The sequence below is a fragment of the Hydrogenophilus islandicus genome (assembly GCF_054657095.1).
On sequence record NZ_BAAHXE010000002.1, the window covers coordinates 1 to 53,966 of the forward strand.

General features: G+C 64.1%; 56 protein-coding genes (1 of these 56 running past the window's edge). 22 read left to right on the forward strand and 34 right to left on the reverse strand.

What is annotated here, in order from left to right; all coding sequences use genetic code 11:
• Positions 1-40 precede the first annotated feature (40 nt).
• The 4 genes from ACYQ6T_RS00935 to bioB form a co-directional block, all read right to left on the reverse strand.
• Positions 41-868: a methyltransferase domain-containing protein gene (locus ACYQ6T_RS00935; protein WP_459826548.1), complete on the reverse strand. Its 828-nt coding sequence runs from the start codon at positions 866-868 to the stop codon at positions 41-43.
• Positions 865-2,082: an 8-amino-7-oxononanoate synthase gene (locus tag ACYQ6T_RS00940; RefSeq protein ID WP_459826550.1), complete on the reverse strand. Its 1,218-nt coding sequence runs from the start codon at positions 2,080-2,082 to the stop codon at positions 865-867. Before ACYQ6T_RS00940 ends, ACYQ6T_RS00935 begins: the two co-directional genes overlap by 4 nt.
• A complete protein-coding gene (locus tag ACYQ6T_RS00945; protein WP_459826552.1) occupies positions 2,079-3,434 on the reverse strand; it encodes an adenosylmethionine--8-amino-7-oxononanoate transaminase in 1,356 nt (451 codons plus the stop codon). The genes ACYQ6T_RS00940 and ACYQ6T_RS00945 overlap by 4 nt, the downstream gene beginning before the upstream one ends.
• 69 nt (positions 3,435-3,503) lie before the next feature.
• Entirely contained in the window at positions 3,504-4,502 is a 999-nt protein-coding gene (gene bioB, locus ACYQ6T_RS00950; RefSeq protein ID WP_459826554.1) for a biotin synthase BioB, read from the reverse strand.
• Positions 4,503-4,635: 133 nt separating this feature from the next.
• On the opposite strand from bioB, the gene ACYQ6T_RS00955 reads away from it, so the two are divergent.
• The 6 genes from ACYQ6T_RS00955 to ACYQ6T_RS00980 are packed head-to-tail and all read left to right on the forward strand — an operon-like array spanning position 4,636 to position 9,290.
• The gene (locus ACYQ6T_RS00955) at positions 4,636-5,271 is read left to right on the forward strand and encodes a ComF family protein (protein WP_459826556.1); all 636 of its coding nucleotides are present in this window, start codon (positions 4,636-4,638) and stop codon (positions 5,269-5,271) included.
• 7 nt (positions 5,272-5,278) lie between these two features.
• A complete protein-coding gene (locus ACYQ6T_RS00960; protein WP_459826558.1) occupies positions 5,279-5,917 on the forward strand; it encodes a paraquat-inducible protein A in 639 nt (212 codons plus the stop codon).
• Positions 5,899-6,531 carry a paraquat-inducible protein A gene (locus ACYQ6T_RS00965; RefSeq protein WP_459826560.1) on the forward strand — a complete coding sequence of 211 codons (633 nt, stop codon included), beginning with the start codon at positions 5,899-5,901 and terminating at the stop codon, positions 6,529-6,531. The genes ACYQ6T_RS00960 and ACYQ6T_RS00965 overlap by 19 nt, the downstream gene beginning before the upstream one ends.
• The gene (locus ACYQ6T_RS00970; protein ID WP_459826562.1) at positions 6,521-8,194 is read left to right on the forward strand and encodes a PqiB family protein; all 1,674 of its coding nucleotides are present in this window, start codon (positions 6,521-6,523) and stop codon (positions 8,192-8,194) included. Before ACYQ6T_RS00965 ends, ACYQ6T_RS00970 begins: the two co-directional genes overlap by 11 nt.
• Entirely contained in the window at positions 8,191-8,823 is a 633-nt protein-coding gene (locus ACYQ6T_RS00975) for a PqiC family protein (RefSeq protein ID WP_459826564.1), read from the forward strand. Before ACYQ6T_RS00970 ends, ACYQ6T_RS00975 begins: the two co-directional genes overlap by 4 nt.
• Entirely contained in the window at positions 8,823-9,290 is a 468-nt protein-coding gene (locus tag ACYQ6T_RS00980; protein ID WP_459826566.1) for a tRNA (cytidine(34)-2'-O)-methyltransferase, read from the forward strand. The genes ACYQ6T_RS00975 and ACYQ6T_RS00980 overlap by 1 nt, the downstream gene beginning before the upstream one ends.
• 9 nt (positions 9,291-9,299) lie before the next feature.
• Here ACYQ6T_RS00980 and ACYQ6T_RS00985 read toward each other — a convergent pair whose 3' ends face one another.
• From ACYQ6T_RS00985 to ACYQ6T_RS01010, 6 genes are read right to left on the reverse strand one after another with little or no spacing between them, the layout of a single operon-like run.
• Entirely contained in the window at positions 9,300-10,304 is a 1,005-nt protein-coding gene (locus ACYQ6T_RS00985; RefSeq protein WP_459826568.1) for an NAD(P)H-dependent glycerol-3-phosphate dehydrogenase, read from the reverse strand.
• A 3-nt stretch (positions 10,305-10,307) separates the two neighbouring features.
• Entirely contained in the window at positions 10,308-10,793 is a 486-nt protein-coding gene (locus tag ACYQ6T_RS00990; RefSeq protein ID WP_459826570.1) for an SH3 domain-containing protein, read from the reverse strand.
• Positions 10,794-10,821: 28 nt separating this feature from the next.
• A complete protein-coding gene (secB, locus tag ACYQ6T_RS00995; protein WP_459826572.1) occupies positions 10,822-11,295 on the reverse strand; it encodes a protein-export chaperone SecB in 474 nt (157 codons plus the stop codon).
• A 34-nt stretch (positions 11,296-11,329) separates the two neighbouring features.
• Positions 11,330-11,590 (reverse strand): glutaredoxin 3, encoded by a 261-nt coding sequence (gene grxC / locus ACYQ6T_RS01000; RefSeq protein WP_459826833.1) that lies wholly within the window; start codon positions 11,588-11,590, stop codon positions 11,330-11,332.
• Positions 11,591-11,592: 2 nt separating this feature from the next.
• Entirely contained in the window at positions 11,593-12,030 is a 438-nt protein-coding gene (locus ACYQ6T_RS01005; protein ID WP_459826575.1) for a rhodanese-like domain-containing protein, read from the reverse strand.
• A gap of 21 nt (positions 12,031-12,051) precedes the next feature.
• On the reverse strand, positions 12,052-12,366 hold the full coding sequence (locus ACYQ6T_RS01010; protein WP_459826577.1) for an ArsR/SmtB family transcription factor: 315 nt from the start codon (positions 12,364-12,366) through the stop codon (positions 12,052-12,054).
• Between the two features lie 115 nt (positions 12,367-12,481).
• Here ACYQ6T_RS01010 and gpmA point away from each other — a divergent pair, with 115 nt between their 5' ends.
• From gpmA to ACYQ6T_RS01030, 4 genes are read left to right on the forward strand one after another with little or no spacing between them, the layout of a single operon-like run.
• A complete protein-coding gene (gene gpmA / locus ACYQ6T_RS01015; RefSeq protein ID WP_459826578.1) occupies positions 12,482-13,234 on the forward strand; it encodes a 2,3-diphosphoglycerate-dependent phosphoglycerate mutase in 753 nt (250 codons plus the stop codon).
• A gap of 24 nt (positions 13,235-13,258) precedes the next feature.
• Positions 13,259-14,485 carry a murein hydrolase activator EnvC family protein gene (locus ACYQ6T_RS01020; RefSeq protein ID WP_459826580.1) on the forward strand — a complete coding sequence of 409 codons (1,227 nt, stop codon included), beginning with the start codon at positions 13,259-13,261 and terminating at the stop codon, positions 14,483-14,485.
• A gap of 9 nt (positions 14,486-14,494) precedes the next feature.
• Positions 14,495-15,943: a S41 family peptidase gene (locus ACYQ6T_RS01025; protein ID WP_459826582.1), complete on the forward strand. Its 1,449-nt coding sequence runs from the start codon at positions 14,495-14,497 to the stop codon at positions 15,941-15,943.
• Between the two features lie 21 nt (positions 15,944-15,964).
• On the forward strand, positions 15,965-16,771 hold the full coding sequence (locus ACYQ6T_RS01030; RefSeq protein ID WP_459826835.1) for a HesA/MoeB/ThiF family protein: 807 nt from the start codon (positions 15,965-15,967) through the stop codon (positions 16,769-16,771).
• Here the strand turns inward: ACYQ6T_RS01030 and ACYQ6T_RS01035 are convergent.
• Genes ACYQ6T_RS01035 through ACYQ6T_RS01065 form a run of 7 tightly spaced genes read right to left on the reverse strand, consistent with a single transcriptional unit; the run spans position 16,753 to position 23,773 of the window.
• Positions 16,753-17,199, reverse strand: coding sequence for a sirohydrochlorin chelatase (locus ACYQ6T_RS01035; protein ID WP_459826583.1), 447 nt, complete (start codon positions 17,197-17,199; stop codon positions 16,753-16,755). The genes ACYQ6T_RS01030 and ACYQ6T_RS01035 overlap by 19 nt on opposite strands.
• Positions 17,196-18,323: a bifunctional diaminohydroxyphosphoribosylaminopyrimidine deaminase/5-amino-6-(5-phosphoribosylamino)uracil reductase RibD gene (gene ribD / locus ACYQ6T_RS01040; RefSeq protein ID WP_459826585.1), complete on the reverse strand. Its 1,128-nt coding sequence runs from the start codon at positions 18,321-18,323 to the stop codon at positions 17,196-17,198. Before ribD ends, ACYQ6T_RS01035 begins: the two co-directional genes overlap by 4 nt.
• Before the next feature lie 34 nt (positions 18,324-18,357).
• Positions 18,358-18,918, reverse strand: a complete 561-nt coding sequence (nrdR, locus tag ACYQ6T_RS01045) for a transcriptional regulator NrdR (RefSeq protein ID WP_459826587.1) — start codon at positions 18,916-18,918, stop codon at positions 18,358-18,360.
• Positions 18,919-18,927: 9 nt separating this feature from the next.
• The gene (gene glyA, locus ACYQ6T_RS01050) at positions 18,928-20,184 is read right to left on the reverse strand and encodes a serine hydroxymethyltransferase (RefSeq protein WP_459826589.1); all 1,257 of its coding nucleotides are present in this window, start codon (positions 20,182-20,184) and stop codon (positions 18,928-18,930) included.
• A 33-nt stretch (positions 20,185-20,217) separates the two neighbouring features.
• Positions 20,218-20,901 carry a histidine phosphatase family protein gene (locus ACYQ6T_RS01055; RefSeq protein WP_459826591.1) on the reverse strand — a complete coding sequence of 228 codons (684 nt, stop codon included), beginning with the start codon at positions 20,899-20,901 and terminating at the stop codon, positions 20,218-20,220.
• The gene (locus tag ACYQ6T_RS01060; RefSeq protein ID WP_459826593.1) at positions 20,901-22,163 is read right to left on the reverse strand and encodes a pyridoxal-dependent decarboxylase, exosortase A system-associated; all 1,263 of its coding nucleotides are present in this window, start codon (positions 22,161-22,163) and stop codon (positions 20,901-20,903) included. The genes ACYQ6T_RS01055 and ACYQ6T_RS01060 overlap by 1 nt, the downstream gene beginning before the upstream one ends.
• Positions 22,160-23,773, reverse strand: a complete 1,614-nt coding sequence (locus ACYQ6T_RS01065) for an AMP-binding protein (protein WP_459826595.1) — start codon at positions 23,771-23,773, stop codon at positions 22,160-22,162. The genes ACYQ6T_RS01060 and ACYQ6T_RS01065 overlap by 4 nt, the downstream gene beginning before the upstream one ends.
• Positions 23,774-23,848: 75 nt before the next feature.
• Between ACYQ6T_RS01065 and ACYQ6T_RS01070 the strand changes: the two genes are divergently transcribed.
• Positions 23,849-24,103 carry an acyl carrier protein gene (locus ACYQ6T_RS01070; RefSeq protein ID WP_459826597.1) on the forward strand — a complete coding sequence of 85 codons (255 nt, stop codon included), beginning with the start codon at positions 23,849-23,851 and terminating at the stop codon, positions 24,101-24,103.
• 48 nt (positions 24,104-24,151) lie between these two features.
• Here the strand turns inward: ACYQ6T_RS01070 and argB are convergent, their stop codons facing one another.
• From argB to ACYQ6T_RS01090, 4 genes are read right to left on the reverse strand one after another with little or no spacing between them, the layout of a single operon-like run.
• Entirely contained in the window at positions 24,152-25,042 is an 891-nt protein-coding gene (gene argB, locus ACYQ6T_RS01075; RefSeq protein ID WP_459826599.1) for an acetylglutamate kinase, read from the reverse strand.
• A 49-nt stretch (positions 25,043-25,091) separates the two neighbouring features.
• Positions 25,092-26,663 carry a tetratricopeptide repeat protein gene (locus ACYQ6T_RS01080; protein WP_459826601.1) on the reverse strand — a complete coding sequence of 524 codons (1,572 nt, stop codon included), beginning with the start codon at positions 26,661-26,663 and terminating at the stop codon, positions 25,092-25,094.
• Positions 26,664-26,679: 16 nt separating this feature from the next.
• Positions 26,680-28,470, reverse strand: a complete 1,791-nt coding sequence (gene aspS / locus ACYQ6T_RS01085) for an aspartate--tRNA ligase (protein WP_459826603.1) — start codon at positions 28,468-28,470, stop codon at positions 26,680-26,682.
• Positions 28,471-28,485: 15 nt separating this feature from the next.
• Complete coding sequence (locus tag ACYQ6T_RS01090; RefSeq protein ID WP_459826605.1) at positions 28,486-28,767, reverse strand: FmdB family zinc ribbon protein; 282 nt, start codon at positions 28,765-28,767, stop codon at positions 28,486-28,488.
• A 155-nt stretch (positions 28,768-28,922) separates the two neighbouring features.
• Between ACYQ6T_RS01090 and modA the strand changes: the two genes are divergently transcribed.
• The 3 genes from modA to modC are packed head-to-tail and all read left to right on the forward strand — an operon-like array spanning position 28,923 to position 31,427.
• On the forward strand, positions 28,923-29,639 hold the full coding sequence (gene modA, locus ACYQ6T_RS01095) for a molybdate ABC transporter substrate-binding protein (protein ID WP_459826837.1): 717 nt from the start codon (positions 28,923-28,925) through the stop codon (positions 29,637-29,639).
• Between the two features lie 38 nt (positions 29,640-29,677).
• Positions 29,678-30,358, forward strand: coding sequence for a molybdate ABC transporter permease subunit (gene modB / locus ACYQ6T_RS01100; protein WP_459826607.1), 681 nt, complete (start codon positions 29,678-29,680; stop codon positions 30,356-30,358).
• 1 nt (position 30,359) lies between these two features.
• Positions 30,360-31,427 carry a molybdenum ABC transporter ATP-binding protein gene (gene modC, locus ACYQ6T_RS01105; protein WP_459826609.1) on the forward strand — a complete coding sequence of 356 codons (1,068 nt, stop codon included), beginning with the start codon at positions 30,360-30,362 and terminating at the stop codon, positions 31,425-31,427.
• 7 nt (positions 31,428-31,434) lie between these two features.
• On the opposite strand, the gene ACYQ6T_RS01110 is transcribed toward modC, so the two are convergent.
• Genes ACYQ6T_RS01110 through ACYQ6T_RS01130 form a run of 5 tightly spaced genes read right to left on the reverse strand, consistent with a single transcriptional unit; the run spans position 31,435 to position 37,356 of the window.
• Complete coding sequence (locus ACYQ6T_RS01110; RefSeq protein ID WP_459826610.1) at positions 31,435-32,310, reverse strand: prepilin peptidase; 876 nt, start codon at positions 32,308-32,310, stop codon at positions 31,435-31,437.
• Complete coding sequence (locus tag ACYQ6T_RS01115; protein ID WP_459826612.1) at positions 32,310-33,521, reverse strand: type II secretion system F family protein; 1,212 nt, start codon at positions 33,519-33,521, stop codon at positions 32,310-32,312. Before ACYQ6T_RS01115 ends, ACYQ6T_RS01110 begins: the two co-directional genes overlap by 1 nt.
• Positions 33,522-33,530: 9 nt before the next feature.
• On the reverse strand, positions 33,531-35,246 hold the full coding sequence (gene pilB, locus ACYQ6T_RS01120; protein ID WP_459826614.1) for a type IV-A pilus assembly ATPase PilB: 1,716 nt from the start codon (positions 35,244-35,246) through the stop codon (positions 33,531-33,533).
• On the reverse strand, positions 35,243-36,532 hold the full coding sequence (locus tag ACYQ6T_RS01125) for an HlyC/CorC family transporter (RefSeq protein ID WP_459826616.1): 1,290 nt from the start codon (positions 36,530-36,532) through the stop codon (positions 35,243-35,245). The genes pilB and ACYQ6T_RS01125 overlap by 4 nt, the downstream gene beginning before the upstream one ends.
• On the reverse strand, positions 36,529-37,356 hold the full coding sequence (locus tag ACYQ6T_RS01130) for a cytochrome C assembly family protein (protein WP_459826618.1): 828 nt from the start codon (positions 37,354-37,356) through the stop codon (positions 36,529-36,531). The genes ACYQ6T_RS01125 and ACYQ6T_RS01130 overlap by 4 nt, the downstream gene beginning before the upstream one ends.
• Before the next feature lie 36 nt (positions 37,357-37,392).
• On the opposite strand from ACYQ6T_RS01130, the gene ffh reads away from it, so the two are divergent.
• From ffh to ACYQ6T_RS01150, 4 genes are read left to right on the forward strand one after another with little or no spacing between them, the layout of a single operon-like run.
• Positions 37,393-38,748 (forward strand): signal recognition particle protein, encoded by a 1,356-nt coding sequence (gene ffh, locus ACYQ6T_RS01135; RefSeq protein ID WP_459826620.1) that lies wholly within the window; start codon positions 37,393-37,395, stop codon positions 38,746-38,748.
• An 8-nt stretch (positions 38,749-38,756) separates the two neighbouring features.
• On the forward strand, positions 38,757-39,563 hold the full coding sequence (locus tag ACYQ6T_RS01140; RefSeq protein WP_459826622.1) for an EI24 domain-containing protein: 807 nt from the start codon (positions 38,757-38,759) through the stop codon (positions 39,561-39,563).
• Positions 39,563-40,318, forward strand: coding sequence for a competence/damage-inducible protein A (locus ACYQ6T_RS01145; protein ID WP_459826839.1), 756 nt, complete (start codon positions 39,563-39,565; stop codon positions 40,316-40,318). Before ACYQ6T_RS01140 ends, ACYQ6T_RS01145 begins: the two co-directional genes overlap by 1 nt.
• 52 nt (positions 40,319-40,370) lie before the next feature.
• Positions 40,371-40,988: a DUF1415 domain-containing protein gene (locus ACYQ6T_RS01150; RefSeq protein ID WP_459826624.1), complete on the forward strand. Its 618-nt coding sequence runs from the start codon at positions 40,371-40,373 to the stop codon at positions 40,986-40,988.
• Here ACYQ6T_RS01150 and hemF read toward each other — a convergent pair.
• Genes hemF through ACYQ6T_RS01190 form a run of 8 tightly spaced genes read right to left on the reverse strand, consistent with a single transcriptional unit; the run spans position 40,931 to position 49,276 of the window.
• On the reverse strand, positions 40,931-41,884 hold the full coding sequence (hemF, locus tag ACYQ6T_RS01155) for an oxygen-dependent coproporphyrinogen oxidase (protein ID WP_459826626.1): 954 nt from the start codon (positions 41,882-41,884) through the stop codon (positions 40,931-40,933). The genes ACYQ6T_RS01150 and hemF overlap by 58 nt on opposite strands.
• 24 nt (positions 41,885-41,908) lie before the next feature.
• Positions 41,909-43,207, reverse strand: coding sequence for a phosphoribosylamine--glycine ligase (gene purD, locus ACYQ6T_RS01160; RefSeq protein ID WP_459826841.1), 1,299 nt, complete (start codon positions 43,205-43,207; stop codon positions 41,909-41,911).
• A gap of 47 nt (positions 43,208-43,254) precedes the next feature.
• The gene (purH, locus tag ACYQ6T_RS01165) at positions 43,255-44,823 is read right to left on the reverse strand and encodes a bifunctional phosphoribosylaminoimidazolecarboxamide formyltransferase/IMP cyclohydrolase (protein WP_459826628.1); all 1,569 of its coding nucleotides are present in this window, start codon (positions 44,821-44,823) and stop codon (positions 43,255-43,257) included.
• Positions 44,824-44,844: 21 nt separating this feature from the next.
• A complete protein-coding gene (locus ACYQ6T_RS01170; RefSeq protein WP_459826630.1) occupies positions 44,845-45,108 on the reverse strand; it encodes a helix-turn-helix domain-containing protein in 264 nt (87 codons plus the stop codon).
• Positions 45,105-46,094: a tRNA dihydrouridine synthase DusB gene (gene dusB / locus ACYQ6T_RS01175; protein WP_459826632.1), complete on the reverse strand. Its 990-nt coding sequence runs from the start codon at positions 46,092-46,094 to the stop codon at positions 45,105-45,107. The genes ACYQ6T_RS01170 and dusB overlap by 4 nt, the downstream gene beginning before the upstream one ends.
• A gap of 38 nt (positions 46,095-46,132) precedes the next feature.
• Positions 46,133-47,470 carry an aminopeptidase P N-terminal domain-containing protein gene (locus ACYQ6T_RS01180; protein ID WP_459826634.1) on the reverse strand — a complete coding sequence of 446 codons (1,338 nt, stop codon included), beginning with the start codon at positions 47,468-47,470 and terminating at the stop codon, positions 46,133-46,135.
• Positions 47,436-48,242, reverse strand: coding sequence for a nucleotidyltransferase family protein (locus tag ACYQ6T_RS01185; RefSeq protein ID WP_459826636.1), 807 nt, complete (start codon positions 48,240-48,242; stop codon positions 47,436-47,438). Before ACYQ6T_RS01185 ends, ACYQ6T_RS01180 begins: the two co-directional genes overlap by 35 nt.
• 8 nt (positions 48,243-48,250) lie before the next feature.
• Positions 48,251-49,276, reverse strand: a complete 1,026-nt coding sequence (locus ACYQ6T_RS01190; RefSeq protein WP_459826638.1) for an aminoglycoside phosphotransferase family protein — start codon at positions 49,274-49,276, stop codon at positions 48,251-48,253.
• Positions 49,277-49,334: 58 nt separating this feature from the next.
• On the opposite strand from ACYQ6T_RS01190, the gene ACYQ6T_RS01195 reads away from it, so the two are divergent.
• The 4 genes in view from ACYQ6T_RS01195 to rsmA are tightly spaced (at most 11 nt apart) and all read left to right on the forward strand, a layout consistent with a single transcriptional unit that may run on beyond the window.
• A complete protein-coding gene (locus ACYQ6T_RS01195; RefSeq protein WP_459826640.1) occupies positions 49,335-51,818 on the forward strand; it encodes an LPS-assembly protein LptD in 2,484 nt (827 codons plus the stop codon).
• A gap of 11 nt (positions 51,819-51,829) precedes the next feature.
• Entirely contained in the window at positions 51,830-52,864 is a 1,035-nt protein-coding gene (locus tag ACYQ6T_RS01200) for a peptidylprolyl isomerase (protein ID WP_459826642.1), read from the forward strand.
• Positions 52,864-53,814 carry a 4-hydroxythreonine-4-phosphate dehydrogenase PdxA gene (gene pdxA, locus ACYQ6T_RS01205; protein WP_459826644.1) on the forward strand — a complete coding sequence of 317 codons (951 nt, stop codon included), beginning with the start codon at positions 52,864-52,866 and terminating at the stop codon, positions 53,812-53,814. Before ACYQ6T_RS01200 ends, pdxA begins: the two co-directional genes overlap by 1 nt.
• Positions 53,811-53,966, forward strand: the start of a protein-coding gene (gene rsmA, locus ACYQ6T_RS01210) for a 16S rRNA (adenine(1518)-N(6)/adenine(1519)-N(6))-dimethyltransferase RsmA (RefSeq protein ID WP_459826646.1). 693 nt of this gene lie beyond the right edge of the window; the window shows 156 of its 849 coding nt (coding positions 1-156); the start codon lies at positions 53,811-53,813; its stop codon lies off the right edge, out of view. Before pdxA ends, rsmA begins: the two co-directional genes overlap by 4 nt.

The following is a 53,966-nucleotide window of genomic DNA, read 5'->3' on the forward strand; positions in this document are numbered from 1 at the left end:
TCCTGTAATTGTAGACCGAAGGTGAGTTCGCGAAGCTGGATCATCGTCGTTGGGCCAGGACGGTGAGGATGCGATAGGTGAGCGGGATCCCCTCGGCGGTCCGAAACGCCTCAAGGGCGGCGAGCAGGCGGCGGTGGCGGTCGCGCTGAAAAGGGGTTGCGGTCGCGGGTGTGGCTGTGGCGCCAACACCGCGGACCGAAGCAAGGAGCGCGTGCGGGGTGGCGAAGGTGAGGCGGTGGTCGCGCACCTGTAGCGTCAGCCGCGCCCACGCGCTGGTGGTAAGCGCCTGCTCCCAAAGGGGCAGGTCGGGGAGCGGCGCAAAGGGGGGCGGTTCGTCGAGCGCGGTGAAGGCGGCCGCGAGTTCGGGTAGGCTCCCGGGAAGCACCACCGAGACCACCGCCCAACCGTGCGGGGCGAGTATCCGCGCCATTTCGCTGACCGTGCGCTCAGGGGTGGTCCACTGCCACGCGCAGTTGCTCCAATAGAGCGCAATCGACTGAGAGGCGAGCGGGAGCGCTTCGAGGTCACCGGCAACACGGGCAACACCGGTGTGGGGGATCGCGGCGACCATCGCCGCGGCAGCGTCGAGCGCGACGATCTGCCGTTCGGGGTAGCGGCGGGCGAGTTCGGGCAGGTCGCGTCCAACGCCACATCCGGCGTCGAGAAGCCAGGGAGCGAGGTTCGCGGCGGGGAGGGGCGCGGTGGGGCCGATCCGATCGAGTTCGGCAAAGAGGTGCGCGGCGATGAGCCGCTGTGCGCAGTCGTATTCGGCATACCCGCGCGCGCGCCGGGCAAAAGCGGTGCGGACGCGAGGCTTGATCGCGCCGATTTCTGGGGTGGTAGGGCGGTCGGAGTGGCGTCGGCTCAAGGGGCAAAGCCTCTTTGGGTCAGCTCTTGGGTGATCGCATCGGCCAACGCTTCGACGTCGGCGCGTTCGTGCTCCGCGCTCAACGAAATGCGCAGCCGCGCGGTGTTGGGCGGTACCGTCGGCGGGCGGATCGCCGGAATCCAGAATCCTGCCTTTTCGAGCGCTGCGGCGAGTGCCGTTGCGTCGTGTGCGCTCCCGACGACAAGCGGTTGGATCGCGGTGGGGGATGGGAGCGGTTTGGCGCGTGTGTTGCGCCACGCCGCGCTCAAGGTTTGCCACTGGGAGATCAGGTCAAAAAGCCGACGTCGCGGCTCGGGGTCGGTCGCAAGGATGTGCACCGCCACCGCGAGTGCCTCGGCTTGCGCCGGGGGCATTGCGGTGGTGTAGATGTGGGTTCGGGCGCACTGGTCGAGCCAGGCGATCGCGTCGCGACTGCCCAAGACCGCTGCTCCGGCAACCCCCGCCGCTTTACCGAAGGTGGCGACCCACAGCCAGTGGGGTTCAGGCGTGAGCCCCCAGTGGGCAAAGGTGCCGCGCCCATCCCCCAAAAGACCGAACCCATGGGCGTCGTCGACGATGAGCCAGGCGCGGTGGGTACGCGCGAGCTCGGCAAGCGCGGCAAGCGGCGCGACGTCGCCGTCCATGCTGAAGACCCCGTCGGTGACGATCACTTTGATGGGGGCATCGCATGCGGCGAGGAGCGCCGCGAGCCGTTCGGTGTCGCTGTGGGGATAACGGCGCACCGTCGCTCCGCGCGCCCGGGCAAGGAGCAGCGCGTCGATGAGCGATGCGTGGACGAGCTTGTCGGCAAAGATCGCCGTCTCATGCGGCGCTTCACTCGTGAGCAGCTGAACCGCCGCGAGGTTCGCGGCGTAGCCCGAGGTGAAGAGGCGCGCGGCGGGAAAGCCGAGCCATTGCGCGAGCTGCTCTTCGACCGCCTCATGGGCTTCGCTGTAGCCACAGACAAGCGCAGAGGCGCCGGAGCCCACGCCCCACCGCGTCGCACCCTGTTGCCACGCAGCGACAATCTCGGGGTGGTGGGTAAGTCCGAGATAGTCGTTGCTCGCGAAATTGATCACCGAGCGGCCGCCCACCATCGCCAGGGCACTGGTGGTTGTTGGGGCCACCGCGCGGTGGGTGCGCAGGAGCCCCGCGCGCTGGCGCGCAGCGAGCCACTCGCTCGGTAAGCTCCACGGGTCGCCTACTCGGTTCATGGCAGGGGGGGCTCGGGTGTTCGCGAAGAGGCAGAATGGGTGAGCGCTTCGTCGAGAATCGCTGTAAGCCGCTCGCCGAACCATTCGGCGACCTCGACGGGGGTGTCAAAGGGGGGCATCACGTAGCAGGTGTTCCCGAGGGGTCGCAACAGAACCCCGTGGCGCAGCGCCGCTTTGGCGGCACGCGGCGCAAAATCGCTGGGGGCGTCGCTGAGGTCAAACGCGACGATCGTCCCGGTGCGGCGAAAGTGTTTTGCGCCAAAACGCTCGGCGACGGGCTGGAGCGCTGCGGCAAACGCCGTGCCCAGCCGTTCGATTCGTTGCCAGACGGTGGGGTCGTCGAGGAGGTCGAGGGTGGCGCACGCCGCTCGACAGGCGAGTGGGTTTCCCGTGTAAGAGTGGGAGTGGAGAAAAGCCCGCGTGAGCTCATCGCCAAGAAAGGCGCGAAAGATCGCGTCGCGAACCAGGACCACCGCAAGCGGCAGGGTGCCGCCGGTAATCCCTTTGGAGAGGGTGACGAGGTCGGGGCGCACCCCGGCGTGGTCGTGGGCGAAGAAGCGGCCGGTTCGGCCCATGCCCACCGCGATCTCGTCGAAAATGAGCAGCACCTCGTAACGGTCGCAGAGGGTTCGGAGCGCTCGGAGGAAACTGGGCGGGTGCATCGCCATGCCGCCAGCGCCTTGGACGAGCGGTTCGATGATCACTGCCGCAGTGGTCGCGTGGTGTTCGGCAAGGTAGGCGTCGAGCGCGGCGATCGCGCGCTGTGGGGCTTCCTCCCCATCACGCAGGTCGGGGGAGGGGATGATCGCTGCGGGGCGAATGAGGGGATCGTAGGCTTCGCGAAAGAGGGGGACGTCGGTCACCGCGAGCGCCCCCACCGTCTCTCCGTGGTAGCCGCGAGCAAAGGCGACGAAGCGGTGTTTGTCGCTCTGCCCCAGATTGCGCCAGTAGTGGGCGGCGAGCTTCAACGCAATCTCGACGGCACTTGCCCCGTCGGAGGCGTAGAGGGCGTGGCCGAGGTGGCCGTCGGTTTTCGCGGCGAGCCGTTCCGCGAGCGTCACCGCTGGTTCGTGGGTGCAACCGGCTAGGAGGACGTGGTCGAGGAGCTCGAGCTGTTCTTGGATGGCGGCGACGATGTGGGGGTGACGATGGCCGAAGAGGGTCGTCCACCAAGAGCTGAAGGCGTCGAAATAGCGGCGTCCGTCAGGGTCGAAGAGCCACGGCCCCTCAGCGCGCACCACGGGCAAAAGCGGTACCCGACGCTCGGGGTCAGGGTCGAGATGGCGCTGCATCTGGGTGCAGGGGTGCCAGAGTGCGGCAAGCGAACGGACAACGAGCGGCTGCGCGGTCACGGGAACCTCTTCTCCTTCGGTCGATCCCTTCCTTGCAAAAAGAGTAGCGGACTTTCTTCGTTCATTCCCCTATTCCGGCTGAAGCCCCAGACGGGCGAAGAGCGCGTTGTCGTGCGCGACGTCGGGGTTGCCGGTGGTGAGCAGCGCTTCGCCATAGAAGATTGAGTTCGCGCCGGCGTAGAAGCAGAGTGCCTGCAGTTCGTCGCTCATCGTTTTGCGGCCTGCCGAGAGGCGGACAGTGCTTGTAGGCATCGCGAGGCGCGCGACCGCGATTGTGCGGACAAACTCAAACGGGTCGAGCGGTGGTTGATCGCCCAGCGGGGTGCCGGGAATGGGGACGAGCTGGTTGATCGGCACCGACTCCGGGGGCGGGTCGAGGTCGGCCAAAAGCGCCAGCATCCCGATTCGGTCTTCGCGCGTCTCGCCCATCCCGATGATGCCGCCGCAGCAGATCTTGATGCCGGCGTTGCGGACCGCCGCGAGGGTCTTGAGTCGATCCTGGAGGGTGTGGGTGGTGATCACTTGGTTGTAGTATTCGGGTGAGGTATCGACGTTGTGGTTGTAGTAATCGAGCCCTGCCTCCTTGAGGCGTGCCGCTTGTTGGTCGTTCAAGAGGCCGAGCGTGACGCACGTTTCAAGCCCCAGGCCCTTCACCGCTGCGACGAGCTCGGCCACCTGCTCGAGGTCATCTCCTTTGGGGCCACGCCACGCGGCGCCCATGCAGAAACGGCTGGCTCCTGCCGCTTTCGCAGCCTGGGCGCGGGCAACCACCTCGTCGAGGGGCAGGAGTCTCTGCCGCTTGAGCCCTGTCTCTTTTTCGTAGCGGGCCGATTGGGAACAGTAACCGCAATCTTCCGAGCACCCCCCCGTTTTGATCGACAGGAGCGTCGAGCGCTGAATGCGGTGCCCCGGGAAGTGGCGGCGATGGGTTTCGTGCGCTAGTGTCAGGAGATCAAAGAAGGGGAGTTCAAACCAGGCGCGCAGTTGGGCCTTGCGCGCTTCCCAGCGGTCGGGGTTGCGTTCGTTGATCGAGGCCGGTGCGGACGATTCGGCAGTGGCGGTGGTCATGCTCGACTCCACAAAGAGAGGTGATATGGGATTAGGTGACTATTTTACGCGATTTTTGGCGAAGTGGACGGGAACGGTTTGTATCGGCTGCGAACGTGTTCATGATGGCGATGCCCCTTGGTGTGGGCGGTGCATGGAGGTGCTCCCGTGGTGGAGTCGCTCGCGTGCCTGTTTGCGCTGCGGCGAACCGGTTGCGACTGATGACCGCGACGGCGCGGTGTGCGCCGAGTGTCTCAACAACCCTCCGCCCTTTCTCTCCACCCAGGCGGCTTTCTGGTACGCGCCACCGGTCGAGGAGTGGGTCAAGGCGCTCAAGTTCCACCGCGCGTTGGCTTACGGGGCGGCGCTTGCCCAGGCGATCGCAGAGAACGCCGAGCCGCGTGGCGAGCTCCTTATCCCGGTGCCCCTCTCAGCGGAGCGGCAGAGAAGTCGCGGTTTCAACCAGGCGGCGGAGATCGCGCGGGTGGTTGCGCACGCGTGGAAAATCCCCTGGAACGGCCACGTGCTCTTGCGCCCCAAAAAGACGGCGATGCAGGCGACGCTCGGTAGCAAAGAGCGGTGGGCGAACGTTGCGTACGCTTTTCGTGTGGTCGAGCCGCGCAGCGTGCGTGGCCGTACGGTGGTGGTGGTCGACGACGTGATGACGACTGGGGCGACGCTCCGTGCGGCCACTGAGGCGGTGCTTGCCGCTGGAGCGCGCGAGGTTCATCTCATCGTTGCGGCCCGTGCTGCCGCTGTGCCCGTTGCCGATCGCGCGCGGACGGTATAATTGGCTGATGGATTATTCTGGTGATATGGCCGCGCGCTCTTCCAGGGTGACGGTTTGCCCCGAGTGCGACTGGGTGGTTCAGCTGCCGCGCTCCCCCTCCGAGCGGCGGTTGCGCTGCCCGCGCTGTCGCGCCCTGTTGTGGCGGGGGGAGCGGGATCCGCGAGCGCTGTTGCCGTGGATCGCTACCGCGTGGCTGCTTTGGTTTGCGAGTGGAATAGAGCCCCTGGCGCAATTGGAGCTCTTGGGGCGGACAACCGAGGTGACACTCTGGACCCTTGCCGCCGCGTTGGCTGCCGCGCACGAAGGAGGTTTGGCCGCGGTGGTCGCAGTCACCACGGTGGTCGCGCCGGTCACGCTCCTTGCCACCTACACTTGGCTCCTTTTGCCGTTGTGGCGCCGTCGTCCCGTCCCAGGGATTCGGACACTCCTCCGTTACGCCCACTGGCACCGCCACTGGGCGATGCTCGACGTTTTTTTGCTCGGTGTCGTCGTCGCTGCGGTCAAACTGGGCGGGATGGCGCGTCTTCTTCCCCGCGGCAGCCTTCTTGCTTTCGTTGCTTTTACCGTTATTCTTGCGGTGATCCACTGGCGGTTCGATTGGGAGCGGTTCCGAGAGGAGTGGCTGCAGTGCGTTCGCGCGGAGTGACGGCGGCAGCGCTGGGGTGGGCGCGGTGTGACCACTGTGGGGCGATCAATAGGCAGGTGGATCAGGAGCATTGCCGTTGTGCCGTCTGTGGTGCGCGGCTGCCGTTGCCTGCCGAGCGTAGCAGGGAGCGGCGTTGGGTTTGGGCGTTGCTCCTTGCTGCGTGGGCGCTCTATCTGCCCGCCAACCTTCTGCCGGTGATGACGGTTGCCAACCTGGGACGAGCCGAACCGAGTACGATCGTGGGCGGTGTGATCCACCTCTACGTCGTGGGATCGTGGGGGTTGGCAACGATCGTTTTGGTCGCGAGTGTCCTGATTCCGCTTGCCAAAATGGTCGTCCTGGCCTTTGTATTATGGGTGAGTGGCCGGCACGTGCAGCAGTGGCAGCCGGTCGCGGTCCGTTGGTTTCGGTGGATCGAATGGGTGGGGCGCTGGTCGATGGTCGACGTCTTCGTCGTCGCGCTCCTCGCTGCATGGGTCCAGTTTGGCGAAATCGCGTCGATTACCCCAGGGGCAGGGACGCTCGCTTTTGCCGGCGTGGTGATTCTGACGATGGTGGCCACTGAGCGGTTCCGGCCGCAGTGGTTGTGGTGGGAGGAAAATTTTGCCCAGTGACGAACGGTTGGCGCTCGACCAGCTCCCGGAGGCACAGCCTGAAGAGCGCGGTGCCGTGCTGCGCGGGGAGTGGGGCGTTTGGCTGCTGCCCCTTGCGGCCCTCTTCATCGCTCTGTGGGTCGGGTATCGGGCTTGGATCGACGCGGGCGTCACGGTGACCGTTCTCTTCCCTTCCGCGAGTGGAATCGAGGCGGGGAAGACCCGCGTGCGCTACAAAGAGGTCGAAGTGGGGCGGGTCACCGCGGTCGAACTCGACCCCCAGCTCGACCAAGTGGAGGTGACCTTGGCGATCCATCGCGACGTTGCCGCCCATCTCAAAGAGGATGCCCGTTTTTGGGTGGTGCGGCCGCGGGTGACGGCGCGTGCGGTCACGGGGCTCGAGACGCTGTTGAGTGGCACCTACATTACCTTTGATCCCGGTTGCAACGGCAAGCGGCTCGCCCGTTACAGCGGCTTGAAGGATCCTCCCTTCTTGGCTGCTGAAGGGGGTGGAAAGCACTTCGTCCTCACCAGTGAACGCGCTGCACCGCTTGAAGTCGGCACGCCTCTCTATTTCCGCGGTTTGCCGGTAGGCGAAGTGGTGGGTGCAGCGCTGGACGAGGTCGGCACGCTGCGCATTTCGATCTTTGTCCGTACGCCATACGACCGGTATGTGCGCGTCAGCAGCCGTTTTTGGGTGCAGCGAGCGGTCCGGGTCGAAGTGGGAGGCCGGGGGATCGTCGCCGAAGTGAGTTCGGGGTTGGCGCTCCTCCAGGGCGGGATTGCGTTCGATTGGCTCCCCCCTTGGGGTGATGGGGAAGTGGCTGAGGAGGGTCAGCTCTTTCCCCTCTACGCCGATGAACGGGTCGCAGCCCATCCTCCTTCGCCGTTTCGCCTGGTCTTTCGGATGCGCCTTCCTGAGGGAGTCAGCGGGCTCTATGCCCAGACGCCTGTCTTCTTCTCCGGCTTTGAGGTGGGCCAGGTGTTGGGGGTGATGCCCCGCTTTGACGAAAAAGCGGAACGGGTAGTGCCCGAAGTCTGGTTTGAAATCTGGCCCGATCGCCTCGATCTGCCCCACGACGAGGAGAAGGTGAAGGCGATTTTTGCCGAATGGGTCCAATCGGGGCTCCGAGCGCAACCCAAGCCGATGAGTCTGCTGACGGGGCAGAAGATGATCGATCTGGTTTTTGCGCCGAAAGCCGCGCCGGCGACACTCGCGTGGGAAGAGGGATACCCCACTTTCCCTGCGCTACCTGCGGCGTTTGATGAGGTGGCGCGTACCGTGACCCAATTGGCCACCGATCTGCGTGACGCGCCGTGGAAGGACCTGGTCAGTGAATTGCGTGACGCTGCGCATGGGTTACGGGTGTTGCTCGATGCGCAAGATCCCAAGTCGGCGGCGCAGCGGTTACGGTCGGTGCTGGATCGGACCGACCGGCTGTTGGCCGAGTTTCACCAGGCGCCAACGGAGATCGTCGCTACTTTGGCGCAACTGCGCGCGAGCCTTGCGGCGCTTGAAGGTTTGGTGAACGGCTTGGCAACAGACTGGGGTGAGAGCGGAGTCGCGCGGGAGCAACTCCATGCCGTGTTGCGCTCGACCCAAAGCGCGGCGCGGTCGGTCGAACTTCTTGCGGATGAGCTTTCGCGCCATCCCGAATCGTTGCTCCGAGGACGCCCGCGATGAAGCTCACAACAAACCCGTTGCGCCGGGCGCAGAGGCTCGTCACAGGCGCATTGCTCCTTTCAGCGCTTCTCGGAGTTGCGCTGGTAGTTGGCGGATGTGCCTCGGTCAGCCCTTCGACAGAGGTGTTGACGCTACAACCCGGGGAGTTTGGGGCGGGGGAAGGCGTTGTCACCCAAAAGGGTGCGCCGACGATTGCCGTCTCGGTCGCAGTGCCTCCGACGCTCGATCGGCGCGCCCTCACGATCCGGCAGGACCCTAGCCACTATCGGATCGATGAGCGCATCCGGTGGTCTTTGCCCTTTGCCGACGAGGTTCGCGAGGCGATGCTTGCCCGTTTGCGGCTTCGTGACCCGGATCATCGCTTTGTTGCCGACGGAAGTTGGGCGGCCCAAGCGTCACTGATGCGACTCCACTTTTCGTTGGACCGTTTTGAGGCGTCTGATTCGGGGAATGCCATTGTCGCGGGGCGGTGTCTCTTGGGGAATAAGGAGGGAACGGCGTGGGAACGGGGCTTTTCCTTCGTCGTCCCTGTGCCGCCGTCGCCTCCAGGGACAGGGGTCGCTGAGGCGCTGCAGGAGCTTCTGGACTGGGTGGTCGCGGTCTGTTCCCTCTCTTCAGGGGCTCAGTAGTGGTTGTTCACGTTGTTCTGGTCGAACCGGAGATCCCGCAGAATACCGGTAACATCATCCGCCTCTGCGCCAATACCGGTGCCCAGCTTCATCTCGTGCGGCCGCTCGGCTTTACGCTCTCTGACCGGCAACTGCGCCGCGCGGGTCTCGACTACCACGAGTGGGTGGCAACGACCGTGCACGACGATTGGGCCGCGTGTCGCAGGCAACTCGCGGGACACCGGTGGTTCCTGCTAACGACAAAAGGGGAGAGCCGTTACGATCAGGTCGCTTTCGCTCCGGGCGATGTCCTGGTCTTCGGGTCGGAGAGCCGAGGCGTTGCACCGGAAATTCACGCCGCGTTCTCTCCCGAGTGTCGGTTGCGTGTACCGATGCGCCCCGGGCAGCGCAGCCTCAATCTCGCGAATACCGTCGCGCTCGTCGTCTATGAGGCGTGGCGGCAGATGGGTTTTCCGGGCGGGGGGTGAGCGGCCCGGTCAGAATTCGCACTTCGGGTCGCGCGCAAGGAGCGCATCCACAGCCGCTTCGGCAGAAATCCCCGGGGTAAAGAGGAGTTGATGGACGGCATTGGCGATCGGCATCTCGATGCCGAGCGTTTGCGCCAGTGTCACGCACGCGCGGGTCGTCGGAACCCCCTCGGCGACGTGGCCGAGTTGCGCCAGTGCCGATTCGAGCGTCTCGCCGCTCGCAAGCAACAGGCCCAATTTGCGGTTACGCGACAGCGCCCCCGTACAGGTGAGGATCAGATCGCCCATTCCCGAGAGCCCCATGAGGGTCTCCCGTTCCGCTCCGAGTGCCTCGGCAAGGCGCGCCATCTCGGCTAGCCCCCGGGTGATGAGCGCAGCGCGCGTGTTGAGCCCTAACCCCAACCCTTCGGCGACGCCTGCGGCGATCGCGATGACGTTTTTGATCGCCCCCCCCACCTCGGCCCCGGTAACGTCGTGGTGGGCGTAGAGGCGAAAGCGCGGCTGGTGGAGGCTCTCGATCACTCGCTTCGCCCACGCGGGGTTGCGTGACGCCAGTACCACGGCGGTCGGAAGCCCTTGCGCCACTTCGAGCGCGAAGCTGGGGCCGGTCAGCACCCCATGGGGCGGGAGAGGGAGAGCGGTGTGTTCACTCCAGACCCGTTCGGCGATCTCGTGGGGAAGCTCGAGCGTCTCCGGCGCGATCCCTTTGCACGCAAGGAGGAAGGGGGTCGTCGGGGCGTGCTCGGTAAGCTGCGCGATGGCGTCAGTGAGCCCCGCGAGCGGGGTGGCGATCACCACCAGTTGCGCCGCGCGAACCGCCTCGACCATCTCGGCAGTCACAGTCACCCCGGGCGGCAAAACGGGGCCGGCGAGGTAGCGCTCATTCGTGCGGGTGCGGTTGAGCTCCCGAGCAAGATCGGGTTCGCGTGACCAAAGCGTGACCGAATGGCGCTGCCCCCACGCAATCGCAAGCGCTGTTCCCCAGGCTCCTGCTCCCAAAACGGCCAGTTGCATTGCTTACCATCCCCAGACGTCGCGCTTGGCGACGAAGCCGTTCCCTTTTGCTGTGACCACCTCGACCCAACCGGGAAGCGACGTGTCGCGAACGGAAAGAATCGCGTTCGCGGGTAGGATCACGAGTAGCGCCGCGTTGGGATTGGGCGCTGAGCGGACCTCGGTTTCGTCGTGGAGCGTAATCACCGTCCGGTTACTGCTTAAGTTTTGCGAGGGAAGCCAAAAGAGCCCGCCCCCCTCTTTGTCACGCACTTGAGCCCAGCCGTTGAGCTCCTGGATGAGTTCGACCGGCGTTCCCGCTCCGTAGTAAAAGAGGGGTGTGACGGTCTCGTCGGGAGCCAGGCGCGCGGGCGCCGCCTCCCGGATGCTGCGATAGTCGGCGGCCCATGAAAGGGAGTTGAAGAGCAGAGAGAGGACGGCGTAGCGGAGCCAACGGGCGAGTGCGTTGCGGCTGGGGAGAACCCTATGCTGGGCGTGCAACGGTGCCATCGTCAGCTCCTTGGCCATAAGCCTTCCGTTACTGCGGCGTTTCGCTGGTTGGGGCCTGCTGCGCTTGCTGTTTCTGCTGCATGTAGAGTGCTTCGAAATTGACCGGCGCAAGGATCACCGGTTGAAAACCGGCCCGTGTGGAGGAGTCGGAGATCACCTCTCGTGCGTAGGGGTAGAGAATGCTGGGGCAGGCGACGAAGAGGAGCGGCTCGACGTCACTTTCAGGGACGTTCCGCACCTGGAAGACCCCGCCATAGGTCAATTCGATGAGAAAGAGGGCGCGCTCCTCGACAGCGGCTCTGACGGAGACGGTGAGGGCCACCTCGTAGTGGGCCTCGTCGAGTTTGCGCGCGGCAGTGCCCATTTCGACTTGGATCGTCGGTGCCTGGGTTTCCAGGAAACACTCAGGGGCACGGGGCGCTTCGACCGAGAGGTCTTTGACGTAGAGCTTTTCAATCGAGAAGTGGGGGAGTTGCGCTTGCTCTTGGGGGTTGCTGCTCATTACGATTGTCCTCAAAAAGGGTCTCAATTACGGCTTAGGCAAGCCCCAAAAGGGGGTCGAGCTTGCCTTCGCGTTCCAGCGCGTAGAGGTCGTCACAGCCACCGACATGGGTCGTACCAATGAAGATCTGGGGTACGGTGCGGCGATTGGTGAGCCGCACCATCTCGTCGCGCCGTTCAGGGTCGTCGTCGATCATGATCTTTTCGATCGTGGTCACCCCTTTTTGCCGCAGCAACTGCTCGGCGCGGACGCAGTAGGGGCAATATTGGGTGGCGTACATGCGCACAGGGGGCATCGTCATCGCTTTCGTTTCTCCGTTTTGCTGGTCACGAGGGGTAGATTGGCTTTGCGCCATTCGATCAGTCCGCCCACCAGATGATAGACCCGGGTAAAGCCGGCTTGGCGCAATCTTTTCACCGCTAAAGCGGAGCGGGCGCCACTTTCGCAGTAGAGAATGATCGGGCGATCGGTGAGCTTTTCCAACGCTTTATCGCCGGGGATCCGCTCCAGGGGAACAAAGAGCGCGCCCGGCAAGTGGCCGCTTTGGTATTCGCTGTCGCTGCGGACATCGACGGCGACCGCCCCTTCCTGGTTGATCAGAAGTGTGGCCTGCATCGGGGTGAGGCGCGAGCGATCGGTCGCCGCGCGAACCGTCTCCACCACCCACCACGAGCCAGAAACCAACGCCAGAAGGGCCCACTGCCATTGGTGCATCACGTAGTCGAAAAAGGTCATTCGCGCTCCTCAGCTGAGCGGTTAGCGGTGGCAGAAGAGGTCGCGCATCAGCACCACCAGTTGCAGCGTGCGCGGGTCGGCAACGCGGTAATAGACGCGATTTGCCTCTTTGCGGCTGGCGAGAATCCCTTTGTCCCGCATGATCGCCAAATGCTGGGAGACATTACTTTGGGATGTTCCCACCGCGTCGACGATCTCCTGCACGCACGACTCGGTGTCGCCAATGACGCAGAGGATCTTCAGACGCAGCGGATGGGCGATCGACTTGAGCGCGCGCGCTGCCGTTTCGATCTGCTCATCGCGGTCAGCCAACTCGATAATCGATTGAGTAAGCATCGCTAATGGGTCTCGCGAACGATTTGCTAAGACGCTAGTATAAAATGTTTCGCTCGTTTTGGGAGGCATGGGACGCTCCTTGCCGAATTTCACATTATCATATCAGAGGATCGTGATGTATAAGATCGTTTTGTTGCGCCATGGTGAGTCGCTGTGGAATCGGGAGAACCGCTTTACCGGCTGGACCGACGTCGATCTGACCGAAAAGGGGGTCGAAGAGGCGAGAGCCGCGGGAGAGTTACTCAAAGCGCAAGGGTTTCTCTTCGACCGAGCCTTTACGTCTCGTTTGAAGCGGGCGATCAAGACCCTGCACATTGTGCTGGACGCGCTCGATCAGCTCTGGATTCCGGTAGAATCCTCCTGGCGCCTCAACGAGCGCCACTACGGCGCGCTGCAGGGGCTCAACAAAGCGGAGACCGCTGCGCAGTATGGTGACGAGCAGGTGCTGATCTGGCGCCGCTCCTACGATGTTCCCCCGCCGCCCCTTGCCGACAATGATCCGCGTCTCGAACTCGACGATCGGCGTTACTGGGATCTCCCCAAACGCGATTTTCCGCGGACCGAATGTCTCAAGGACACCGTCGCCCGTTTCGTTCCCTACTGGGAGACGGTGATCGTGCCGCGAATCCTTGCCGGCGAGCGCATTTTGATCGCTGCCCATGGCAACAGTCTGCGGGCGTTGATCAAATACCTCGACGGGATCTCCGATGAGGAGATCGTGGGGCTCAACATTCCCACTGCCCAGCCGCTCGTCTACGAGCTTGACGCCAACTGCCGACCGCTCAACCGCTACTACCTGGCGGACGAGGAGACGATCCGTGCGCAACAGGAGGCTGTCGCTGCCCAAGGACGAGCGCAGAAGGGGTGATCCCCTTCCGCAGGGGGCTCGGGCATGGGGCGAGCAGTTTGTCGGCGAGGGGTGAGGGGGGCGTGCGTTGTCGCTGCCGTAACCCTCGCCTCAGTAGCCGCAACGGTTGCGGCTGCTGACCGCCCCGAGCCGGCGAATCCTGAGGCTGCCCATGCCCAGCTCGAAGAGTTGCGTCAGGCGATTGACCGCCTGGGGCGCGAAGCGAAGAGTGTCGCGGAGCGGCGTGCCGCGATCGAACGGCAGCTCAAAATCGCCGAAAACTCGAGCGCGATTCTCGCCCGGCGCATTGCCCGCCTCGAAGAGGAGGCGCACCGGCTGGAAAGGCAGGTGGTTGCGGTTCGCGACGCGTGGCAAGCCGCTGCGGCGCGTGCCGAAAGGAGCCGGGCGCGTTACCAAGCGCTTTCTGAAGTGCTCCTGGTGCAGCTGCCGCACGACCCCGTGATTCGTGGCGGTCCCGAGAGTGCGCCCGCGTCAGCCGAAGCGGTTCGGCAAGCCCTTCTCCAAGCGGTTCGTGACGAACTGACCCGGGCAGAAAAGGAGCACAGGGAGGCCGAGCGCTGGGCTGCCCGGTTGCAGGAAGAGGAGCGCGTGCTCAAGGAGCGCCGGGAGGCGCTCGAACGGGAGCGGGCGCAGTGGACGCTTCTTGCCCAGCAACGCAAAGTGCTTCATGAGGCGCTGGCCAAAACCCTCAGCGAAGTTCGTGATCGCCGCAAAGCCCTCGAAGAGGATGCCCAGGCACTCTCCCGCCTCATCGCGCGGCTGGAGGCGCAAGCGAAGCGACAGGCATTGGAAGAGAAACAGAAACGGACGCGGCAAACGGCCAAGGCGGAGCGTGCCACCCCGGCGGATGAGCATCGCCCCAAAGAGCGCCCCGTTGCCTTCGCTTCGCCGGTTGCGAACGGCCACCTCGTCGGCTCCTTTGGCGGCAAAAGAGCTGAGGGGGGAACCTGGAAAGGGCTTTTCTGGTCTGCTCCTGAGGGGGCGCAGGTCCGTGCCGTTGCCGATGGGGTGGTGGCGTTTGCCGACTGGCTGCGGGGGTATGGCCAGATCGTCATCCTCGATCACGGCAAAGGGTTGCTCACCCTCTACGCCAACCTCGACACACCGCTTGTGACCGTCGGCGAAAAGGTGACGCGTCACCAGGTGGTCGGCCGGGTGGGGCGGACGGAACATTTCGCCACAAGCGGGTTATACTTTGAACTGCGGCAAAACGGACAACCCGTTGATCCGAGCCGATGGCTCAAAGAGTAGGATGAGACGATGACACAACGCTGGCCTCGAGTTGCTTGGTCCTTCACTGGCCTCATTGCCGGGGTACTCCTGACGCTTGCCTTGAGCGGTTGGGCGAGCCGCGACGAAGCGGGGGGGATCCCCTTCAAGGAGCTGCGCACCTTTGCCGACGTTCTCGACGTGGTCAACAAGGCCTACGTCGAACAGCCTGACCCGAAAAAGCTGGTGACGGAGGCGATTCGCGGGATGGTCGCCAGTCTCGATCCCCACTCGGCGTTCCTCGATGCCGAAGAGTACCGCGAACTCCAGGTGGGCACGCAAGGGGAGTTTGGCGGGATTGGGATCGAAGTGACGATGGAGGACGGCTTTGTCAAAGTCGTTTCGCCGATCGAAGAGACCCCCGCCGCGCGCGCCGGGTTGCAGGCAGGGGATCTCATCATCAAGTTGGACGAGACGCCCGTCAAGGGGATGTCGCTGCGTGACGCGGTGAAACGGATGCGCGGCGCACCCGGCACGTCGATTACGCTTACGGTGATGCGTAAAGGGGTCGAGAAGCCTTTTACGGTGACGATCAAGCGCGAGGTGATCAAGGTGCGGAGCGTCAAGAGCCGTCGCCTCGAGGATGGGGTGCTCTACGTCCGGATTACCAATTTCCAGGAGACGACTGGCACGCTGCTCACCGAGCAGCTCAAGCGCCTAGCGCGCGACGGGCAGGTGAAGGGGATTGTGCTGGACTTGCGCAACGACCCAGGCGGGCTGCTCCACGCCGCGATTGGCGTTTCGGCCGCCTTTCTTCCCGAAGGGGCGTTGGTGGTGAAGACCGATGGGCGCCTGCCCGACTCTCGCCGCGAATATTACGCCCGTGCCGAAGATTATCTGCGCGGCAGTGACGATCGGCGCGACTACCTCGCCGGTTGGCCCAAGCTCTTCCGGGAGGTGCCGATGGTGGTGTTGGTCAATGCCGGTTCCGCGTCCGCGTCCGAGATCGTTGCCGGAGCACTGCAGGACCACGGTCGGGCGAAGCTGCTTGGGGAGAAGAGCTTTGGGAAGGGGTCGGTGCAGACGATTTTGCCCCTCAACGACGGCACGGCGCTCAAATTGACCACGGCACTCTACTACACCCCGAGTGGGCGGTCGATCCAGGCCGAAGGGATTGAACCCGATTTCGTCGTTCCGGAGCGGGAGAATGGCCCCCGTAAAGTCGTGCGGGAGGCCGATCTGATGGGCCACATCGAGCTCGACCGCACGGGCCGGATCCGTCGCCAAGGGGAGAAGCCTTCAGATAAAGGGGGTGAACAGGAGGGTGAAGGAGAAGAGGGCGAGGTTGCGAGCGGTGCCCCGGTGAAGCCCATCGAGTATGGCAGTGACCAGGATCGCCAGTTCCAGGCGGCACTCCACTGGTTGCGTCACGGAACCTTGCCGGATTGGGCGAAGGTGGCCAAGAATCCGTCGGCAGACGCGGTTGCCCAGCGACCCTAACGGAGCCTCTGTACTGTGACCATGACCTCGCCCGTGAAGAACTACGCCACGCCCACGGACACCGAGGGGCTCGACGATGCAGCGTTGCTCCGCTACAGTCGCCATATTCTCCTTCCCGAAATCGACATCGCCGGGCAGGAGCGGATTCGCCGCGCGACGCTCCTCATCGTCGGTGTCGGGGGATTGGGGTGTCCCGCCGCGCTCTATCTCGCGCGCGCCGGTGTAGGCCGACTGATCATCGCCGACGGCGATACGGTCGACGCGACCAACCTGCAACGGCAGATCCTCTTTCGTGATGCCGACATCGGTCGCCCCAAAGCCGAAGTGGCGGCAGAGGCGCTTCGCGAAGCCAATCCCGACGTGACAGTGACCCCCATCAACGCCCGACTCTCAGGGGCTGACCTCGAGCGCTGGGTGGCAGAGGTCGATGGGGTGCTCGATTGCAGTGACAACTTTGCGACGCGCCACGCGATCAATCGCGCCTGTGTCGTGCAGCAACGGCCGCTCGTGAGCGGCGCGGCGATCCGCTTTGACGCGCAGCTTGCAGTCTACGATCCGCGCGTCCCCGCGTCACCTTGTTACCACTGCCTTTTTCCCGAAGGGGAGAATGTCGCTGAGGTGCGTTGCGCGACGATGGGGGTCTTCGCGCCGCTCGTGGGGATGGTTGGGGCGCTTCAGGCGCATGAGGCGCTCCGCGTAATCGTCGGGTGCGGCGAACCGGCGTGGGGGCGACTCTGGCTCTTCGACGGGCTCGGCTTCGAGTGGCGAAGCGTCAAGGTTCCGCGCGACCCAGCCTGTCCCGTCTGCGGTCACCGGCCTTTCGCCTGACCGGGAAAAAGGGGAAGCGAAGCGACTGCTGCGGCGACCATCGCGTCGATCACCGCTTCGACAGTTCCCACCGCTGGGTGGATAGTGATCTGCAGGTGGGGATGGCGCTCCTGAAGCGTTGCGACCATCTCGGGCAGATCGCGCTGCAGGTGTCCTCCCGCAGCGATGAACCAGGGGAGAATGGCGATCTTCTGGTGATCCTCGGCAAGCGCGGCGATCACTTCGTCGAGGGTTGGGGAGAGAAATTCAAGGAAGGCAACTGCGACCGTCATCTCTGGCAGGTGGCGAGCAAACGCCGCTTGTGCCGCCTCGACCGGTTGGGCCCACTCCCGGTTGCGGGCGCCGTGGGCAAAAAGGATCAGCGCGCGGCGGGTTTGGGAAGCGTGGGGTTGCAGTGCGTCTCTAGACGGGTCAGCGCGCAAAGTCACGATGAACGCTCCTTTTGGGACCTGCCCTCTAACGGGGGCATGAGGTCGATGCGGAGAGTCTCGCCCAGCCGCTTCACGGCGTCAATCCGCCAAATGGGGGATTGCGCCACTTCGGTAAGAGCGAGTGGCGGAAGGAGCGGTTGCGCGTCACCGCCAAACCCTTTCGGGGCAAGATAGTGGATCCAGCGGTCGAAAAGCCCCGCGCGCACGAAGGCGTAGAAGAGCGTCGCCCCCGCTTCGACGAGAATCTCGTTGAGCGACTCATCGCCCAGCCACCGGGCGAGCGCGTGGAGGTCGATGCGCCCGCTCGGGTCCGCAGGCAGGCGTTCGACCCGGACGCCCGCGGCGCGTAACGCGGCTTCTCGGGTAGGGTCGGCGAGGTTCGTCGTGACGACCCAGGCGGGAGCGGTGCGGTCGCGCACGACCTGCGCCTCAAGAGGGAGGCGCAAGCGGCTATCGAGGACGATGCGGATCGGTTGCCGTTTCACGCGACCCAACCGGACGGTGAGTTGCGGATCGTCGGCAAGGACTGTGCCAATGCCGGTGAGCACCGCGCAGCAGCGCGCCCGCCAGCGGTGGACGTCACGGCGTGCCGCCTCACTGGTGATCCAGCGGCTTTTGCCGTTCGCGAGCGCAATGCGGCCGTCGAGCGTTGCCGCTGTTTTGAGGAAAAAGGCGGGGCACCCCTCACTCATCCGCCGAATGAAGCCAGGGTTGAGGGCGCGGCACGCCGCCTCATGCACAGGGCCGATCACCTCGACCCCAGCTTCCCGGAGCCGCTGCAACCCCTTACCGGCGACGAGCGGGTTGGGATCGCTCATCCCATAGACCACGCGGGCAATGCCGGCGGCAATCAGCGCGTCGGCGCACGGAGGTGTTCGTCCGTAGTGGGCACACGGCTCGAGTGTGACGACCGCAGTCGCACCACGGGCGCGCTCTCCCGCCGCGCGCAGCGCCTCAGCTTCCGCGTGGGGGCCTCCCGCCCGTTCGTGCCACCCTTCACCCACCACGTCGCCAAGGGGCGAGACGATCACACAGCCGACGCGTGGGTTTGGCGTGGTGGTGGTCAAACCCCGTCGGGCCAGACGCACCGCCCGCGCCATCCAGTGCGTATAGTCGGTCATCGAGGGAAGGGAAGGGGGCGAAACGGTCGAATCGTCAGTCACCGGAGGCGTCCCCGGATGCCGCGGGCGGTTCGCTCTCGGGCGTTGCGGCGAAGAGATCGGCGGGTTGGGGCACCGCTTCGACTTTGCTGCGTTTCCCGTGCCGTTTCGTTTTGACGTGGCGCAAAAACTGGGCGAAGGCGTCGACGTCTTCAAAGTTGCGATAGACGGAGGCAAAGCGCACGTAGCCAATCTTGTCGAGGCCTTTCAGCGCCTCCATCGCCCACTCGCCCAGCTGGTCGGAGGCGATTTCGCTCTGACCTGTGGCGAGGAGTTTCGCTTCGATGGCGTCGATCGCTGCGTCGATCGCGTCGTTGGAGACCGGGCGTTTCCTCAGCGCCAGCGCGAAACTCGCGCGCAGTTTCTCCCGGTTGTAGGGCTCGCGCGCACCGTTCCTTTTGATCACCGCGGGAAGCTTGATTTCGGCGCGCTCGAAGGTGGTAAAGCGGCGGCTGCAAGCCGCACACCGCCGCCGCCGTCGGATGACCGTGCCGTCTAAACTTTCCCGGGTCTCCAGCACCTGGGTATCGGGTTCAGCGCAGAAGGGGCAACGCATCGGGAGACCTTAGCTGCGCGCTCCTTCATAGACCGGGAAGCGGCGGCAGAGTTCGGCGACCTCGGACTTGACCCGGGCGATCGTTGCACTGTCGTTGGGGGCATCCAGCACGTCGGCAATCAAGTGGGCGGTTTTTGCCGCCTCCGCTTCGCCAAAGCCGCGCGTCGTGATCGCTGGGGTGCCGATGCGAATCCCCGAGGTGACCATCGGCTTTTCCGGGTCTTTGGGAATCGCGTTTTTGTTGACGGTGATGTGGGCCTCACCGAGCACCGCTTCGGCAGCTTTCCCCGTGATCCCTTTGGCGCGCAGGTCGACGAGGAACATGTGCGATTCGGTCCGTCCCGAGACGATGCGAAGTCCCCGCTCCTGCAGCACTTGGGCCATCGCCTGGGCGTTTTTCACCACCTGCTGCTGATAAGCGCGAAATTCGGGGGTCATCGCCTCTTTGAACGCAACCGCTTTGGCGGCGATCACGTGCATCAGCGGGCCCCCTTGGAGTCCAGGGAAGACGGCACTGTTGATCGCCTTTTCGTGTTCGGCTTTCATCAGAATTACCCCGCCGCGCGGGCCGCGAAGCGTCTTGTGGGTGGTCGAAGTGACCACGTCGGCGTGGGGGACGGGGTTGGGGTAGACGCCGGCTGCGATCAGTCCAGCGTAGTGGGCCATGTCGACCCAGAAGATTGCGCCGACCGCTTTGGCGATCTCGGCAAAGCGCGCCCAGTCGATGGTGAGGGCGTAGGCCGAAGCGCCCGCGACGATGATGCGCGGTCGGTGCTCTTCGGCCAAACGGGCCACCGCGTCGTAGTCGATCTCCTCCCGGTCATTGAGGCCATAGGAGACGACCCGGAACCACTTGCCCGAGAGGTTGAGCGGCATTCCATGGGTGAGGTGGCCCCCTTCGGCAAGGCTCATCCCCATGATCGTGTCGCCCGGTTGGGCAAAGGCCATCAGCACCGCCTGGTTCGCCTGGGAACCGGAGTTGGGTTGGACGTTGGCCGCCTCAGCGCCAAAGAGGGCTTTGAGCCGGTCAATCGCCAGCTGCTCGACGCCGTCGACGTATTGGCAGCCGCCGTAGTAGCGGCGGCCGGGGTAACCTTCGGCGTATTTGTTGGTGAGCTGGCTCCCTTGCGCGGCCATCACCGCGGGACTGGCGTAGTTTTCCGATGCGATCAGTTCGATGTGCTCTTCCTGACGACGGTTTTCGGCTTCGATGAGCGACCAGATTTCGGGGTCGACGATGTCGAGTGTTGCGGCTTTGCGAAACATGGTGGGTCCTTACGGTGCTGCAAAGAAAGCATTTTACATGACGGCAAGCTCATCCCGCGCGGTCGCGAGATGGTCGGTTCCGCCCCAGAGGACGATCTCACCGCAGGGGGCGGCCGGCGCGCAATCCCCTGCCCGGTGGGCAAGGGGAGCCGGAGGATGGGTGATGCGCAGGTGAAAGAGCGCAGCATTGGGGATAGTGAAATCGCGCGGGCGCGAAAGAGGGATCGCGAGAACGAGGCGACGGAGGGTGTCGACGACGCCGCCGTGGGTGACGAGGAGCACAGTCGCATCCAGGGCTTCTCGGGTCCAGGCAACGAGCCAGCTGCGGACCCGCTCGGCAAGGTCCGCAAGCGACTCGCCCCCGTGCGGTGCGTAGTAGGGGTCACGCGACGCGAAACGGGCCCACCCGTCGGAGTCGATCACGGCGGCCTCCTCACGCGTGAGACCCTGGAAGTGGCCACAGTGGCGTTCGCGGAGCTGCGGATTGGTGGCCAACGGATGGGCGATCGCCGAAGCGGTGAGGGCAATTTGGGCGGTTTCGACGGCGCGGCAGAGGTCGCTACTCACCACTGCGGCGATGGGAAATGTCTTCAGACGTCTGCCGACTGCTTCAGCTTGTTCCCGGCCCGTGGCGTCGAGTGGGAGGTCGAGATGACCTTGGAGGCGCTTTTCCCGATTCCACGCCGTTTGTCCGTGGCGAACGATGATCAGGTCCATCACCCCTCCTCTTTGGCGCGCCAGACGAGCGTTTCGCTCACCGGCGGGTGGCTGAGGAACTGCTGGGGGCTGGCGGTTGCGCCGTAGGCACCGGACTGGAAGAGCACCACCCAGTCGCCGGGTTCGGCGCGCGGCAGCAGCGCTTTGGTCGCCAGGCGGTCGAGCGGAGTGCAAAGCGGCCCGACGACGGTGACCACTTCGGTGGCTGCGGCGTTCATCCGATTGCCGATCGCGACCGGATAGTTCTTCTTGAGCACTTGGCCGAAATTGCCGGTCGCGGCAAGGTGGGCGTTGAGGCCGGCGTCGCAGACGAGAAAGGTCTCGCCGCGCGACACTTTGCGCTCGAGAATCTGGGTGGCGAAGATGCCCGCTTCACCGACGAGGTAGCGTCCCAACTCGACGACGAGCGCCGTCTCGGGCCACGCGCGGCGGTGCGCGTCGGCAAGTTGCTGCAGCGCGTCGCCGACGCGGGCGAGGTCCACTGGCTCTTCCCCCGCAAAGTAGGGGATACCGATCCCGCCGCCGAGGTTGAACCAGGCGGGGGCCGATCCGACCTCCTCGCAGAGCGCTTGGAGCGCCTCATAGCTTTTGCGATGGGTGGCGACGAGCAGTTCCGCGTCGAGGAGCTGTGAACCGGCAAAGAGGTGGAGCCCTTGCCAGCGGGCGCCACTCGAGCGGATGCGCTCGAGGAGCGCTGCCGCTGCCTCGACGTCGACCCCAAACGGTTGCGCGCCCCCGCCCATCTTCATTCCGGCCCGCTGCATCGTGAAGTCGGGGTTCACGCGCAGCGCGACGTGCGGGGGAAGGCCGAGCTCCTCGGCAACTGCGAGCGTCGCTTCGAGTTGGTTCGCCGATTCGACCGTGACCGTGACGCCGGCAGCGACGGCGCGGCGGAGCGCAGCGGGGCGCTTGCCAGGGCTCGCGAAGGCGATCCGGTCGGGAGAAACACCGACGTCGAGCGCGATCGCCATTTCGCGCTCCGACGCGACGTCAAATCCGTCGACCAAACGGGCGATCGCGGCGACGAGCGGCACGAAGGGGTTCGCCTTGATCGCATATTTGATGCGCACGAGTGGCCCGAACGCCGTCCGACATTGCGCGATCCGCGCGGCGATCCGCTCAGCGTCGTAGGCGTAGAAGGAGGAGGCGTCGAGCCGCGCGGCAACCCGGGAGAGGGGTTCACCAGCGATCAGAACCTCCCCGTGGGCGTCGGCAGACCAGAAGATCGACGGGTGGTGGGTGGGGGGTTGAGGCAGGTTCATCTCGCCTCCACCGGGGTATGCGCAAAATGGGCGGCGACCGCAGCGCGATCGATCTTGCCGTTGGGGTTGCGGGGAAGGGGGGCAGTGGTGAACCAGAGGAGCGACGGGACCTGATAGGTGGCGAGATGGCGGCGACAATGGGTGAGGAGCGCCCGTTCAGAGACGGCGGCATCCCCTCTGACCACGACGGCGACGGCGATTTTCTGACCAAGGTCGGGGTCATCGACGCCGCACGCGCAACATTCGACCACGCCAGGGAAGGTGTGGATCACGCGCTCGACCTCTTCGGGGCTCACGCGGTAGCCGCTTGTTTTGATTTGGGCGTCGCGGCGGCCGACGAAGTAGAGGAACCCTTCGTCGTCGCAAAAGCCATAGTCCCCCGAAAAGACGGCGATCTCCGGAAGAAGCTGCGCAGAACCGACGGGGGCAAGCGCCGCGGGAAGCGGCCGGAAACGCTCCGCGCTTTTATCTGGGGCGTTCCAGTAGCCGAGGGCAACAAGCGGCCCGCGCTGGACGATTTCGCCTACTTCACCCGGTGCCGCGCGGGTACCGTCTTCGCGAACGATCAGGATATCGCTGTTGGGAATCGGGATGCCGATCGAATCGGGACGTTTCGGCCACTCGGCAGGGGGGAGGTAGGTGGCACGAAAGGCTTCGGTCAAGCCGTACATCACGGTAAAGGGGCTCTCGGGGCAGCGGGCATACCAGGCTTCGACCCAGCTTGGGGGCATCTTGCCGCCGGTGCTTGCAGCGATTCGCCAGTGGCGCGCGAAGGACTCCGGCCAGGTTTCATTGAGGAGTTGCCGCCACAACGGGGGGACAGCGGTGAGCGCGGTGATCTGGTGTTCGGCGATGGCGGCGACGGTGTCGCGCGGCAGGAGATGGTCATGGAGGACCACCGTGGCGCCAGCGACCCAGGCGGTGGTGAGTTGCGAAAAGCCAGCGTCAAACGAGAGGGGAAGTGCGGCAAGAATCCGATCGTCCCCACGAAGCCCGAGGTAGCGCACCACCGATTGGGCGCCGGCAAGGAGGTTACGGTGGGAGACCACCACCCCCTTGGGCATCCCAGTGCTTCCCGAGGTGTAGAAGATCGCTGCTGGGTCGTTTTCGGTGCGGTGGAGCGGTGGTGCGGTGGTGGTTCGGACGGGGGCCGCGAAGAGAGCGACGGGGTCGTTCTCTGGCACCACGCTCTGGGGAAGGGCCGAGAAGGCTTCCGGGAGGGGGAGGGGTTGCCACCCGTTCGCTGGGTCCAGCCAGGGGGTGAGGACCGCACCACGCGCGCTGCTCGTCACGATCAGGGTCGGCTGGCCGTCGTCGAGGAGGTAGGCGATCTGCTCGGGCTTGAGCGCCGGGTTGGCCACGACGAGAATCGCGCCGAGGCGCTGCGCGGCAAGGAGCGCGACGACCCCCTCAAGACGCTTGTCGAGCCAAATGAGGACGCGCGCGTAGGGGGTGACACCTCCGCGCCACGCCTCGGCGGTGGCTGTCGCAAGATGATGGAGTGCACGGTAGGTGAGCCGGCGCGCACTTCGCCGCGTTTCGATAAGGGCAACCTGCTCGGGACGTTGCTCGGCTTGGAAGGCGACCAGGTCGTCGAGGGTGGTGATCATTGCATCACTCTTCTTGGTGCGCTGCACAAATCTTGCGTATAATCGCTCACTTCACGACTCGGAAGGGTGCCGATCTTGACGCTCGAAGAGGAACTCCTTGATCTGGTTGCCGCAGTGCTCGAGCTTTCGCCACAAAGGCGAGCGCAGCTCGCCCCCGATTCACCCCTCTTGGGCGCGTTGCCCGAGTTGGATTCGATGGCGGTGTTGGACCTCCTCCATGCGATTGAGGCCCGATTTGACGTGACGATCGAAGACGACGCGGTCACAAGCGAACGTTTTCTCTCCGCGCGGTCACTCGCCGCTTGGGTCGTTACGCTGCAGCGTTCATAAGGGGGGCAGCAAAGCGAGGGGCAGCGCGCCACCACACCGGCTCCTCGTCTATTCGGCACGGATCATCGTCCCGACACCATGGTCGGTGAGAATCTCCAAGAGGAGCGCGTGTTCGACCCGCCCGTCGATGATATGGACCGAGCGCACACCGTTTCTTGCCGCCTCCAGTGCTGAGGCGATTTTGGGGAGCATCCCGCCCGAGAGGGTCCCATCGGCGACCAGCTGGTCGATGAGGCTCGGGGTGAGCCCAGTGAGGAGCTTCCCCTCTTTGTCGAGGACGCCTGGAGTGTTGGTCAGCAGAACCAGTTTTTCGGCGCGCAGCACTTCGGCCACTTTCCCCGCAACCACATCGGCGTTGATGTTGTAGGTTTGCCCATCTTCGCCGACGCCGATCGGGGCGATCACCGGAATGAAGTCGCCTGAGTCGAGAAACGAGATGATCGTCGGATCGATCCGGGTGATCTCCCCCACCTGACCGATATCGACCAGATCCTCCTCTCTGCCCGGAACGCGCATGTAGAGTTTGCGGGCGCGGATGAACCCGCCGCCATCTTTGCCCGTCAAACCGACCGCTTTGCCGCCATGGCGGTTGATGAGATGGACGATCTCTTTGTTCACTTGCCCGCCGAGCACCATTTCGACGACCTCCATCGTCTCGGCGTCGGTGACCCGCATCCCTTGGATGAATTCCCCCTTTTTGCCGACCCGTTGCAACAGCTGTTCGATTTGCGGCCCACCCCCATGGACGACGACCGGGTTCATGCCGACGAGCTTCAACAGCACCACATCTTGGGCGAAGCACTCCTTGAGGTGCGGGTCGGTCATCGCGTTGCCACCGTATTTGATCACGATGGTTTTGTCGAAGAAGCGCTGGATGTAGGGCATCGCCTCGGCAAGAATCTCCGCCTTGATTCGCGGTTCGATGCGCTCAGTGGTCATGGGCACGGATCCTTTTCGCTCGATAGGGGCGATTGTAGCAAGGTTACGGTTAGGCGTGATGGAGGAGTGTCTCGAGTTTGGCAAGTCCCGGGTGGCGCGGATCGAGCCTGCGCAGCGCCCGCGCAGCTCTTTTCGCTACCGCGATGGCCTCCTCTTTGGCGATTGCGCCGTGCTCTGCGGCGCGCAGGTAGGCGAGCGCGAGGTTGAAGTGGACGGCGCCACTTCCTGGTAGCGTTGCGGCCGCTTGCCGCATCGCGTCGATCGTCGCTACCCAATCGTTGCGCTGGGCAAACGCGACCCCTTCCAGAACAAGCGCCTTGGCTCGGTCAAGGAGCGCCGCCTCGATCTGCTCCAAGAGCTCTGCCTTGCCGCTGTTTTTGAGCTGTGCGGCCAACTGTTGGCGATAACGGTGGTCGCGGATATTCTCCCGTAACCGTTGCAGGAGCAGCAGCGCATCGCTCCTCTGTTGCGATTCCGACAGTCCCGCAAGCACCAGGCGGTTGAGCCACGCCGGAGGAGGATCGGGAATCTCCGCTTCGAGCGCGTGGTGCAGCGCCAAACGCAACGCGTCAGTCGCCTCCTCCGTGAGCCCCTGACGGTGGGCCAGGCGAAAGTCGGCAAAATGGAGGATCGCCTGGTCACTCCCGGTTTTCTTCCCTTTGGCGAGGGCTGCAAGTGTCTGTTTCGCCTCTTCCCATCGCCCCGTTTCGGCAAAAATTTCACAGAGGAGCAGCCGATCTTCTGGTTGACGTGCGGTGCGGTGGGTGAGGAGCTGTCTGGCGACGGTGAGCGCCGTTTCGTGCTCCCCGGTGGCGAGGAGTTCGGGGAGCGCGGTGTGGAGCCGCAAACGGTTGAGGGGCGCGCTGGTGACAATCTTGCGGTAGGCTTGAGCCATCTCGTCGCGGTTGGCGAGAAGCTCCGCGACCCGCGCGAGCGTCTCCCACGCGTCGAGGTAGTTGGGGTGGGCAGCGGTGACCTTGTCCAAAAGGGTTTTGGCCTCGGCAAGCTCCTCGAGCGCAATCAATACCCGCGCTTTGCCGTGAAGTGCCCAAGGTCGTGACCGTTCGGCAAGAAGCGTCTCGTAGTGGTCGAGCGCCGCTTGCCACTCCCCGGCGCGCTCAAGGATCTGCCCGGTGAGGCGTGCCGCCGCAAGGCGAAAGCGCGGGGCCTTTTCGGCGATCTTTTGGTTGATGCGACGAACCTCGGCCATCTCGGGCTCTGCCCAGTGGCGCCAGAGGGGGGCGAGCACCTGGTGGCGGGTGAGGATGGTGCGCAGCCGCTCTTCGAGTTGTGTGCTGCTCACCGGCTGCAGGAGCACGGCGTCGGGCCCAAGGTCGGCCGTACTCAGGATCACTTGCGTCTGCCGCTCCTGCGCGAGGACGATGAAAGGGGTCCCCGCGCGCTCATCGGGAGTGGTGCGAAGGGTCTCAAGGAGCTCCAGCGCCGAACCGTCTCGGGAGGCCAGCGCTGCGACGACAACCTGGGGTGGGCGCTCAGCAAGGAGCTGTGAGGCGGAGGTAACGGTTGCCGCGACGTCGACCTCCGTGCAGCCGCTCTCGCTGAGCGCCGCTTTGAGAAGCGCGCGCGTCGTGCCGTGCGGTTCGACCAGTAGCGCGCGCATCGACCTCTCTTGCCCTTTACGAGGCGTTTCCGCCCTTTTCCGCGACCCGCAAGCGGAGATGGAGCTCTTTGAGCTGCTTGTCGCTCACCGGCGACGGCGCGTGGGTGAGGAGACACTGCGCCCGCTGCGTCTTCGGGAAGGCGATCACGTCGCGGATCGATTCGGCACCACTCATCAGCGTGACGATGCGGTCAAGGCCAAAGGCGAGCCCACCGTGCGGCGGCGCACCGTATTTGAGGGCGTCGAGCAGGAAGCCAAACTTCTCTTGTGCCTCCTCGTCCGAGATCCCCAGCGCAGCAAAGACCTGCCGCTGGACCGCCTCGCGGTGGATCCGGATCGACCCGCCGCCGATCTCCCAACCATTCAACGCAAGGTCGTAGGCTTGGGCGCGAACGCGCCCCGGGTCGCTCGTGAGGTAAGGGAGATCTTCTTCGCGCGGGGAAGTAAAAGGGTGGTGGCACGCGACCCAACGTTTCTCCTCTTCGTCGTATTCGAACATCGGAAAATCGACGACCCAGACGGGCGCCCATGCGCTTCCAGTGAGAAACCCCTTGTCATGACCGAGCTTGACCCGCAACGCGCCCAGAGCGTCGAAGACCACTTTGGGCTTGTCGGCGCCAAAGAAGATGAGGTCGCCCGACTGTGCCCCGGTCCGCTCGAGGATGGTGCGCAGCGCCTGCTCGTGCAAGTTTTTGACGATCGGCGACTGCAGCCCCTCTTCGTTGAGCTTGCTGGCGTCATTGACTTTGATGTAGGCCAACCCCTTCGCGCCGTAGATCGCGACGAAGCGGGTATATTCGTCGATCTCCCCGCGCGTCAGCGCCGCACCACCCGGAACCCGCAGCGCCATCACTTTGCCGCCGCTGTTCGCGGGCTGGGCGAAGACTTTGAACGCGACGTCGCGCACCGCGTCGGTCACATCCGTCAGTTCGAGCGTCACACGGAGGTCGGGTTTGTCGGAACCGAAGCGCGCCATCGCCTCGTCGTAGGTGAGGCGCGGGAAGGGATTGGGCAGTTCGACACCCAAGGTCTCGGCGAAGATTCTTCGGATCATCTCCTCCATGAGGGTGATGATCTCCTCTTGGGTCAGGAACGAGGTTTCGATATCGACCTGGGTGAACTCCGGTTGCCGGTCGGCACGGAGATCCTCGTCGCGGAAACATTTGGTGATCTGGTAGTAGCGGTCGAAGCCGGCGATCATCAGGAGCTGCTTGAAGAGCTGAGGCGATTGCGGGAGCGCGTAGAAGTGGCCCGGATGGACCCGCGAGGGAACGAGATAGTCGCGCGCCCCTTCCGGTGTACTCTTCGTGAGCATCGGGGTTTCGATGTCGATGAATCCGTGGGCGTCGAGAAAGCGGCGAAACGCGCGCGCCACCTGGTAGCGCAGCATCAGGTTTTTCTGCATCACCGGGCGGCGCAGATCGAGGACGCGGTGGGTGAGCCGAACAGTCTCGGAGAGGTGTTCGTCTTCGATCTGGAAGGGAAGCGGGGCGCTGGTGTTGAGAATCGTGAGCGACTCAACGAAGAGTTCGATCTCCCCCGTGGTGATGTTGGGGTTCTCCGTCCCCGCAGGACGGCGACGGACCCGACCCGTGACGCTCAGGACATACTCATTGCGCACGCTCTCGGCAAGGCGAAACGCCTCGGGACGGTCGGGGTCAACGACGATCTGGACGATCCCCGAGCGGTCGGCAAGGTCGATGAAGATCACCCCGCCATGGTCGCGCCGACGGCGCGCCCACCCGCACAGGGTGACCGTTTGGTTGAGATGTTCGGCAGTAACCGTACCGCAGTAGTGGCTTCGCATCAGGTTTCCTCTGTTCTATTCGGTTGTCGCCGCGCACGCTTCGCACGCCCCCGCACCGCAGCCGCCTGTTTCTGATGAGGCGGAGGCGGCGCTCTTCTGGCTGTTTCCCTTCCCTTTGTAGTCGGTGACGTACCAGCCCTCCCCTTTGAAGGCAAAACCAGCCGCGGAGAGGAGCTTGACATAGGCGGCGCTGCCACACGCGGGGCAGGTGGCAATCGGTTCGTCGTTGACCTTTTGCAGATGTTCCTGTTCGTGACCACACGATGTGCAACGGTATTCGTAGATCGGCATGGTCATCCTCCGTCTGTAAACCACAAATGCATGATTATAATCGGCTCAAAGGGAAAGCGCTAGAATCGTGATCCAACGACATCGGTGCTGAAGGAGGTTGGGGGGTGCGAAGTCAGATCAGGACGGCTTGCTTTTTTCTGACCCTGGTCGTGCTCGTCTGGATGCAGACGGCGCACGCCGCAAAAATCACCATCGCCGCGGCGGCCGACCTCAAGTTCGCGATGGACGAGATCGTCGCCGCTTTCAAGAAAGAGCACCCCGCTGACGAGGTCGAGGTCATTTACGGTTCCTCAGGGAAATTTCATACCCAGATTAAAAACGGTGCCCCCTACGACCTCTACTTTTCGGCCGATATCCACTATCCGCGGGAGCTCGTTCAAGCGGGCCTCGCGGCCTCCGAGGTGAAACCCTACGCCTTTGGCCGGATCGTCCTCTGGAGCGCGAGCTTGGACACGAGCAAGATGACGCTTGAGAGCCTCACCGACCCCAAGATCACCCGCATCGCGATCGCGAACCCCAAACACGCCCCCTACGGCAAGCGCGCTGAGGAGGCGCTGCGCGCCTCAGGCTTGTGGGAAAAAATCGAACCGAAGCTCGTCTTTGGCGAAAACATCGCCCACACCGCGCAGTTTGTCCAGACGGGCAACGCCCAGGTTGGGATCATTGCGCTTTCGCTTGCCCTCAACCCCGAGCTCGCACAGCAAGGGGGCTACACCCTGATTCCCGACCACTTACACGAGCCGCTCGAGCAGGGGTTCATCATTACCCAGCGGGCTGCGGGGAATGAACTCGCGCAGCGCTTTGCCGACTACATGGGTAACCCCGCCGCACGAGCGATCATGGTTCGCTACGGTTTCGTCTTGCCCGGTGAGCGCTAAAGGGCGAAGTGCGGGCGCGGCAGATTGAGGGGATCGCAATGCTCACCGCAAGTGACTGGCAAGCGCTCTGGCTCACGGTACGGCTTGCCGCGCTCGTCACCGCGATTCTGCTCGTCGTCGGCACGCCGATTGCCTGGTGGCTTGCGCGCACGCGCTCGCGCTGGAAGGGGCCGATCAGCGCGGTGGTGGCGTTGCCGCTCGTGCTGCCACCGTCGGTGTTGGGCTTCTATCTGCTGCTTGCGATGGGGCCGAATGGCCCCGTCGGACGGCTCACCGAGTGGCTGGGGCTTGGGCTCCTCCCCTTCACCTTCGGGGGATTGGTCGTTGCGTCGGTCTTCTACTCGCTCCCCTTCATGGTCCAGCCGCTGCAGAGCGCTTTCGAGGCCTTGGGCGAGCGACCGCTCGAGGTCGCGGCGACACTGCGCGCCTCGCCTTTGGACGCTTTTCTGACGGTGGCCGTGCCGCTTGCGGCGCCCGGTTTTTTTACTGCGATGGTGCTCACCTTTGCCCACACGATCGGCGAATTTGGCGTCGTGTTGATGGTGGGGGGAAATATCCCGGGGGTGACGCGGGTGGTATCCGTGCAGATCTACGACCACGTCGAGGCGCTCGAGTATGCGGAGGCGCATCGCCTCGCGGCAGTGATGCTCCTCTTCTCGTTTTTGGTGCTTCTCCCCCTCTACGGCACGCGGCGTTCGGGCGTTTCCACGGGGAAATGAGATGGCGGCGATCGAAGCGCGCTTTCGCGTCGACTGGCCCGGTTTTACGCTCGACGTCGATCTCGAATTGCCTGCGCGCGGGGTGACCGCCCTTTTTGGCCACTCGGGGTCGGGGAAGACGACGCTGCTGCGCTGCATCGCGGGGCTCGAGCGGGCGCCAGTGGGGCGCCTCGTCGTCGCGGGTGAGGTGTGGCAGGATGAGGATCGCTGGGTGCCGACTCACCGCCGGCCGATCGGCTATGTCTTTCAGGAGGCGAGTCTTTTTCCCCACCTCACGGTGCTCGGCAATTTGCGCTACGGGATGAAGCGCGCTAGGGTGTGGCAGGGGGTCGCGCCGCTCGAGCCGGTGATCGAGCTCCTCGGGATTGGCCATCTCCTCGACCGGCGCCCGGAGCGGCTTTCGGGCGGTGAGCGGCAGCGGGTGGCGATCGCGCGGGCGTTGGCGCTCCAGCCGCGGCTTCTCTTGATGGACGAGCCGCTCTCGGCGCTCGATGTGGCGCGCAAGCTCGAGATCTTGCCCTACCTTGAGAAGCTGCGCGACGAGTTCGCAATCCCGATGCTCTACGTCACCCACGCGCCGAACGAGGTCGCACGCCTCGCCGACCACGTGGTGGTGCTCGAGGGAGGGCGGGTGCGGGCGCAGGGGCCGCTCACGGCGCTGCTGGCGCAACCCGACTCGCCGCTTCACGTCGGCGAAAAGGCGGGGGTGGTGCTTGAGGGGAGGGTCGCGGTGCGCGACGCGACGTGGCACCTTGCGCGCGTCGATTTCGCCGGGGGGAGCCTCTGGGTGCGTGACGCGGGGTTGCCGATTGGTCGCTCAGTGCGGGTGCGGGTGCTCGCAAGCGACGTGAGCCTTGCGCGCGACCCCGGGCAGAGCACGATTCAGAACCTGTTGTCCGCAGAGGTTGCAGCGATCGTCGAGGAGGGGCCCGGTTCGGTGCTGGTGCAGTTGCGCGTGGGGGAGGCGCAGCTTCTTGCGCTCGTGACCGCGCGGGCGCTCGCGACGCTGGCGATCGCCCCCGGAGAGCGCCTCTGGGCGCAGGTTAAGTCGGTCGCGCTTTTGGCTTAGGGGGCGGTTAGCCGAGGAGTTGAGCGAGAAGGTTTGGCGCAAACAGGGAGATCACCCCTGCAAACGCCAAAAAAGGGCCGAACGGGATCGGCTGCCCCTGGGCCAAGCGCCCGGTTGCCCGCGCGGTGATCCCGATGACGGCCCCCAAAGAGGCGCTCACGAGCAGCACCTGCGGCAGCATCGCCACGCCGAGCCAGGCGCCGAGTGCCGCAAGGAGCTTGAAGTCGCCGTACCCCATCCCCTCTTTACCGGTGACGATCTTGAAGAGCCAGTAGAGGCTCCAGAGGAGCAAATAACCGCAGAGCGCTCCGACCACGGCATGGGGAAGCGGTGCAAAACGGCCGTCCAAGTTGGCAAGCAGCCCCAGCCACAGCAGCGGCAAGGTGAGGTCGTCTGGCAGGAGCTGCGTCTCCCAGTCGATAAAGGCGAGTGCAATAAGCACCCAGAGGTAGGCGGCAGCCAAGAGCGCCGTCACCGTCACCCCCCAGCGTGCGACTGCAGCGGCGGTAACCATCGCAGTGAGGAGCTCGACGATGAGGTAGCGGGGGGAGATGCTTGCGTGGCAGTGGTGGCATCGGCCGCGGAGCATCAGCCACGAGACGATTGGAATATTCTCCCACCACGCGAGCTTTGCACCACAGTGCGGACAGTGGGAGGCCGGGAAGGCGAGGTTGAAGCGGTTCTCTGCCTGCGCGGAATCGGTACTCGTGTCGATCTGCGCTGTCTCTTTCGCCATTCCGGCCGTTTCGCGGAGATACTCAGTCGCCTCGATACGCCAGCGCCGTTCTAACATTTTCGGCAGCCGAACAATCACGACGTTGAGGAAACTGCCGATGATCGCCCCAAGGAGCGCGGCGACAAGGAGCGTCGTTGTCTCGGCCATCATCCCACCACCTGCCCGAGTTTGAAGATCGGCAGATACATCGAGACGACAATCCCCCCGACGACCACCCCGAGGAAGGCCATGATGAGGGGTTCGAGGAGTTGCGAGAGCGACGCGACTGCTTCATCGACTTCGCGCTCGTAGTATTCGGCGATTTTGCTCAACATCGTGTCGAGCTGCCCCGACTCCTCCCCGATCGAGACCATCTGCGGCACCATCGCGGGGAAGACGCCCGAGTCGATCATTGCGACCGTGAGCGACACCCCTTGGGTGACCTGGGTACGGATTTGATCGGTGGCGTCGCGATAGACGGCGTTCCCGGCGGCGCTTCCAACCGAGACGAGCGCTTCGTTGAGGGGAACGCCGGCTGCGAACATCGTCGCGAGCGTTCTTGTCCACCGCGCGATCGCCGCTTTCTGGAGAATGATCCCGACAATGGGGAGCTTCAAGAGGAGTTTGTCGATTCGGTCACGAAAGGGTTGCGATTTGCGAAAGAATGCGACAAACGCAACGATTGCGGCCAATATCCCGCCAAAGATCGCCCACCACCACGCGACGAAGAATTCCGAGATCGCGATCACCAGGAGCGTTGGCGCCGGGAGGTCTGCGCCGAAGCTCGTGAAGATCTCTTTGAACTGCGGGATCACGAAGATCATCAGGATCGAGATCACGATAAAAGCGACGACGACGACCGCGGCGGGGTAGAAGAGCGCCGATTTGATCTTGCCCTTGATCGCGAGGATCTTCTCCTGGTAGGTGGCGATCCGGTCAAGCAGGTCGTCGAGAATCCCGGCCTGTTCCCCGGCGGCAACGAGCGCGACAAAGAGGCGGTCGAAATAGAGGGGGTGTTTGGCAAACGACTGCGCAAGGGGATTCCCTTGGGCGATATCGCTGCGAATCTCGTTCAGGAGGCGCGCGAGCGCCGGATTCGACGCGCCGCGAATCGCGATGTCAAAAGCTTGTAGCATCGATACGCCCGCCTTCATCATCGTCGCCAGTTGCCGGGTAAAGAGGGCGATCTCCTTCTCCGGGATACGGCCGCGGCGCATTTTGACCACTTGCAACTTGCGGACTCGCACCCCTTTTTGCCGCAGCGCCGCTTTCGCAGCGAGTTCGCTTACGGCGCGAATCTCACCGCGCGCCTTTTTGCCTGCCGCGTCGGTCCCTTCCCAGACGAAGACCTTCTCTTCTTGCGTCGCTGCTTTAGCCACTGTGCGCTCCTAGTCGTTGGTCACCGCGAGCACCTCCATGAGGGAGGTGACCCCCTGTTTTACTTTGAGCAACCCCGATTGGCGCAGATTCCGTACCCCTTCGCGCCGCGCTTGCCGTTCGAGTTCAAGGGCGTTGGCGTTGGTCATGATGAGCTCGCGCATCGCATCGGAGATCGGCATCACTTCGTAAATTCCTACGCGCCCTTTGTAACCGCTCCCGCGGCACCGCTCGCACCCTTGCGGGTTAGGGCCGTAGAGGGTCCAGCTGCCGTCGAGTTCGGCTTCGGTAAAACCGGCGGCCAACAGCGCCTCTTTCGGGATTTGCTGCGGAATCTTGCAGCTGCAGAGGCGGCGGGCAAGCCGCTGCGCGGTGATGAGATGGACCGACGAGGCGATGTTAAAGGGGGCGAGCCCCATCAGCCGCAGGCGGTCAAGGGTCGATGGGGCATCGTTGGTGTGCAGCGTCGACAACACCAGGTGGCCGGTCTGCGCCGCCTTTACCGCGATGTCGGCCGTTTCGAGGTCGCGGATTTCGCCCACCATGATGATGTCGGGGTCCTGGCGGAGAAACGCCCGCAGCGCCGCGGCGAAGGTGAGCCCGGTCTTTTCGTTGATGTTGACCTGGTTGATCCCGGGGAGGTTGATTTCGACCGGGTCTTCGGCGGTGGAGATATTGACCTCGGGTTGGTTGAGAATGTTGAGGCAGGTGTAGAGCGAGACCGTCTTCCCCGAGCCGGTGGGACCGGTAACCAGCACCATCCCGTAGGGGCGGTGGATCGCTTCGAGCAGCGCCTCTTTCTGGTCGGGCTCATAGCCAAGCGAGTCGATCCCGAGCATCGCCGAAGAGGAGTCCAAGATTCGCATCACGATCTTCTCGCCCCAAAGCGTGGGGAGGGTCGAGACGCGAAAGTCGATCGCTTTCTGGCGGTTCAGGACGAGCTTGATCCGACCGTCTTGGGGAACGCGTCGCTCAGAGATGTCGAGCCGTGCCATGATCTTGACCCGCGCGGTGATCTTATCTTTGAGCGCGAGCGGCGGTCGCGCGACTTCGCGCAGCATCCCGTCCGCACGGTAGCGGATCCGGTAGAGTTTTTCGTAGGGCTCGAAATGGATATCCGACGCCCCTTCGTTGATTGCGTCAAAAAGGATCTTGTTGATGAAGCGAACGACTGGCGCGTCGTCGATCGCCTCGTCGGTTGCGCGCGCCGAAGCTCCTGCCTCGTCGGTTTGCACTTCTGCGGAGAGGTCGAGCGCCTCATCGGTGAGTGAAGCGAGGGCGTCACTTGCCGACTGATAAATTTCGTTGAGCAGGCGCGCGAGCGCCCGTGCAGGCGCCACGACGGGCTCAATCGTCTGCCCGCTCTGGAAGCGCAGCGTGTCCAGTAGCGTCACATGCGACGGGTCGGCAAGGGCAATGAGTATTTTCCCTTTGCGTTTGGAGAGTGGGAGCACGCCATGTTTTGCGGCGAGGTCACGATCGAGAAGATCTTTGGGGATCTTGTCGCGGTCGAGTGCCTCGATGTCGAGGATCGGAACGCCAAACCGTTCGCCGGCGAAACGAGCGACACGTTTTTCCGAAAGCCCCGCAACGGCAATGAGCGCGAGCAGCACGCCAAAGGGCCCCTCCTCAGGGGAGGCCACTGCCTGCTCCACCTGCGCTTCGCTCACCCACTGCTCTTGCACCAGTGCGCGAATGAGGCCAGTGATCTGTTCTTTGGTGGTCATCTCTCCTCCCTGGTGTCGAGACGGCGAAGCCGCGCCACCCGGATAGTCCGCTCGTCGGTTTGAACCACTTCGACCACGACGTCGTTGAAGCGAACCGCCGTCTCCCCGTCGGGGAGCGACTGCAGGGTCGCTAAGAGGAGCCCGTTCAGCGTCCGGCCGCGATCCTCGGGAAGTTGGATGCCAAGCGCCCGGTTGATCTCGCGAATCAGGCTCTCACCCGGTAACGTGACCGTGCCCGACTCATCCCAGTCGAAGGCGTGGGCCCCGGTGAGTGAGGTGGTGAACTGCCCGACGATCTCCTCAATGATGTCCTCAATCGTCAAGAGCCCCTGCAGCTCCCCGTACTCATCGACGACGAGCGCCAACCGCTCGCGCCGCTTTTGAAATTCCGAGAGCTGTTTGAGCACCGGGGTGTGGGCGGGGATGAAATAGGGGGGGGTCGCTGATTGGTGGAGGAGCGTTGTGGAGAAAGATTCGCCCGTGAGCAGCGCCCCTACGACTCGACGGATGTGAACGACGCCAAGGATCTCATCCTGCCGACTGTCGATGAGCGGCAAGCGGCTGTGGTAGGCAGTGGCCAACTGTTCGCGCAGGGTCTCTTCGCTTTCGGCGAGGTCGAGCGCCTCGATCACCCGCCGCGGGCGCATCACGTCGGCAACCGTCAAGTGTTCGATATCGAGAAGATTGAGGAGCAGCTCGCGGTGGTTCTGGAAGCGCCAGAGCGAAATTTGCCCCAAAAGCGCCCGGACCTCCTCGGGCGAAAAGCCCTGATGGGTTTGTTTGCTCTCAAGGCGCAGAAGTTTTAGTATCCCCTTGACGAAGAGGTTGACAAAATCGACCACAGGGCCGGTGACGCGAATGAGGAGGGTGAGTGGCCAAGCGTACCAGTGGACGAGGGTATCGGCGTAGCGGGCGCCCACCACTTTCGGCGTAATCTCGGAAAAGACGAGGATCACAAAAGTGAGGAGAAAACTCCCCACCGCTAGCGCACTTTCGTGTTCGCCAAAAAGCGCGAGGGTAATGACCGACGCCAGCGTCGCTGCCCCCACGTTGATCACGTTATTGAGGAGCAGAATCATGCCGAGGAGCCGATCGGTATCGGCAAGAAGCGTGAGCGCGAGACGCGCGCTTTTTTTGCCCTTATCGGCAAGCGTCTGGAGACGAAAGCGGTTCGTCGCCATCATCACCGTTTCGCTCATCGAAGCCACCCCCGACCCGATGAGGAGCGCCACGAGCGCGACGAAGTGCCACAGCGTGATCGATACTCCAGGAGCTGTTTCGTTCATGGAACGTGTGCAGTCAGGAGAAAATCGCGAACGAAGTGAAACCCGACGTAGGCCAGTGCGAGGAGTACGATTCCTCCCCACAGCCAGCGTAGCGCCGTTTGTCCTCGCCAACCGAAGCGCCAACGGCCCAAAAGAAGGAGGGTAAAGACCACCCAGGCCGAAAGCGAGAAGACCGTTTTGTGGTCCCATCGCCAGGGAACCCCAAAGAGCGGTTCAGAAAAGAAACCGGTGAGGTTGGTGAGGGTCAGCGCAATGAAGCCAGCTGCGATCAGGCGAAAGAGTTGCGCCTCCATCATCATCAGAGGGGGGAGCCGCTCGAGCCAGCGGAAGAAGCGGTGGTGGTGCAGCGCCTGCTGCGCAACCGTCATCAGGAAGGCGTGGATCGCAACCACGGAAAAGAGCGCGTAACTGACGAGCGCAACCAAGAGGTGGGCAACGAGCGCTGGTTTTCCGGCAGCCACCACAGGGGCAAAAGAGAGTGGCGTTGCCGCAGCGGCGAGGCAGACGAGGGCCGCAGCAGGGGCATGGATGAGGGTGGTCCAGTGGCCCTCTGCATGGCGCAGATCCCACGCCAGAATCACTCCCGCCAACCACAGAGTCAGCGACAAGACCGGCGCGACGCCCAGCCGAATGCCCCCCTCCAGATGGCCGAAAAGGAGCATTGCCACCCCAGCTCCGTGAAGCGCAAGCGCGATCACATAGCCCAAACGGTGCCAGGGAGGAGGGCACTGGGATTGATCGGATCTGCGGCAATGGCGCCACCCCCCGACTGCAACGAGGGTGTAGCTCAGCGCCGCGGCCAAATGCAGTAGAATCGGCTCCATGAGACGAAAGTGTAACCGATTCGAGGGCAATTGACGATGCTGGAGCAGCTTACCCAACGATTGAGTCGCGTGGTCAAAACGCTCCGCGGCCAGGCGCGGCTCACGGAAGAGAACATCCAGGAGGCCCTCCGGGAAGTGCGGATGGCGTTGCTCGAAGCCGACGTCGCTTTGCCCGTCGTCAAGGCATTCATCGAGCGGGTGCGTAGCAAAGCGGTCGGGCAAGAGGTGATCGGGTCGCTGACCCCAGGCCAGGCGCTCATTGGTGTCGTCTATGACGAGCTGAAGGCGCTGATGGGGGGAGAAGAGGCGCCGCTCCTGTTGAACGCCCGTCCACCCGTAGTGATCCTGATGGCCGGGTTGCAAGGGGCGGGGAAGACGACGACGGTGGGGAAACTCGGTAAGTGGCTCAAAGAGACGAAGCGCAAGAAGGTCCTCACCGTCTCGACCGACGTCTACCGTCCCGCGGCGATCGAGCAGCTCGCAACAGTCGCGAAGAACGCCGGGGTCGACTGGTTCCCTTCGACTGCGGACGAGGAACCGGTCGCGATTGCGCTCCGCGCGCTCGACGAAGCGAAACGGCGCGGCTACGACGTATTGCTCGTCGATACCGCCGGGCGGCTCGCGATCGACGAGGCGATGATGGCGGAGATTCGCCGCCTCCACGAGGCGCTGCAGCCGACAGAGACACTCTTTGTCGTCGACGCGATGTTGGGTCAGGATGCGGTCAATACGGCGAAGGCGTTTCACGAAGCGCTGCCGCTCACCGGCGTCGTGCTCACGAAACTCGACGGCGACGCTCGGGGTGGCGCTGCGCTCTCGGTGCGCTACGTCACAGGGGCACCGATCAAATTCGCCGGTGTCGGCGAGAAGCTCGACGGGCTTGAGCCCTTTTACCCCGAGCGGATGGCGAGCCGCATCCTCGGCATGGGCGACATCATCGGGCTGGTGGAAGCGGCGCGCAAAGAGGTCGATGAGGAGAAGGCAAAGCAGCTCGCGAAGAAGATCCAGTCGGGCAAAGGGTTCGATTTGAACGACTTTCGTGACCAGATCGTGCAGTTGCGCAAAATGGGGGGGATGAGTGCGCTCCTGGACAAAATGCCCGCACAGATTGCCCAGATGGCAGGGCAGCTCCCGGCAGGAGGCGATGACAAGATGATTCGGCGGATCCAGGGGATCATCGACAGCATGACACCAGAAGAGCGTGCCAAGCCCGAGATCATCAAGGCGAAGCGGAAACAGCGGATCGCAGCAGGCGCTGGGGTCACGGTTCAGGAGGTCAATCGCCTCCTCAAGCAGTTTGACCAGACCCAGCGGTTGATGAAGCAGCTCGGCAAAGGGGGGTTACAGCGGATGGTTCGCGGTTTGAGCGGCGTGTTGCCGCGGCTGCGGTAGTCGGGATTATGACGACGGTGCCGGATACCCGCTGGCCGCACGGTGTTGGCCCTTTTTTGTGGCTCACGCTGCGGCGCACTCTAGGGACGATTCTGCGCGGCGAAGTGATCGGTGCGCTTTTCTGGCCGGTGTTGGTCGCGAGCCTCCTCTGGTTGGTGGTCGGCGCACTCCTCTGGGAGCCGGTGACGACGATGATCGGAAGCTGGCTTGAGGAGGCAAACGGAGCAACCTCCTCTGGCGAGGCCCTTACTTGGTGGAGTGGTGCGCTCATCGTCGGGGTGAAGTTCGCGTTGTGGCTGGGTGTGATTCCGCTCATCTACGTGACGGCGCTGGTTTTGCTTGCGGTGTGGACGCTCCCCAACCTCATTCGCCGCATCGCCCAACGCGACTATCCGGCGCTCACTTTTCGCCATGGCGGATCGGCGATAGGGAGCCTCATCAATACCCTCACTGCGGCGTCGCTCTATCTCTTGGGGTTGTTGGGAACTCTTCTCTTGTGGTGGATTCCCGGGGCGCTCCTCCTTTTCCCCTTTTTGCTCACTGCATGGCTCAACCAGCGCACCTTTGTCTATGACTGTTTGAGTGAAGTGGCAGATGGGGACGAATTGCGCCGGGTGGCTGAGCGCTACCGGGGCTGGCTCTTTGTCGTCGGTCTGGTGGGGGCAGCGCTCCTGTGGCTCCCTGTGGTGAACCTCCTCTCCCCCGTGTTGATCGCCACCCTCTTTGCCCACGCGACCCTTGAGCTCCTGCAATGGGAACGGGGCGTTGTCACCCCTCATTCTCCATCCTCCTCGACCTGGGAGTTACTGCCATGATCGCGATCGGCGCCTACATTATCGGTGACGAAATCCTCTCCGGACGCCGCCAGGATAAGCACCTCACGGCGCTCATTGACATTCTCAAGCGACGCGGGTTGCGGCTCAGTTGGGCCCACTACCTCGGCGACGATCCGGTGCGCCTGACTGAGGCGTTCCGCCGCAGTTTCGCGACGAGCGACGTCGTCTTTAGCTTTGGCGGAATCGGGGCAACGCCTGACGACCACACCCGACAGTGTGCCGCAGCGGCGCTTGGCCGTCCGCTCAAACTCCATCCGGAGGCCGAAGCGTTGATCCGTGCTCGTTTGGGGGCCGACGCCACCCCGGCGCGGCTGGAGATGGGGGTCTTCCCTGAAGGGGCGCGGATCATTCCCAACCCCTACAACCAGATCCCAGGGTTTAGTGTCGACCACCACCACTTTGTCCCCGGTTTTCCCCGCATGGCATGGCCGATGGTCGAATGGGTGCTGGATACCTATTATGCGGACGTTTGTCAGCGGGAAGATTGGGTTGAGGAGAGTGTGATCGTCTGGGATGTGCGGGAAGGGGACCTGCTTGACTTGATGCAGGCCTTGACCGAAAAATACCCCGACGCGACACTCTTTTCGTTGCCGTCGTTACGCGAAGAGAGCAATGGGCGCTGGCGGCTCGAACTCGGTTTCAAGGGGCCACACGCGCAGGTTGCTGCGGCGATGGCGGAGCTCAAAGCAGAGCTCACCCAGCGAGGGGTCTCCTTCGACCCGGCGGGGTCGTGAGGTTCGCTAGGTGAGCGCAATGAGCGAGAATGAGCGCGTGCTTGCAGGGTGCATGGATCCTGATCGTGTCGTTGCCGAGATGCGGGCGTGGGTCGAACGGGCAGTGATCGGTTTGAACCTCTGCCCGTTTGCCCGATCGGCTTGGCTCAACAACCAGGTCCGCATTCGGGTGAGCGACGCGCGCCACTATGACCACTTTCTCGAGCACCTCGACGAAGAGCTGGCGCTCCTTGTGGCGACACCGCCGGAGACTTTGGAGACGACACTTCTGGTGCACCCCACGCTCTTCCCCGATTTCGCCACCTTCAACGATTTTCTCGATCTTGCCGAGCAGTGTCTGGAAGATCACGATCTCATCGGCGTTGTGCAAATCGCTGCTTTTCATCCCGATTTTTGTTTTGCCGAGGAACCGGAAGGGGATTGGAGCCACTACACCAACCGTGCCCCTTATCCGACGCTGCATCTGCTCCGCGAGGAGAGCATCGCGCGCGCTGTTGCCGACCATCCCAACCCCGACGCGATCTGGCAGCGAAACGTTGCCCTGATGCGTGAGCTGGGCCGCGAGGGACTCAAGAGACTGGGAATCTGGAAAGCTTTGGCGGACTCAAGCGATCACGAGGCGCTTCCGGACGCTTCCGCGAGCCAATCGCGCGGCGGCAACACCTCGTAGAGCCGCTCCTCAGGGGAACCGGGTTCGGGGTGCCACTCGTACCGCCAATGGACCACGGGGGGGAGTGACATCAAGATCGATTCGGTGCGCCCGCCGCTCTGCAGCCCAAAAATCGTGCCGCGGTCCCAGACCAGGTTGAATTCGACGTAGCGCCCCCGGCGGTAGCACTGAAAGTTCCGTTCCCGCTCGCCGTACGGGTGGTGGCGGCGCTTTTCGATGATCGGGAGGTAGGCCGCAAGGAAGTGCTCGCCTACGGCGAAGGTGAGTTGCTGAGCTGCAGCAAACGGGAGCGTACCGTCGGCACCGAGGTCGTCGAAGAAGAGCCCCCCAACCCCACGGGGTTCATTGCGGTGTTTGAGGAAAAAATAGCGGTCACACCACCCCTTCCACTCGCGGTAGAGCGTCTCATCGCCGCCCCCGGCAATGACCGCGTCGCGGCAGGTGCGGTGAAAGTGGACGATATCCTCGAGGAAGGGGTAGTAGGGGGTGAGGTCCATTCCGCCACCAAACCACCAGACATCGGGTGCTGCGCCGTTGCCCAAGGCGACAAAAAAGCGGATGTTCATGTGGACGGTGGGGCAGTAGGGGTTGCGCGGGTGGAGGACGAGCGAGACCCCCATCGCTTCAAAGGGCCGTCCAGCCAATTCTTGGCGGTGGGCGGTCGCGGAGGGGGGGAGCGCTGCGCCGCGGACGTGGGAGAAGTTGCACCCACCGCGTTCAAAAAAACGGCCATTTTCGATGAGGCGTGTGAGGCCATCCCCCTGAAGTGGGTCCCCTGCGGGGCGTGACCACGGATCGCAGAGGAACGGTTCGCCGTCAAAGGCTTCGAGCGCAGAGACGATTTCGCGCTGCAGCGCGAGAAACCGGTCACGCAAGGGGGTGGTGGAAAGCGACATGGCCTGTGCTCGAAATCCAGAAAGTCAGCTCGATTTGGCGAGCGCACGGAAACCGATATCGCGCCGCATCTGTTTGCCCGCGAAGTGGATCTGGTCGGCAACCGCATACGCGCGCTGCTGGGCGCTCGCCACCGAGTCGCCGAGTGCCGTAACGGCAAGGACGCGGCCGCCGGCCGTGACGATCGCGCCATCTTCCCGTTGCGCGGTGCCGGCGTGGAAGATCAACGGCCGATCGTCGGGATTCGCAAGCGGGGTGGGTTCGGCCGGCAGACCGTTGATCAGATCCCCCTTCTGTGGGGCGTTCGGGTAGCCTTGTGCGGCAAGGACGACAGCGAGCGCCACACGGCGGTCCCATGCGGCTTCCATTTGTGCAATCCGCCCGTCGAGTGCCGCTTCGACGAGGTCGACGAGGTCCGATTTCAAACGCGCCATGATCGGCTGCGTCTCGGGGTCCCCCATCCGGCAGTTGAATTCGACGACATAGGGGGCGCCGTTTTCGCTAATCATCAAACCGGCGTAGAGGAAACCGACGTAAGGGGTGCCCTCTTTCGCCATGCCAGCAAGCGTCGGGCGGATGATCTCCCGCATCACGCGGGCGTGGACGTCGGGCGTGACGACCGGTGCTGGACTGTAGGCCCCCATCCCGCCCGTGTTGGGGCCGCGGTCGCCATCCAACAGCCGCTTGTGGTCTTGGCTGGTCGCGAGCGCCAACGCCTCTTTCCCGTCGGCAATGACGATGAAACTCGCCTCTTCGCCCGAGAGAAATCCTTCGATGACCACGCGTCCTCCGGCTTCCCCCATCGCGCGGTCCAGGAGCATCGCGTCGATCGCGGCGTGCGCTTCGTCAAGGGTCGTCGCAACGACCACTCCTTTGCCTGCGGCTAGGCCGTCGGCTTTGATCACGATCGGCGCACCCTGCGCGTCGACATAGGCGTGTGCTTCAGCGGCGTCGGTAAAGACGGCGTAGGGGGCGGTGGGAATGCCGTGTCGCGCCATGAAGGACTTGGCGAAGGCTTTGCTCGCTTCAAGTTGCGCCGCGGCTTGCGTCGGCCCGAAGATGGGCAGTCCCTCGCGCTGGAAGGTGTCGACGATACCGGCGGCAAGCGGGGCTTCAGGACCGACAATGGTGAGGTCGACGTGGTGCTCTTTGGCTGCCGCGACCCACGAAGGGATGTCGTTCGCGGGAATGTTGCGGCACTTTTCCGTTGCCGCGGTTCCGGGATTGCCCGGCGCGACGAGCACCTTGGTGACGCGCGGCGACTGGGCGATTTTCCACGCCAGCGCATGCTCCCGACCGCCGCTTCCCACAACCATCACGGTCAAACCCAAGTGTTTCATCGCTTCCCCTTTGCTCGATCGTTTTTCGGCCATCAGTGGCGGAAATGGCGCATGCCGGTGAAGACCATCGCAAGACCATGCTCGTCTGCGGCCGCGATCACCTCATCGTCGCGCACCGACCCCCCGGGTTGGATGACTGCGGTCGCACCCGCTTCGGCAAGGACGTCGACCCCGTCGCGGAAGGGGAAGAAGGCATCGGACGCGACCACCGCTCCACGTACGGGCAACCCCGCGTTCTGGGCTTTGATCACCGCGATGCGCGACGAGTCGACCCGGCTCATTTGTCCTGCGCCAATGCCGACCGTCTGGCCGTTGCGGCCATAGACGATCGCATTCGATTTGACATATTTGGCGACACGCCAGACGAAGAGGAGGTCGCGCATCTCCTCGGGCGTAGGCGCGCGGCGGGTGACGACGCGAAGCTGCGCTTCGTCAAGGAGCATCGCGTCGCTCGATTGGACGAGTAACCCGCCGCCGATCCGTTTGAGGTCGCGTTGCGTAACCGTTGGACCCCAGGGGCAGCGCAACACGCGGACATTTTTCTTTTGCGCGAGCACGGCAAGCGCTTCAGGGGTGAAATCGGGGGCGATCAGGACTTCGAGAAACTGTTGCGTGACCCGTTCGGCAGCGGCCCCGTCAACCGGGGTGTTGAACGCGATGATCCCGCCAAAAGCCGAAGTCGGGTCGGTGGACCATGCGCGCTGGTAGGCCTCTTCCGCGGTGGCCCCGAGCGCGACGCCACAGGGGTTGGCGTGTTTGACGATCACGCACGCGGGGCCATCCTGCTTGGGGTGAAACTGTTTGACACACTCCCACGCGGCGTCGGCGTCGGCGAGGTTGTTGTAGGAGAGGGGCTTCCCTTGCAGCAGCTCCGCAAGCGCCAAGGAACCCGGGGGAGGATCGAGGTCGCGGTAGAACGCCGCGGTTTGGTGGGGGTTTTCGCCATAGCGTAGCGGCATCACCAGGTCGAAAGCGAGTGACAACGCCTGCGGCCATTCACTCTGAGTGAGCCGTTGGGTCAAGTATTCGCTCACCATCGCGTCGTAGCGGGCGGTGTGGGTGAATGCCTTGGCCGCGAGGCGAAAGCGCGTTCTGTAGGAGACGCTCCCTTGGGCGGTGAGTTCGTCGAGAATCGCCGAATAGTCGCTTGGGTCGACGATGACCGTCACCCCGCCCGATTCGTTGCCGTGGTTCTTCGCGGCGGCGCGGACCATCGCGGGGCCGCCGATGTCGATGTTTTCGATCGCGTCCGCGAGCGTCGCGTCGCTCCGGGCGATGGTCGCAGCAAACGGGTAGAGGTTCACCGCGACGATGTCGATCGGGGGGATGCCGTGGGCGCGCAGCGTCTCCATATGGGCCGGGTTGCTCCGATCAGCCAAGATTCCCGCATGAACGCGCGGATGGAGCGTTTTGACCCGGCCGTCGAGCATTTCGGGAAAGCCGGTATGTTCCGCGACGTCGATGACCGTCAGCCCCGCGGTGCGCAGCAGTTGCGCCGTGCCGCCGGTGGAGAGGAGACGAAAACCGATCGCCGCGAGGCCTTGGGCGAAGGGGATGAGGCCGGTTTTATCCGAGACGCTCAGAAGGGCGTAACGTTCCATTGTGGCGATTTCCTTGACGGGTCAAGCATTCGGGTAGAGGTCGTGTTCTTTGAGTTTGCGGCGAAGGGTGTTGCGGGTCACGCCCAGAAGTTCCGCGGCACGGGTGAGGTTGCCGTGGGTCCGGATGAGCACGTACTCAAAAAGCGTCCTTTCCACCCGCCGCATCACCAGATCGTGGAGGTCAGAGGGAGAGGCGCCGTCGAGGTCGGTAAAGTAGCGGTCGAGCGTGGCTCTCACGGCAGTCGAGAGCGCATCGCCCGAAGGGAAGCGGTCGGGCGCGGTCATGCAGCGGTCTCCTCGATATCGAGCGCGTCAGAGAAGAAGCGGTCGACCCATTCGCGTTGGGCGTCGGCGGTTTCGATGGTGTTCATCGTCCGTCGGAAGGCGGCCCCACCCGGAAGGCCTTTCGAGTACCAGCCGATGTGTTTGCGCGCGATTTTGACCCCAGTTGCTTCACCGTAAAAGTCATAGAGTTCTTCAAGGTGCGCAAGCAAAATGGTGCGGATCTCGGCGCGGGAGGGTGGGGGGAGCTTCTTGCCGGTGGCGAGAAAGTGCTCGATTTCGCGGAAGATCCACGGACGACCCTGCGCGGCGCGACCGATCATCACGCCGTCGGCGCCGGTGAAGTCGAGGACGAAGCGCGCTTTCTCTGGGGAGTCGATGTCGCCGTTCGCGATCACCGGAATCGAGACGAGGCTTTTGACCAGCGCGATCGTCTCATACTCCGCTTCACCCATATACTGGTCGGCACGGGTCCGCCCGTGAATCGCAAGGGCCCGAATCCCCACATCTTCGGCGATGCGGGCAAGTTCTGGGGCGTTGCGGTTCTGCCGGTTCCAGCCGGTGCGCATCTTCAGCGTCACCGGGGTCTCGGGGACCGCTTTCACCACCGCTTCGAGAATCGCTGCGGCCAGTTTCAGGTCTTGCATGAGGGCTGAGCCAGCGAAGACGTTACACACCTTTTTGGCCGGACACCCCATGTTGATGTCGATGATCTGCGCCCCTCGCTCGACGTTGTAGCGCGCCGCATCGGCCATCATCTTGGGGTCGGCGCCGGCGATCTGCACCACGATCGGTTCCACCTCCCCGTCGTGGTTGGCGCGCCGCTGGGTCTTCGCGCTCCCGTAGAGGAGGGAGTTGGAGGTCACCATCTCGGAAACCGCAAGCCCCGCGCCGAGTCGTTTACAGAGCTGGCGAAAAGGGCGGTCGGTGACGCCCGCCATCGGCGCCACGAAGAGGTTGTTGCGTAGGGTAAAGCCGAGGTAGTGCACAGCCGTGTCGTCTTTGTTCTTGGGGGATGAAGTATACCTCAGCTCCGCATGAGTGCTTCGATCTCGTCGATCGCAACCGGTACCCCGCGGGTGAGGAGTTCGCACCCGGTCGCGGTGACGAGCGCGTCGTCTTCGATGCGAATACCGATCCCCCAGAAGTCGCGCGGGATGTCGTCAGCCGGATCGATGTAGAGCCCCGGTTCGATTGTCGTGACCATCCCCGGCTGGAGCACCACCGGTTCGCCCGCGACCTGGTAGGGACCGACGTCGTGGACGTCGAGCCCCAACCAGTGGCCAGTGCGATGGGGGAAGAAGCGCTGGTGCCTTTTCTCGGCGACGATCGTCTCGGGATCCCCCGCGAGCAACCCGAGGCTCAACAGCCCCTCGACGATCACCCGCGTCGCCGCGTCATGCGCGGCAGAGAAGGGTGCCCCCGGACGGGTTGCGGCGATCGCCGCCTCTTGGGCGGCGCGGACCACCTCGTAGAGCGCGCGCTGCGGACCTGAAAAGCGGCCGTTCACTGGGAAGGTGCGGGTGATGTCACTCGCATAGCCGTGATATTCGCAACCGGCGTCGATCAGCACCAACGCGCCGTCGGGAATCACCGCGCGGTTGTCGACGTAGTGGAGGATACAGGCGTTTGCGCCGCCGGCGACGATCGTCGGGTAGGAGGGGCCTTCCGCGCCACGCGCGCGAAAGGTCGCGAGGATCACCCCTTCGAGCGCCGCTTCGCTCACCCCCGGACGGGCAGCCCGCATTGCAGCGCAGTGGACTTCAGCAGCGATCGCGGCGCTTATACGCATGCAAGCGACCTCATGGGGATCTTTGATCAGGCGATAGCGCGCGATCAAAGCGCGGGCGTCGAGCCAGGCGTAAGGGGGGGAGACCCCTTGGCGACTTTTGGCCGCGAGCGCCGTTTTCCACTGCCGCAAGAGCGAATCTACCGCGTCACATTCTAGAAGCGGCACCCAGAGGTTCGCCGCCCCCATGAGGAGCTCGGGGACTCGGGTCGCAAGTTCTGAGAGGGGGTAGGCAGCGTCCACGCCGAGTGCCTCTACCGCCTCCTCAGGCCCTAAGCGGCGGCCGTCCCACTTTTCCGCTTCCCGGTCGCGTGGGCGGCAAAAGAGGATCGCGCGGGGTTCGGCGTAGGTGCGCAACAAGAGCCACGCGTCGGGTTCGGTAAACCCGGTGAGGTAGTAGAAGTCGCTGTCGAAACGGAAGGGGTAGTGGGTGTCGCGGTTGCGCCGCTGCTCCTGCGCAGTAGGCAACAAAAGCGCGCCGCCCCCTTCGGCCTCCATCGCGGCGAGGATCAGTTGGCGGCGCGTGGCAAAGGGGGTGAGATCACTTTCGAGTCGGCTGGTCAAAGGGGTCATCATCGCGCTCGGGAGGGTGTCCAACAGGGGAGTCTGTCATCTTACCGCAACTCGGCGAAGCGGCTTTCCGACCGATGCGCCAGCGGGCGAGACGCTCTGGGGTGCCGATGTCCCACCACGGCTCCTCGGAGATCTCAAAGGCGATCCTCCCCGCATTGATCCGCGCGCGCAAGCGTGGCCCGAGCGGCGCGCGGGTCTGCGGCGGGAGGTCGGCAACGAGCGCGGCGCGGTAGAGGGCCACCCCGGCAAAGGTGTAGGGGATCCCGCGCGTCGTGTCAGCAGCCGGGAGCAACACCCCCTCTTCGGCGACGGTGAAGTCGCCATCCGGGTGGTCAGGGGGGTTGGGGACGAGGAGGAGGTAACCTTCGAGCGTCGGGTTTTCGGCAAGCAGCGCCTCTCCGCGACGAAGGAACGCCGCCAACGACCAGGTGTCGGCGAGGTCGACGTCGCCGTTGATCACGAGAAAAGGGTCGCTGGCAATCAGGGGAAGCGCGGTGCGGATCCCTCCCGCGGTCTCGAGTCCCGGCGGGTCTTCGCGGCTCATGCGGATCGTCACCCCCCACGGGGCGCCTGCCTCAACCAAGCGTTCGATCGCATCGCCGAGCCAGCAGGGGTTGAGCACCACAGAAGGGACCTCTGCGTCCCGCAGCCGATGGAGCCAGCGGGCAAGCAGCGGCACGCCGTCGGCGTCAGGGATGAGCGGTTTGGGAAGGGTATCGGTGAGCGGCCGCAACCGTTCTCCCCGGCCGGCGACCAGCACCATCGCACTCCTCATCGCGCCCCTCAGAAGGTGAGGGCCACCGCGACCTCTTCGGGGTGGAGCTGTTCGAAGAGGCGACGGAGGGGTTTCAACGCCGAATAGCGCAGCAGCGCCTTCCAGAGGTAACGACGCACGCGGGGGAGGTCGTTGAGGAAGCCGGTTTTGCCGTCGCGATAGGCGAGCCGGGCAAAGATCCCCAACACCTTGAGGTGGCGCTGCACCCCCATCCACTCGTAGTCGGCGTAAAAGTCGTCGAAGCGCTCGTGAATCGGGATCCCCAGTCGCCGCGCCTGCTGCCAGTAGCGCACGAGCAGATCGAGCGCGAATTCCTCCGGCCACTCGAGGTAGGCGTCGCGCAGCAGCGACACGGGGTCATAGGTGACCGGCCCCCAGACGGCATCTTGGAAGTCGAGCACGCCCAGCATCGCCCGCTCACGCAACGGATGGTTTTCCGGGAGCACCATCAGGTTGCGGCTGTGGTAGTCGCGATGAACCAAGAGCTGCGGTTGCCCACGGGCGCGACGGACGAGCGCGGTGAAGACCGCCTCAAGCGCCTCCGCGTCGCGCGGCGTGAGCGTGACCCCCAGGTGGCGGGCGAGGTACCACTCAGGAAAGAGGCGCAACTCAGCAAGGAGGCGCTCCTCATCGTAGTCGGGAACCCCCTCGGGTCGAGCGCTCGCTTGAAGTACGACGAGCACCGCCAGCGCCTCGGCGTAGGTCTCGTGGGCCGCTTCGGGGTTTTCCGTGAGGTGCGCTGCAACAGTCGTGCGCCCGAGGTCGCTCATCAGGACAAACCCCTGCTCCTCATCGACCGCTTCGACCGCGGGCACCGGCACGCCCGAGCGTTCGAGATGGCCCCGGAGACGAAGCCACGGGTGGATCGGCTCGCGCTCAGGCGGCGCATCCATGACGATCCGGCTGGTGCCGTCCGGGAGCGTCACCCGCCAGTAGCGGCGAAAACTCGCGTCTTCCGATGCCGGGGCGAGCGTCTCGGAAGCGATCCCCAGCGCGTGGAGCCAGGTCGTGAGGGCAATGCGGCGTTCGTCCATCGGGTGAGCAGACCTTCGTGTAGAATCGCGACGGGATTGTAACCGAACCGATCGTCCAGTGACCCTCGAACCCTCTGAGCGGCGCCGCTCGCCATCTCCCCACCGCTGTCGCCTGCGCCCCTTGGTGCTTGGGGTGCTCCTCGCCTTTGCGGTTCCTCCGGTTTTCGCCGGTACTCTTCCCCCCTTCGTCGTCGCTCCTGAGCTTTTGCCGCATACCGCACAATCGCCTGCTGGGAGGGGAGACGATGCAGCGGCACAGGCGTCCCGCTCCCCCACCACGACCCCGAGGTCGAACACTGAGGCCAGAGCCTCTTCTGGCAGCCAGAGTTCTGGGGGGAGCCCGAGTGAGCGCAACGGTCGGGCGGTCGCGCACGATCTCCCGTTTCTCCCTGAGGGGACAGTGGTCGAAGCCGACCGAATTACGGGCGAGCGGGGCAACTCGCTTGTGGCCGAGGGCGAGGTCGTCGTTCGCCGGGCGGAGCAGTCGGTGTTTGCCGATTCTCTCCACTACGACGAACCGAGCGAGACAGTGACCGCGAGCGGGAACGTAACGCTTGAGGACAAAGCGGCTGGTCTTCGGGTCACGGGCCCCGAGGGACGCTATCGCCTTGCCGACAAGACCGGGATCTTCCAGTCGCCGCGTTACTTTTTTACTCCGACAGAAAAGAATCCCCATAGTACTCCGGCGCACGGGGAGGCACAAGCGATCCATTTCGAGGGCGAGAACCACTATCGGATCGAAGCGGGCAGTTGGACCACCTGCGCCGCCCCCGATCCCGACTGGTATCTGGTCGCTGACGAGATCGCGCTCGACCGCGATCGCAACATCGGCACCGCCACCGACGCGCGCTTGCGTTTCGCTGACACGACGCTCGTCGCGCTCCCCTGGCTCGAATTTCCGCTTTCCAAAGAGCGCAAGTCGGGGTGGCTCACCCCCTCCTTTGGTGCCTCGAACCGCTCGGGGGTTCACGTGGCGGTTCCGTACTACTTCAACCTCGCCCCCAACTACGATCTCACCCTTACCCCTCGCCTCTACAGCCGGCGCGGGGTGCAGCTTGGTACCCAGTTTCGCTATCTGACCGCAGCGATGCACGGGGTGGTTGAAGGCGAAGTGCTGCCGAACGATCAGGTGGCTGGACGGACGCGCGCGCTCGGTATCTGGCGCCACGAAGAGCGGCTCACCTCAGCGCTCACCGCGGCCGTCGACTTCAATGCGGTCAGTGACCGCAACTATTTCAAAGATCTCAGCAATACCCTCCACTTGGCGTCGACGGTTCATCTCTTGCGGCAAGGGGCGCTCACCTATGGCGTCGACGGCTGGGGTTCGCAGCTCGTCGTCCAGCAATACCAGACCATCAACCGCACCATTGAGACCCCCTACCGGTTGCTGCCGCAGTGGCGGTTCTGGACTGCGCCGTGGGTACTGGGAGATGCGGGGAACTGGGGGCGGATCGATTGGAACGGTCAGGTGACCCAATTCCGCCACCCCGACGCGGGACGCCTCTCCAGCTCGGGACTGCTCTGGACCGAAGGGAGCCGCTGGGTGATGACCCCCGAGTGGCGGCTGCCGGTGGTGCGCGAGTGGTGGTCGTTCGAGCCGCGGGTGATGGCGCATCTCACCCATTACGCGCTCGATCAAGCGGCAATCCCAACCGGAAGAAGCTCGATTTCGCGCGCGCTGCCGATTCTTGCGCTTGATCTCCAGGCGGCACTCGAGCGCGACTGGCAGCTTTTGGGACGGAACTGGCTTCAGACCCTGGAACCGCGCCTCTTCTATCGCTACGCCCCGTACCGCAATCAGGCCGATATTCCGCTCTTTGATACCGACCGTTACGGGTTTGGGTTTGCCCAGCTCTTCATGATGAACCCCTATACCGGCTACGACCGTATTGCAGATGGCCAGAGCGTGACCGCTGCACTTACCTCGCGGTTGATCGAGCCCGAGTCGGGTCGGGAGCGGATTCGCGCCTCTGTTGCCCAGCGCTTTTTCTTCCAGGACCCGAAGGTGCTGCTCCCTGGAGAAGAGCCGTGGAACAACCGCCGCACCGATCTCCTTGCTGAGGTGGCGTGGCAGCCATTCGACCGCTGGCGGCTGAAAGGGTTTTGGCAGTACGATCCCAACGAGGGGCTCAACCGCCGCTTCAACGCGGCGATTCGTTATGAAGCTGGGCTTGCGAAGGTCGCCGGTTTCGATTACCGCTACACCCGGAACCAACTGGAAGAGGTCGCCCTCTCCGGCCAATGGCCGCTCGCGCCGCGCTGGTATGGGGTCGGACGGCTGGCCCGGTCACTCCAGGATGATCGGTGGAACGAGGTGCTGGGGGGCGTCGAGTACAACGGTGGCTGTTGGGTAGGGCGGGTGGTTTTGCACCGCTACGCCCTTTCGGCGTCGAGCAACAACACCGCGATTTTCTTCCAGTTGGAGTTGAACGGCCTTGGGAGCCTCGGCAGCGACCCGGGGTCGCTCCTGCGCCGCGCGGTACCGGGATATGGCAGAATCTCCCCGACCGGCCCAGAACGGTCGCTCGAGTCGGGGTGGTAAAGGAGAAGAAGATGGGAATAATCGGTATTGCGCCATTCGGTCGCGAGTTCCTCGCCAAACTGATCGGTTGGCGGCCAAAAACGCTTTGGGCTGTCATCCTCGTCGCCCTGTTTGCGGTTCGCGTCGCGCTCGCCGCAGAAACGATTGGGGTGGTCGCGGTGGTCAATGGTGAAGCGATCACCACCCAGCAGCTCAAGGAGCGCAGCGCCCAATTGGCGCGGCAAGTGGCGACGCAAAACCGCAACGTCCCTCCGCAACAGATCACTGAAGAGGCGTTGCGGTCGCTGATCCTCGAGCGCATCCAACTCCAGGCAGCGAAGCGGCTGGGGGTGACGGTCAGCGACGCGGAGGTGGACGACGCGATCGCGTCGATTGCAGCACGTAACCGCATGAGTCAAGAGGAGATGAAAGCGGCGCTGGCCAAGGATGGCCTCTCGTGGGAGCGTTTTCGCGACGAAATTCGCCGCCAGATCGTGTTGCAGCGGCTGCAGGCGCGGGTAACGCAAGGAGCCGATACGGTGAGTGACGCCGAGCTCGACCACTTTATCTCGGCCTATCCCGATCTCAAACGGCGCTTTGCGGAGGAAGCGGCTTCGGTCGTCCAGACCCACGTCCGCCACATTCTCCTCAAAACCGGCGCGACCCTGTCGGATGAGGAGGCGCGCGCGCGACTCGTCGCGCTCAAGGAGCGGGTGATGCGCGGCGAGTCGTTTGCCGAACTCGCACGCCTCCACTCGGAGGATGGGTCGGCAACCAATGGCGGCGACCTCGGATGGGTGCTACCGGGCGATTTCGTTCCTGAATTTGAAACGGTGATGAACCGCCTGCAACCGGGGGAGCTCTCCGATCCGGTGAAATCGCGTTTTGGCTGGCACCTCATCCAGGTCTTGGCGCGACGCCCCTTGACCGAAGACCCCGAAGCGTTTCGGAACTACGCCCGCAACCAGCTGCGCGAGCGGAAGCGCCAACAGGCGTATGAGGCGTTTGTCCAGTCGCTCGAAGCGGAAGCGGTCGTCGAGCGGCCCGAAGCATTGGGGGATCGGTAATGGATGCGGCGCTTCTCCCCCCCCTTGCGGTGACGATGGGGGAACCCGCCGGAGTCGGGCCGGAGCTCTGTGCGCGTCTCCTCGAGCGGCGCTGGCCGCGACCCCTCGTCCTCATCGGCGACCCAGTTCTCCTCGGGCGAGCCGCCGCGACGATTCCTGAGTACTGCGGGACCGTCCGGGCCCCGATCGCGATTGCGCCGATCCCCCTGCGTGTGCCGGTCCAACCCGGGACGGTCGATCCCGCGAACGCTGCTTATGTGCTTGCAACCCTCGATCGGGCGATTGCCGGGGCGCTCGCGGGCGAATTTGCCGGGATCGTGACCGCGCCGGTGCACAAGGGGGTGATCAACGACGCAGGGATCCCTTTCACCGGCCACACCGAATATCTGATGGCGAAAGCGGGCGTTCCCCAGGTGGTGATGATGCTGGTCGGCGGGGGATTGCGGGTGGCACTCGCGACGACCCATCTCCCGCTTGCTGAGGTCCCCACGGCGATCACCGCCGAGCGGCTTACCGCAGTGATCCGCATCCTCCACGCAGGGCTCGTTACCCAGTTCCGCATCCCCAACCCACGCATTCTCGTCGCTGGACTCAACCCCCACGCCGGCGAAGGGGGGCACTTGGGACGCGAGGAGATCGAGGTGATCGAACCGACGTTAGCTCGTTTGCGGGAAGAGGGGATCGACCTCGTCGGGCCGCTTCCTGCCGACACCCTTTTCACGCCGCGGGTTCTGGCAGGCTCAGCCGCGCAACTTGCGATGTACCACGACCAAGGGCTTGCGGTGCTCAAATACGCCAGTTTCGGCGAAGGGGTCAATGTCACGCTCGGGTTGCCGTTTGTCCGCACGAGTGTCGACCACGGCACCGCGCTCGACCTCGCCGGAAAAGGTCTGGCCGACCCAGGGAGTCTCTTCGCTGCGGTGCACCTTACCTGCGAATTGGCGCAATGAATCCGCGAAACCCCTCCTACGAAGCGGCGAGCGAACGCGAGCGGGACGCTTCATCCTTCTCGCCACCGCGCAAACGGTTTGGCCAGAATTTTCTCCGGGATCGCCAAGCGGTGGCGCGCATCCTGCGCGCAGTCGCCCCGCAACCGGGGGAG

Bases quoted from the DNA above. Each gene is read 5' to 3' on its own strand.
- nrdR (WP_459826587.1), bottom strand. From the start codon at position 18,918: ATGCGTTGCCCCTTCTGCGCTGAACCCGATACCCAGGTGCTGGAGACC.
- ACYQ6T_RS01065 (WP_459826595.1), bottom strand. From the start codon at position 23,773: ATGATCACCACCCTCGACGACCTGGTCGCCTTCCAAGCCGAGCAACGT.
- hemF (WP_459826626.1), bottom strand. From the start codon at position 41,884: ATGTCGCTTTCCACCACCCCCTTGCGTGACCGGTTTCTCGCGCTGCAG.
- ACYQ6T_RS01180 (WP_459826634.1), bottom strand. From the start codon at position 47,470: ATGATGACCCCTTTGACCAGCCGACTCGAAAGTGATCTCACCCCCTTT.
- ACYQ6T_RS01080 (WP_459826601.1), bottom strand. From the start codon at position 26,663: ATGCGCGCGCTACTGGTCGAACCGCACGGCACGACGCGCGCGCTTCTC.
- ACYQ6T_RS00985 (WP_459826568.1), bottom strand. From the start codon at position 10,304: ATGCAACTGGCCGTTTTGGGAGCAGGAGCCTGGGGAACAGCGCTTGCG.
- grxC (WP_459826833.1), bottom strand. From the start codon at position 11,590: ATGCCCCCTGTGCGCATGTACGCCACCCAATATTGCCCCTACTGCGTC.
- ACYQ6T_RS01150 (WP_459826624.1), top strand. From the start codon at position 40,371: ATGGATCCTGATCGTGTCGTTGCCGAGATGCGGGCGTGGGTCGAACGG.
- ACYQ6T_RS01090 (WP_459826605.1), bottom strand. From the start codon at position 28,767: ATGACCATGCCGATCTACGAATACCGTTGCACATCGTGTGGTCACGAA.
- pdxA (WP_459826644.1), top strand. From the start codon at position 52,864: ATGGATGCGGCGCTTCTCCCCCCCCTTGCGGTGACGATGGGGGAACCC.
- secB (WP_459826572.1), bottom strand. From the start codon at position 11,295: ATGAGCAGCAACCCCCAAGAGCAAGCGCAACTCCCCCACTTCTCGATT.
- ACYQ6T_RS00990 (WP_459826570.1), bottom strand. From the start codon at position 10,793: ATGGCACCGTTGCACGCCCAGCATAGGGTTCTCCCCAGCCGCAACGCA.
- ACYQ6T_RS01170 (WP_459826630.1), bottom strand. From the start codon at position 45,108: ATGACCGCGCCCGACCGCTTCCCTTCGGGCGATGCGCTCTCGACTGCC.
- ACYQ6T_RS01200 (WP_459826642.1), top strand. From the start codon at position 51,830: ATGGGAATAATCGGTATTGCGCCATTCGGTCGCGAGTTCCTCGCCAAA.
- modA (WP_459826837.1), top strand. From the start codon at position 28,923: ATGCAGACGGCGCACGCCGCAAAAATCACCATCGCCGCGGCGGCCGAC.
- ACYQ6T_RS00955 (WP_459826556.1), top strand. From the start codon at position 4,636: ATGGAGGTGCTCCCGTGGTGGAGTCGCTCGCGTGCCTGTTTGCGCTGC.
- glyA (WP_459826589.1), bottom strand. From the start codon at position 20,184: ATGTTTCGCAAAGCCGCAACACTCGACATCGTCGACCCCGAAATCTGG.
- ACYQ6T_RS01010 (WP_459826577.1), bottom strand. From the start codon at position 12,366: ATGCTTACTCAATCGATTATCGAGTTGGCTGACCGCGATGAGCAGATC.
- ACYQ6T_RS00960 (WP_459826558.1), top strand. From the start codon at position 5,279: ATGGATTATTCTGGTGATATGGCCGCGCGCTCTTCCAGGGTGACGGTT.
- ACYQ6T_RS01190 (WP_459826638.1), bottom strand. From the start codon at position 49,276: ATGGACGAACGCCGCATTGCCCTCACGACCTGGCTCCACGCGCTGGGG.
- ACYQ6T_RS01005 (WP_459826575.1), bottom strand. From the start codon at position 12,030: ATGACCTTTTTCGACTACGTGATGCACCAATGGCAGTGGGCCCTTCTG.
- bioB (WP_459826554.1), bottom strand. From the start codon at position 4,502: ATGACCACCGCCACTGCCGAATCGTCCGCACCGGCCTCGATCAACGAA.
- ACYQ6T_RS01130 (WP_459826618.1), bottom strand. From the start codon at position 37,356: ATGGAGCCGATTCTACTGCATTTGGCCGCGGCGCTGAGCTACACCCTC.
- ACYQ6T_RS01140 (WP_459826622.1), top strand. From the start codon at position 38,757: ATGACGACGGTGCCGGATACCCGCTGGCCGCACGGTGTTGGCCCTTTT.
- ACYQ6T_RS01055 (WP_459826591.1), bottom strand. From the start codon at position 20,901: ATGGACCTGATCATCGTTCGCCACGGACAAACGGCGTGGAATCGGGAA.
- ACYQ6T_RS00940 (WP_459826550.1), bottom strand. From the start codon at position 2,082: ATGAACCGAGTAGGCGACCCGTGGAGCTTACCGAGCGAGTGGCTCGCT.
- ACYQ6T_RS00975 (WP_459826564.1), top strand. From the start codon at position 8,191: ATGAAGCTCACAACAAACCCGTTGCGCCGGGCGCAGAGGCTCGTCACA.
- ACYQ6T_RS01185 (WP_459826636.1), bottom strand. From the start codon at position 48,242: ATGAGGAGTGCGATGGTGCTGGTCGCCGGCCGGGGAGAACGGTTGCGG.
- ACYQ6T_RS01020 (WP_459826580.1), top strand. From the start codon at position 13,259: ATGGGGCGAGCAGTTTGTCGGCGAGGGGTGAGGGGGGCGTGCGTTGTC.
- modC (WP_459826609.1), top strand. From the start codon at position 30,360: ATGGCGGCGATCGAAGCGCGCTTTCGCGTCGACTGGCCCGGTTTTACG.
- argB (WP_459826599.1), bottom strand. From the start codon at position 25,042: ATGACCACTGAGCGCATCGAACCGCGAATCAAGGCGGAGATTCTTGCC.
- modB (WP_459826607.1), top strand. From the start codon at position 29,678: ATGCTCACCGCAAGTGACTGGCAAGCGCTCTGGCTCACGGTACGGCTT.
- ACYQ6T_RS01060 (WP_459826593.1), bottom strand. From the start codon at position 22,163: ATGAACCTGCCTCAACCCCCCACCCACCACCCGTCGATCTTCTGGTCT.
- aspS (WP_459826603.1), bottom strand. From the start codon at position 28,470: ATGCGAAGCCACTACTGCGGTACGGTTACTGCCGAACATCTCAACCAA.
- purH (WP_459826628.1), bottom strand. From the start codon at position 44,823: ATGGAACGTTACGCCCTTCTGAGCGTCTCGGATAAAACCGGCCTCATC.
- ACYQ6T_RS01025 (WP_459826582.1), top strand. From the start codon at position 14,495: ATGACACAACGCTGGCCTCGAGTTGCTTGGTCCTTCACTGGCCTCATT.
- pilB (WP_459826614.1), bottom strand. From the start codon at position 35,246: ATGACCACCAAAGAACAGATCACTGGCCTCATTCGCGCACTGGTGCAA.
- gpmA (WP_459826578.1), top strand. From the start codon at position 12,482: ATGTATAAGATCGTTTTGTTGCGCCATGGTGAGTCGCTGTGGAATCGG.
- ACYQ6T_RS01110 (WP_459826610.1), bottom strand. From the start codon at position 32,310: ATGGCCGAGACAACGACGCTCCTTGTCGCCGCGCTCCTTGGGGCGATC.
- ACYQ6T_RS01125 (WP_459826616.1), bottom strand. From the start codon at position 36,532: ATGAACGAAACAGCTCCTGGAGTATCGATCACGCTGTGGCACTTCGTC.
- ribD (WP_459826585.1), bottom strand. From the start codon at position 18,323: ATGACCGACTATACGCACTGGATGGCGCGGGCGGTGCGTCTGGCCCGA.
- ACYQ6T_RS01030 (WP_459826835.1), top strand. From the start codon at position 15,965: ATGACCTCGCCCGTGAAGAACTACGCCACGCCCACGGACACCGAGGGG.
- ffh (WP_459826620.1), top strand. From the start codon at position 37,393: ATGCTGGAGCAGCTTACCCAACGATTGAGTCGCGTGGTCAAAACGCTC.